This is a genomic window from Thermopetrobacter sp. TC1, from assembly GCF_000746275.1.
Lineage (GTDB): Bacteria > Pseudomonadota > Alphaproteobacteria > Rhizobiales > Aestuariivirgaceae > Thermopetrobacter.
On record NZ_JQKX01000013.1, the window covers coordinates 57,062 to 114,732 of the forward strand.

Genomic DNA, 57,671 nt, shown 5'->3' on the forward strand with positions numbered 1-57,671 from the left:
GATGGAAGCACCAGAAGTACAAGAAACAAAGATAGATATTCTAATAGGAAATTTTTATTACTTTCTTTTATTATTAGGGGGTCCATTGGAATATTGGGAAGCAATATAAAAAACATAATAAATAAAGTTACAAGCAAGACAAGAATGGCATGAAAATTATTCGCTTTGTGCCCAAAAGATTGCATAATGAATTTGATTATGCGATATATAAATGGAGATATACCTATTGATGCAAAAAACAATCCAAGACGAAGGATAAACAGTCCTGAATGTATTTTTAAAATGTAAGATATATCAAAAAATATAAATACAAGAGAGATTATAACTGCAATAATTATTCCAGCTTTTATAATATTAGAATTTTTGTCAATAAAGTGTTTTTCAATATAAGTATTTAATTCACGGCCAAATCTTTTTCTTATATCTTTGGCCAATTTCGATTTGCGCTTATCCAGTATGAGCTGATTTTCATCGGAAAACAGTATTTTCATCAGCTGTTGTTCCTCAGGTGGAAGCGTAGTATCCGCTTGTTTGAGTTGTATTAGGCGGGTTTCATCGGTCTTTCGTTTTATGCCGATGTATCTTTTCGTTGCCAGCGAAACGAGTGCGGTGGTGAAGGCCCGATGCGTATCGGGCACTTTGCGCCAGACCACGTCTTTCAGGAAAACCGCCTGTGCCGGACTCAGGTTCTCTGGCGGCTCCCAGCGTAGTGCAATGGCCGCGGGGGAGGGATTGCGGCCGGCAAGCCACCACGCAGTTGCATATATGGCGATTACTGCCGCTGTGCCTGATACCACCCAAACGAACAAAATTTTAGGAGAGGGTGTGGGCAAGTCGAAGTTGTCTGTGACAAAAGAGTGTATTTCTAAAATAAGAAACACGATAAGCATCGATCCCATCATAATGATCTCGAATATGACCGGTCGATTTGAACGGCTCTTTTTCATGATATCCTCCTAATGTTTTGTCTGATTATGATTGATGTCCTAAATGCACTTTCGGTGTCTGCCGCTGATTTTCAGCCTCCATCACGAAATATTTAATTTTTTTCACAGCCATGACTTGCCTTTATCGTATGTCCCTTACGTAAGGTTGAGCTTAAGGAAAAAAAGAAAATGAAAAGAAAACGAGCCGTGCTGTTTGGTCAGTGCGGCCCGTTCGAGACTTTGGGATGCGTCCTTGTAAAATTCGACGCGCATATTCTGACGGCTGGAATCTTCGCGTCATCTTGTTGGCTTTTTGTGCATGGAAAGCCTTGGTTATTCTCTGCGGACGAAAAAGAGCAGCCCGTTAAAGAAAAGGGCTGCCCGCGGGCAGCCCCTTGTGTTTGAAAGGTTTTCTTCTTTTCAGCATCCGCGGCCGGCGGCCAGGGAGAAGGGGTCGTTGCCGGGCTTCCACTTGATGGAGCAGCCCATGGACGGCACCTGATCCTTCGGGCCCTGGCCGGTTTCGGCGACCTGCATCATGGCCTCGAACAGTTCGCGACGGGCATCCGGCGCGGCCGGTTCCTTGCGGGATTCATCAAGACGGCCGCGATACTGAAGCTCGCGGTTGGCATTGAAGCCGAAGAAGTCCGGCGTGCACACCGCGCCGTAACGCTTCGCCACCTCCTGGGTCTCGTCATAGAGGTAGGGGAAGGGAAAGCCGTGCTTTTCGGCGAACTTTTTCATGTTCTCGAAGGAGTCTTCCGGATACTGCTCGGCATCATTGGAAGAGATGGCGACAAAGCCGATGCCGTTGGCCATCAGCTCCTTGGCATCACGCACGAGACGGTCGACAATGGCCTTCACATAGGGGCAGTGGTTGCAGATGAAGACAACCACCGTGCCCTTTTCGCCAGCGATGTCATCAAAGGTGTAGGTCTTGCCATCGACGCCGGGCAGTTCGAAATCCGGCGCTTTCCAGCCAAAATCGCAGATGGGTGCCTGTGCGGCCATGGTTTCTTGCTCCCTGCTTCGTTCCCTGTGTGCCAGAAGTTGAAACTAAAATTCGCCTATTGGCGAATTTTCACACCACCCACCGCCCCGCGCCCCCGCCCAACCACCCAATATTGTGTGTGCTCAGGGTGCCTGGGCTGGGACGCAGGGCGGTTTGATGCATGTTTTGTTTAAAACGCCTTGCATCCGTTCAGTCTTTTTGCAGACGCCTTTTCATCACGCAATCCGCCCTGCGCCGTTCATCCATCCGGCGGGAAAGGCGCGGTGGGGCTTTCATGCGTTCAAGGTCTGCACGCCTTCCTCGGTGGCGACAAGGGCGGTGGTGGCAATGCCGACAAAAAGGCCCTGTTCCACGACGCCGGGAATGGCAATCAGCGCCTCGGCGAGGGCGGCCGGCTGATCAATATGGCCGAGATGACAGTCCACGATGAGGCCGCCGTTGTCGGTGATGAAGGGCTGGCCATCCTTTTCGCGGATTTTCAGCTCGCCAGAGAGGCCAAGCGCGTCCAGCACGCGGCGGATCTTGAGGATCGTGGCCTGCGCGCCGAAGGGCAGGATCTCCACCGGCAGCGGAAAGCGGCCGAAGGTTTCCGCCGTCATCAGCTTGGTGGAATCGGCGATGACCACCATGCGGGCGGAAGAGGCGGCCACGATCTTCTCACGGGTGAGTGCCCCGCCGCCACCCTTGATGAGCACAAGGCCATCGGGATGGATTTCATCGGCACCGTCCACGGTCACGTCCAGCTCCGGCAGATCATCGAGCGCGGCCAGAGGGATGCCAAGGGCGCGGGCGCGCTCTTCCGATGCGATGGATGTGGGCACGCAGGTGACGTTCAGCCCGGCGCGCACCTTTTCGCCGAGTGCATCGATGAAATAGTTGGCTGTGGATCCGGTGCCCAGCCCCACCTTCATGCCGTCCTCGATATAGGCGAGGGCCGCTTCCGCGGCGGCCTTCTTCTGAGCCTCGATATCCATGATCGTCGCTTCCCCTCCTGTCTGGTTCGTTGAAAGGTCAGGGCGAATGTTCATGCAAGCCTTACCGCTTGACCCATGGTCATAGCAGGCCGGAAATGGGCTGGCAAAGCGATGTGATGCCCCATGGGCCATCGCCTGCGGCCTGCGGGAAAAATCGGCGCGCGCGAAAGCGAAAAGGGCTTGACTAGAGGCCGCCCGCCTTCCTATATCGCCAGTGCATCGCCGCTTGCACATGCCAAGACGTTGCCGGCGGTGCACCGTGCATGGCGGGGTAGCTCAGTTGGTTAGAGCAGCGGAATCATAATCCGCGTGTCGGGGGTTCGAGTCCCTCCCCCGCTACCATCGATACCGGTCCGGCACGCCCTTCCTTTCCTTTCAGTTCCCCTCCTTCCTCCGAACAGGTGTTCGGATACGCTACGTGTTTCCGTGAAATTCGGCATCCTCGGCGTGATTCGGCCGAACAGGGGTGTTTTTTGCCCGGCGCTTTTCCCTGACAGGGAACAGGCGGAGAATCTAGGGGCAAAATCCGTTCTCTTGTGAGAGGGCGGAACTTCCTGCAGAATGCACCCGACCGGCCGGCAGCGGGGAGCAGGCCCTGAAAACACACAATCAAGAAAACGGGCCCCGGGAAGAGGCCATTCCCCGGCCTTTCCCTCTTCCTGTTGCACAGGCCGGCAGGAAACGTTCGGTCAGGATCAGAGCAGGAGGGTGCATTCATGGCGGAAAAGAAGACCACCGGCCGCAGGGCCGGGATGGACCGGCGTGACTTTCTGAAAACGGCCGGTCTTGCCGGCGCGGGTGCCGTTGCCGGGATGGGCGGCATTGTGGGATCGGCTGCACCTGCCGCGGCGGCCGTTGCCGGGCCGCTGGGGCGGGCTGCGGATCTGCCCCCGCGCAAGGGGCAGCGGGTCGTGGTCGTGGGCGGCGGCTGGTCCGGCCTGACCCTGGCCAAGTATCTCAAGAAGGCCAATGCCGATTTCGATGTCGTCCTTGTCGAACCCAATGCCATGTTCATGTCCTGCCCGCTGTCCAACCTGTGGCTGGGCGGCGTGATCGGCATTGACATCCTGCTGCATTCCTACGTGGAGGCTGCCCGCAACAACGGTTATGTCTGGCTGCAGGCCATGCTGGTGCAGCTCGACCGTGAAAAGCGCCGCGCATGGACCACGGCCGGCTATATCGATTACGACTACATCGTGCTGGCGCCGGGCATCGACTATGACTATCCCTCGCTGGGCGTGAAGGATCCGGCCGAGGCCGCCATAGTGGCGCAGGCCTATCCGGCAGCGTTCAAGCCCGGTTCCGAACACCTGTCGCTGAAGGAAAAGCTGGACAATTTCGAGGAAGGGACCTTCGTTCTCAATGTGCCGCCGGGCAACTATCGTTGTTTGCCGGGGCCCTATGAGCGCGCCTGCATGATCGCCTCCTATTTCAAGAAGGAAGGGATCAAGGGCAAGGTGCTGCTGCTGGACCCGAACGAAGAGCCGACGATCAAGGCAGAGGGCTTCCTGAAAGCCTTCGAGGAGCTTTACAAGGATGTGCTGGAATATCACACGGCCACGACGATCACGGGCGTGGACGTGGGCAAGAACCAGGTGATTACGGAATTCGGCGAGATTGAGTTTGCCGATGCCTCGCTCTATCCGCGGGTGCGGGCGGCCCGGCTCATTGAGGATCTGGGGCTCAATGATCCGAAAAGCCGGCAATATGAGGCGAAGATCGATCCGTTTTTCTACAACGTGCCGGGAGACCTGCACACCTATGTGACCGGCGATTCGCGTTCGCAGCCCTTCTCCAAATCCGGCAACACGGCCAATACGGAGGCGAAGGTCGTGGCAAAGATCATCGCCGCGCGTGCGGCCGGCAAGGAGCCGAAGTGGGAGAGCCCCAACACCATCTGCTATTCCATGGTGAACACCGATCCCAACGAGTCCATCATGGTGGATGCCAAATACACGTTCACCAAGGACAAGGGCTGGGATTTCACGGATGTGAAACTGATCACGGAGCGCTCGCGGCAGTTGGGCAAGGCCAATATCGAATGGGGCAAGGGCCTTTATCGCGACATGTTCATGTGAACGGACGCGGCATGCATGAACACAGGTGCTTGATTGAGGGCCCATGCCGTCCGGCCGGGTGCGGGGCGTGTCTGCAACACGCAGACAGGAAAGAGGCGGCGGCGTTGCGCGGATGGGTGCTCGTCGCCGTCTCTTTCAGGGGGTTTTCCCGCGTTCATCCGGAGGCGGCGGGCGCCGGGACGGGGAGAGAGAAGAAGACGGGATGGTGACATGACCGAGAAGACCGATCGCCGCCAGTTCATCCGGCTGTGTGGCAGAACGGCGGCCGCAATGGCCGTGGCCCGGGCGGCGGGGCACAGGGTGATTGCCCCGGCCTTTGCTCTTGAAAATCCGCCGCGGGTCAGGCTGGTCAAGGCGGATGGCAGCCCCCTGAAGGCCAAGGACCTGCCGCTGCATGCCAACTGGATCTTTCACTATCCCTATCACTCCTCGCCGGCGCTGCTGATCAAGCTGGACGATCCCGCCCCGCCCACGGAAGTGGAGGACAAGGACGGCAAGGCCTACACCTGGCCGGGTGGTGTGGGGCCGGACAAGAATATCGTCGCCTATGCCGCCATCTGTGCCCATGCGCTTTCCTATGACAGCAAGGAGACGGCCTTTCTCAACTACCGCCGCGAACGCAACCAGATGACGGGGCACGGGCGCGTGATCACCTGTTGCGCCCATGCCAGCGTCTATGATCCGGCAGCGGGGGCGAAGGTGCTGGCCGGTCCGGCCAAGTTTCCGCTCGCGGCGGTGCTGCTTGAGCACAGGGCGGAGACGGATGAGCTTTTCGCCGTCGGGCTGATCGGCTCGGAGCTTTATGGCGAGTTTTTCAAGGCCTATCGCAAGGAGCTGCGCAAGGCATTCGGCCGCAGCAGATACAAGAAGATGGTGGAAGGCGACGTGGTGGCCATGCCGGTAAAGGAATATTCCGAAGACGCCATCAAGTGCTGATGCATGCCGGGTGTCGGCAATCCGCCGTGATGTGGCCGGGTCATTCCGGTGAGCGCTCCGTACGGATGGCTGGCCTGCAATCTTGAACGTCTTGCGCCAGGGGATGGAAACCATGCAGGAGAAAAAGGGCAAGGGCCCCAGCCGACGCGACATCATCCGCTCCGCCGGTGCCGCAGCGGTCCTGGGCGCGGCGGCCGGGGCTTCCGCCGCACCGGGCGGTGCGGTTACGGCGCCCCGCCCACCACGCGCCTTTTCCCGGCAGGCGGAGGTGCCGGGTTTTGGCAAGGCGCGTGTCGTGATCGTCGGCGGTGGCTGGTCCGGGCTGGAGGTGGCGCGGCAACTCAAGAAGTTGAAGCCGGAACTAGACGTCGTTCTCATTGAAAAGCGCGCGACGTTCTTCTCCTGTCCGCTGTCCAATCTGTGGCTGGTGGGCAAGCTGCCGCTTGAGGAGCTGATTCACAGCTATACCGATGCGGCCCGCAATCATGATTATACCTGGCTGCATGCGGCGGTGGTGGACGTGGATCGGGAAAGGCGCGTCGTTTACACCGACGAGGGCTGGCTGACCTATGATTTTCTCGTGCTGGCGCCGGGCATCGATTACGATTACGCCCGCTATGGCGTGCCGGACGCCACGGAGGCGGCGCGGCTGCGCTCCATGTATCCGGCGGCGTTCAAGCCGGGATCAGAGCACATCACGCTCAGGCACAAGCTGGAGAATTTCGAGGAAGGCATCTTTCTGCTCACGGTGCCGCCGGGCAACTATCGCTGCCTGCCGGCGCCTTATGAGCGCGCTTGCATGATCGCAGGCTACATGAAGGAGAATGACATCAAGGGCAAGGTGCTGCTGCTGGACGTGCATGACGAGCCGCCTTTCAAGCCCGATGGCATCAACGAGGCCATCAACGATCTTTATAAGGATCACATTGAGATCGTGCGGGGCGTGAAGGTGATGGGCATTGATGTCTCCAGACGCACACTGCACACCAACAAGGGGGACATCACATTCGATGACGCCGCCATCTATCCCCCGGTTCGCGGTGCGAAAATTCTGGAGCGCATCGGCATTGCCAAGACGGATGAGCCGGGGCTGTTCGCCCATATCGATCCGGTGAAATATCATGTCATCGGTGATGAGCGGGTGTTCGTGGGCGGTGATGCGCGGCCGATGCCGTTCGTCAAGGCGGGCTTTGCCGCCAATTACGAGGCCGGGCACATTGCACGCATCATCACGAACCAGATGGACGGCAAGGAGATGGGGCCGCTGCAATCGCCCGGCATGATGTGCTATGTGGCGGTGAATGCCGATCCTTTGCAGTCGGTCGCCTTCAAGATCAGCTTCGGCATGGTCTATGACCGCAAGACGGGCGGGTATGTCTTCCGGCAAACGGCGCAGGCCTTTGTCAATCGCTCGCGTGCCTTCGGCAAGGCGAACCTGCAATGGGGCCGCTCTCTGTTCAATGAGATGTTCTACAGTGCGCTGTGATTTTGCCCGGGGCTGATTTTGTTCATTTCACCGCACCGCGGCGCAGCAGGCGCGGCAGGTGGCGGATGGCGGCAAAGAGAGGATGGCGGCGCTCGAAAGGCGTCAGCTCGATCTTCTCACCGGTGTGACGGGCGATTTTCCAGGCGATGTAATCGGCACCGCCGGCGAAGGTGAACGCCGCCTTGATGAGGCGGAGGACGGAAAGGATCTTGCCCTCAATCTGCATGAAGCGTAGGGCCGCTTTTGAAAGCGAGGCGGGTGGCGGGGTATTGGCCGCGTCCTGCATATTGTTCGAGACAAGGGTGCCATCTTTTTCGTCACCCCGGCGCAAGCCGGGGGCGCGTGCCGCAGGCTCATGCGTTTGTGGCTTGAGATACCGGCTTTCGCCGGTATGACGTTGTGCATGACGAAGAATGTGCGCTTCCTGTTCGATCAGGGCGCAGGCCGCAGTCATGAAGGCGTGGTTGCGGGAGACGATGAGGCGGGCGCGCTCCGGCCCCTCAACGCGCAGCTCGCTGGCATAGGTGGCGATCAGGGCCTTCTGCCATACATCCGGACAGGATGCGGAATCGCTGGCGAGGCGGCGGGCGAAGGTGAGCATGGTGCGCACGGCTGTTGCCAGCGCCGAGATCACCTGTTCTCGCACCGCCTCGTCCTGCGTCCAGACCAGACGGCTTGGCTGGGAAAAACGGGCCCAGAAATAGGGATTGCGCACCTTATCCTGCATGCGGGCGGTGAACTGGTCCAGGGTGAGGCAGGCGTATTTTGCCCGCCAGGTGCGCGGGCCCTGTGCGGTCTCTTCCTTTACCTCGAGATAGTAGACATTGGGCGGCAACAGGCGGCAGCCAAGGCGGGAGAGGGGATTGTCGCTGATGGCTGTGCTGTCAAACGTGAGAACATAGAGGTCAACGAGGCTTTCTTCCGGCGAGGCCTCGCGCAGGGTGGAGCCATAGGCGAGCACGGCGGCCACGCCACGCCCCTTCTGATGGCGCTTGCGGGCTTCCTCAGTGAGCAGGCGCACGGGTGCCGGCACCGGAAGGTCGATGGTCCTGGCGATTAAGTCTTCCAGCGTTGCCGGAGAAGCGTGTGCGCGATCATCAATCATGGCGGCATTGCTCCCGTCAGCCGCGCAGGAAGGTGAAGGCAGGCCCGAGCGAGATGCGCAAGGGCTCATCTTCGGGGGGCATCAGCTTTTCGCCGTCAATGACGAAGGGAGCGGACGTTTTTACCTCTAGGCGCGTCACCGGGCGGCTGATCATGCCGGGCGGCAGGCGCTCAGGCCGTTTGCGTGCCCAGATGATGACGGGCAGCCAGCGCAGAAGCGAGGGCGGCGGATGGCGAAAGAGCGAGAAGCGCAAGGCTTCCTCATGATCTGTCTCGACGAAGGGGCGGGCGCCGAAAACGAGGCGCTTGAGGGTGCTGACCAGAAGCGCGATGTGCAGCCCGTCTCCGACCGGTTCGCCATCGGCGATGACGCGCATGGGCCAGGGGCGGTCGAGCCTGTCTTCCTCCTCCGGAGCGGCAGGGCCGGCAAAAAGCGCCTTTCCCGCCGCGCGCAGCAGGGTGAGGGCAGGAGCGAGGGTGTTGCCGCGCACGCCCTTGCGATTGAAGGCCTCCTGGCAATAGAGCGTGCCGGCGGCGATGGCACCGCCGCCCAGGAACATGCCATGCTGCGGGCCGCTGCCGGCGGGGTTTTCCACCTTCAGCGAAGGGCGGATGATGCGTGGCGTCTCTTCCCGGCTCCAGGCAGCGGAAGCGATATAGCGCGCCTGTTCGCCGATATCCTTCAAGGAAAGCCCCAGTTCGGCAGCCGTCATGTTGGTGGAGCCATGCGGGAGAATGCCGATCATCGGCAGGGTTTCGGGGGAGAGGTTTTCGGCAAGCCAGGTCTGCGTTGCCTGCACGGTGCCGTCGCCGGCGGAGATGAACAGGGCTTTTGTCTCGCGCGCCGCTTCCTGCTTCAGGATGTCGAACAACTGCGGGAAGTCTTCGAGAACGTGCACGCTTATGTCTGCCTTGACATCAACACCGGCCAGGGCGCGCAGCTGCTCGGCCAGGGCGCGGCCCTTGCGATTGTTTCCCCCGGAGCGGGGGTTGAGGATGAGTGCGGCGCGGTGCGGTTCGGTCATGGTGCGTTCGTGCTCGTCAGACGTTGCCTGCCTCCCGGGCCATCCAGGAGACGAGTTCTCCCTTGCGTCGTTTTTCAATGAGGGCCTGGATGATCTGGATGCCATGGAGAACGAGACAGATGCCCGTCCACCAGGCCACGGCGAGCAGCCCCAGATCCGGCCGCTGCATGAAGGCGAAGAAGGTGAGGATGACGAGGTTGGGGTTGCGGCGGGCGGTGATCTCGCGGAAGAAAGTGTCGATCGGGCGCCAGATGTGAATTTCCATGCCCAGCCAGGCGATGGCCACGCCCTCGATGATCCGCTGCAGCACATAGCCGCCAATGATCACGGCAAGAGCGAGGTAAAGCGTCTGTTGCGGCAGGGGCAGGCCATAATCATCCAGCCCCATGGCCCAGGCCCAGTACCAGAAGGGCGGGTGCACGAGATCGATGCCGTGATCGAAGATGTTGCCCCAGTGGCTGCTGGTGAGCGTGGTGCGGGCCAGCTTGCCGTCCACGGTGTCGAGAAAGGTCATCAGCCAGGCGGCGAGCAGGCCGGAGGCATAATGCCCGTTCCAGAACAGGAAGAAGGCGATGATCACCAGCAGGGCGGAAAGGGTGGTGACCATGTTGGGGGTGACAGGCGTTTTTTCCGCCAGCCAGCGGGTGACATAAAAGGCGGGAATGGGCCAGAGGCGCTTGGTGACGAAATCAGTCGCGCCCTTATAGGTTCCCATGAAAACGCGCCATTCCACATCGCCTTTCTTTTCCGGCGACAGGATGAGGGCATAGGGGGCTTCGCGCTTGCGCAGGGCCTTCCAGAAGTTCACGCCCAGCTCGCCGGGACGGCGGACGATGAAGCCCTCGCTGCGGGCGCGTTCTCTTGCCGTTTCGGCGGTTTCGGCCTCAAGCAGGGAAAGGGCGGCGTCTTCCTTGCCCGGTGGCGAGACGACGGCGAGCGGCACATCGCGATTGTCGGCAAGCAGCACAAGGCCCGGGTGCTCGCGCAAGGCTCTGATAAGCGGCGGATCAAGAACGGCATCGGCGCGCACGAAAATTGTGATGCCATCAAAATGCGAAAGAGCCTGTTCGGGATCATGCAGGACGTTTCTGATCCCTTCCCGTGAAAACTGATATTGAAGCCGCTCGGCTGTCTTGCGGCCGAAGATGCTGTCTCCTGAAGTGCCGATGAGCACGAGCCGGACAGACTGTTCCTGCGCAGATGTTTCGCTCTCTTTCCGCGTCTTGTTTTCTTGCGGTTTGGGCATGCGGGCTGCTCCTGCGCTTCAGCTCATGCAACGGTGACGAATTTCACGCCAGGCTTTCCGCGCGGGTGATGAAGGCAGCGGCGACAAGGCCAAGGGCCGCTGCCGGCAGCCAGGCGGCAAGCCATGGCGGTACAAGGCCCAGTTCCCCCACGGTCATGGAAAGCCCGTCCAGTATGAAGTAGCTGAAACCGACGGCGACGCCTAGCCCGAAGATGTATCCGGCATTACCGCCGCGACGATAGCGGGCGGCAAGGGGAATGGCCACGGCCATGACCAGCCAGGCCAGCACGAAGAGGCTCAGGCGCTTATGCCACCAGGTGCGGTAGACGTAAACGGGGCGAATGCCGAAACCGGCGTTGGCAATGAAATATTCGAGATCCCTCAAGGTCATTTCCTCGGGATCGCCGGAACGGGCGCCGGCGGCGGCCAGCCGGAGGTTGCCGGAGTAGATCAGCGTGTCGAGGCGCTCGGGCCGTACGTTGTCCCGTGCGTAGATATAGACATTCTGCAAAACCCAGCGCCCGCGCACAAGCCAGGCCTTTTCGGCGATGACCTGCTCCAGGAGCAATCCTTCGGGATCACGGCGGAATATGGCGACGTCCTCAAGGACGGTGGCCTTGCGGTTGGCCTTGCCGGCGCGGAGGATGTCGTTGCCTGCGCGCATCCAGATGGGATCCCGTTCGCCGATCTGGAGCTTCTTGCTGCCATAATCGCCAATGCCCCATTCACGCAGGACCTTGGCAGTGCGGGGTGCGGCCTGATCATTGAGAGCAAACTGGGCGATGCCGAGCACAAGGCCCAAAGGCAGCAGCATGGCAATGAGGCGCAGCGGCGAGATGCCGGCGGCCCAGATGGCGACGATCTCGTTTCTGAAACTCAGCTCAACAAGCGTGAGCAGAACCGCAAGCAACAGCGAGAGGTTCCAGAAGGTTGCGGCCATCTGCGGCGCGCGCAGGGCCGCATAACGCAGAAGGCCCCAGGTGTCGTTTTCCGTGTAGGCCAGGATTTCGTCCATGTTGGAAATGGCATCGAGCAGCAGGACAAACACCGTCAGCCCCGCCAGGATCAGAACGAAGCGGGTGGCGATCATGCGGGTGAGCATGCGGCCGATGACGGTGATCATGGCTTATGCCTCCCGGCGTCTGGCGAACCGTGAGAACATCCCGCCCAGCCTGCGGCGCAGATAGGCACCGACATCGGCGAGACGGTCATAGAGCGCCTCGAAACGGTCCTTGCGGAGCGTGAAGCAGGCGTTGTAGTAGCGCACGGCGGCGAAAAGCACGAGCAGAAGATAGGGCGCCCAGATCGTCAGCCAGATGGGCGCCAGTCCGACGCGGGAGGCCACCGCTCCCTGCTGCACCAGCTCGTAATAGGCAACAAGAATGGCAAAGGCGACGGCAAAGCGATAGGCCCGCTGCTGACGGCGATGGCCAATGGCGAAAGGCAGGGCGAGAAAGGGCAGGACGGGGATGGTGAGAATGGACACCAGGCGCTTGTTGAGTTCGGTATGCAGCTCCGGGATCGTGGCGCGGGGCAGGGGCGTGTCATAATTGCGGATGAGCTCGGGAAAGGTGAGCTCGCGTTCATCCTGACCGCGAGGGCGGAAGACCAGCGCATTGCGGCGGCCAATCGGCGCTTCCGTGCGATCGAAGAAGCCGGAGGAGAAACGCGGCGGCGGGGTGCGGCCGGAAAAATCCGGCCAGCTTTCCAGCTTCAGGCGGTGACCATCCAGCAGAACGAGCAAGGGGCGCGGATCGTTCTTCTGCGGTACGAGATACCCCCGCTTGGCGGTAATGGTTTCGGCGCCGCCCTTGCCGCGATAGTCGAAGAGAAAGATGCGCTGAAAGCTGTTGGTCTCACGCTGGAGCTTGTCGAGGATGAAGGTGCGAGTGCCGCTCTGCATGAAGACGCCTTCCTCGGCGAGATAGAAGACCTCAACATTGCTCACCGTATAGAGCAGGGCGCGATAGGCATAGCGCGTATAGGGCTGAAGCCAGCCGAAGATGTAGACGGAGAGCAGGGTGAGCAGAAGCGACAGCCAGATGATGGGGCGGGCGAGCCGGTGCAGGGAAATGCCGGAGGCAAGAGCGGCGTCAATTTCGCTGTTGCGCGAAAGGCGATTGAAGCCGAAGAGCAGGCCGAGAAAGAGGGCGGCGGGAATGGCCAGTCCCAGATAGTGCGGTACGAGATAGCCAAGAAGCTCGAAGACGACGGAAAGGGAGTTCTTCTTGCCCAGCGTCTTGTCGAGAATGCGCACCATGCGCTCGGAAAGCAGCACGAGAAGACCAATGGCAAGTGCGATGGCCAGGGGCCTGCCCACCTCGCGCAGAACGTATCTGTCAATGATCCTCAAGCCAAACATGGCCCCTTTTGCCCGCCCGTGCTCTGCGGCTTTGCGGCTGCCTGCCCGTGAGACGCCCGCAGACCGGATTGCGCCAGCAAATCCCGGTCCGTCCCGGCAAGAAAAGACCGGTGCGAATCGCGGTTATCCTGCCCTGACGTACATGACGCCAACCTGAACGCGTGCTAGCACGGCAGGGGGCCATGTCAAGCCAGATGGCACGTTGAAGGCACGGCGGCAAGGCCGATTCATGGACTGCTTTCAGAAAGCGAGCCATTCGTCTTTCAGGGTCATGGGCTCTCCCTGTCGATCAAGACCGCGGCGCAGCAGATGCAGGCGCCAGGCGCCCTGACGGCGGGCGATGCCGAGCATCTGCCAGCCGGCGGCGGGTTTTTTTCCGCCAGGGCGATAGGACGCCGACGGTGCGGCCAGAAGATGCACGGGACCAGTCCGGCTTTCCAGCACGTCGTGTTTCCACAGATGATTGTGGCCATAAAGCACGGCTTCCGCCCCCTTTTCCCGCAGGACCTGTTCAAGGGCATCCGCATCCTTCAGCGCCTTGCGCGGGCTGGTGGCCAGGGAAAACAGGGGAGGATGATGAAGGATGACGAGGCGGAACAGCCCCTTGCTCCGCGTTTCCTCCAGCAGGCGGGCGAGCCTCTCGATCTGCTCTAGGCCGAGGCGGCCGGAGGCCTCGCCCCAGGGGGCGGGGTAGGTGGAATTGAGCGAGATGATGGCAACGTTGCTCACATACCGCACCAGGGGAAAGCGCGGTATTGTTTGCGCACCTTCATTTTTCGCCGTCATCCATGGCGCAAGGGTAACGAGGCCGGCTTGCAGGGCATTTGCCACGTAAAGATCATGATTGCCGGGGATGAAGGTGAGGCGCTCCGGCGGGGCAAGTGTTTCCAGCCAGGTACGGGCGGCGGCGAATTCCCGGCGGGTGGAGATGTTGACGAGATCGCCGGTGAGCACGATGTGATCGGGCGCGTGCGCCTGCATATCCGCGATCACGGTGTTCAGGCTTACGGCGCGATGCCGGCGGAAGCGACGCAGACGCCAGGAGAGCCAGCCGAAAATGCGCTTGCTGGCCAGCTCGCGCACGGTGGCGCCGGCAAGGGGCAGATGCACATCGGTTATGTGGGCGATCCGGATCATGATTCCGTCGTGATTGACGCGGGGCGCGAAAAGAGGCAAACCGGAGCGAAATTCCAGTCGGTGACTGCAAGAGTACCGGGCAGCCGGCGCCCGAAGGACGAGGGCGTTCGCGCGCCTTTCCTAACACGAGGTTTTTCGCCGTGAAAGTGATCATTCTGGCCGCCGGGCAGGGCCGGCGTCTTCTGCCCCTGACCGCGGAAGTGCCCAAGGCGCTTCTGGACATTGGCGGGCAGACGCTGATCGGGCGTCAGATCGACGCCTTCGCCGCCTGCGGGATCAAAGAGTTCGTGGTCGTTACCGGTTTCGCCTCCGACAAGATGGAGGAGGCGCTGGAGCGGATCGCCAGCCGCGATCGTGTGACGATCCGCACCGTCTACAATCCCTTCTATGCGGTGAGCGACAATCTCGCCAGCTGCTGGATGGCGCGGCATGAAATGGACGGCGATTTCATCCAGGTGAACGGGGACAATGTCTTCCGTTCCGATCTCGTTGAGGCGCTGCTGGCGGCCAATGGTCATGACGTGCTCGTGGCCATCAACCGCAAGGAGGCCTATGACGAAGACGACATGAAGGTGATGCTGGATGGCGACCGGCTTACCGAAATCGGCAAGACGCTGCCTTTGGAGGCGGTGGATGCGGAGGCCACGGGTTTTTATGTCTTCCGGAAAGAGGGGCCGGCCCTTTACCGGCAGACGCTGGAAGAGATGATGCGCGAACCCTCGGCGCTGCATCAGTGGTTTCCGGCGGCGATCGGGCGGCTGGCCAAGCGCATTCCCGTCGGTGTGGTCGATCTGACCGGTCATGTCTGGTGCGAGGTGGATTTCCCTTCCGATCTCACGCAGGCACGGCGGCTGGCGGCGGAATGGGATGCGGAGCGGGCCGAGAGGCGCCGGCCGCGCCTGATCTCCCCCTGAACGGGGCTTTTCTGTCCGGAAGGTTCGTGGTTTTGGGCGAAAGTCGATCACAGGGCTCTTGCCATCCGGCGCATTCGGGCCTATAGGGAGGCCAGCGAATGGCCGCGAAAACATCTGCCCCCATCGTCTAGCGGTCTAGGACGCCGGCCTCTCACGCCGGAAACAGGGGTTCGAGTCCCCTTGGGGGCGCCATTCTTCTCTGATCTCATCAGACACGCATTTCCCCACGCATTCACCGCCTCATCGGGGTGCGGTTGCCGTTTCTTCAAAGCGTTCCGTTTTTCCACAGGATTGCAACGAAAGCGCGTATGCGCTTGGCTGCCTCGCGTGCGCTCGTTATAATCTGAAATTGCTGGAGTTCTGGTTTCCAGCGTGGCGTCAGGGGTGCTGGTGCTCGTCTGTTTCTGCCGTCGCCCCCGGAGCATGTATCAAGAATGCTGGCGGCTTAAGAACATGGCCAGGACGCACCGGCTGAGAGGCTTTTTCGGGCCAACCCTTGGAACCTGATCCGGATAATGCCGGCGAAGGGAGCACGCCCACGGAAACGCCTGCTTCACCTCCTGACAAAAGCAGGCAGGCATGAATGTGACGCTGGTTATGCTTTCCGCAGTATCCCCGCACTCCAGGATACAAGATTGTCATCTGCTCCATTACCTGCAGATCAGCCGGGGGCTAGGATGGCAGGTTCATATAATGATCTAGGATCACACTGCACGACACACACATCGTCGCATCTTAGATCAGCCGGTGTGTCAGGCTGTGTACGCCAGTGGCTCAAGGCCTGAGGCTTTCTCCGGGTGACGATGAAAAGGAACGATCCGCACTGCATCGCATAGGATGCGGAAGGTTCTGTTTCCCCGCGCCTGACGCCGGGCTGTGAAATTGTGCGCGCGGCATGACGGGTTTTTAATGCGCCGGTTGCGCCGCCTGGTATATTTTCGCCATGAAACGGCGCCATGAAACGCTTTAAAAACCGCAGGGCACAAGCCCGCGGCCGCACAAAGGCGCATAAAAGCCTCTTAAAAGGCGTTAAAGGAATACGGTTCACCGGTAATGAAAGGAGCCAATGCCGTCATGACAGATCCGCAGGCTTTGGCGGAGGATGCCGCCATCGTTGGCGACATGGAAAAGGCCGCCGAGGACCTCGCCCGGGTCCGCAATGAAACCAGCCGCATCATTCTCGGCCAGCAGGAAGTGATCGCGCTGGCCCTCACGGCCATCCTCGCCGGCGGGCATGCCTTGCTCGTTGGCGTGCCCGGGCTGGCCAAGACCTTGCTGGTCACCACGTTGGGCACCGTTCTCGGACTGGATGAAAAGCGCATTCAGTTCACGCCGGATCTGATGCCTGCCGACATCATCGGCAGCGAGGTGATGGAGGAGGATGAACACGGCCGCCGGCATTTTCGCTTCATCCCGGGCCCGGTTTTCGCCCAGCTGCTCATGGCCGACGAGATCAACCGCGCCAGCCCGCGCACCCAGTCCGCCCTGCTTCAGGCCATGCAGGAGCGCTATGTGACCGTTGCCGGCCAGCGGCATGACCTGCCCCGCCCCTTTCACGTGCTTGCCACGCAGAACCCCCTGGAGCAGGAGGGCACCTATCCCCTGCCCGAGGCGCAGCTGGACCGCTTCCTGCTGGAAATCGACGTCCGCTATCCCGACCGCGAGGCCGAAAAGGCCATGCTTATAGCCACCACCGGCGCCGAACAGACCGAGCCGCACCGCGTGCTCACCGCAGAGCGCCTCATGCGCATTCAGCATCTTGTGCGCCTCATGCCGGTGGCCGAACACGTGCTCAACGCCATCCTCGATGTCGTCCGCGCCGCCCGCCCGGGAACGGAAGAAGCCGATCCCTTCGTGAACGAGACCGTGGCCTGGGGCCCCGGCCCCCGCGCCGCCCAGGCCCTCATGCTGGGCGCCCGCGCCCGCGCACTGCTCCATGGCCGTTTCTCCCCCTCGCTGGAGGATGTGGCCGCGCTGCTCGATCCCGTTTTGCGCCATCGCATGGCCGTCACCTTCTCCGCCCGCGCCGACGGCATTACCGTTGAGGACGTCATCGCCAAGCTGAAGGAGAGGCTCGCCTGACCGTGGCCATGGCTGCGCAAAAGAAAAGGGGTGCCGCCCCAAATTCCCTGCACCGGTTGCGTCAGAAGGCCGATGCCCTTGCCATGGCGCTGCCGCCGCTGCTTATTGCCACGCAGCGCGCTGCCCGCTCCGTCATCCATGGGGTGCACGGCCGCCGCCGCGCCGGCCCCGGCGAGGAATTCTGGCAATATCGGGCCTATGCGCCCGGTGATTCCGCCGCGCTCATCGACTGGCGCAAATCCGCCCGCGGTCAGCGCATTTTCGTGCGCGAGACCGAATGGATGGCCGCCAATACCTTATGGCTGTGGGTTCAGGGCGATGCCGGCATGCGCCTGCGCTCCCCCCTTGCTGATGTGAGCAAGGCCCATCGCGCCGCCGTGCTGGCGCTGGCCATCGCCCGCATGGTCACCCGCGCCGGCGAACGCATAGCCGCACTCGGCGCCCCTTTCCGGCCTGATCACACAAATCTTGCGCTTGATCGCCTCGCCCGCTGGTTCGATCCCGACCATCCGGCCAGCCAGGAACCTCTGCCGCCCCGCGTGGAGGTGCCGCGCTTCTCCACCTGCATTCTCATCGGTGATTTCTTTGCCGATCCCGATGCGCTGGAAGAACGCATCCGCCATCTCGCCGCCGCCGGCGCCACCGGACATCTGCTGCAAGTCGTCGATCCGGCCGAGGAAACCTTCCCCTTCAAGGGCCGCACCCGTTTTGAAAGCAGCGACGGCAGCCAGCATCTCCTTTTCGGGCGCGCCGAGGACATCCGCCAGGACTATATCCGCCGCCTTGCCGCTCTGCGCCATCGTCTGGATCAGTTCGCCCGCCGCCTTGGCTGGTCCTTTACCGTGCACCGCACCGATCAGTCGCCACAGGTGCCGCTTCTTGCCCTGCGTGCCCGGCTGGAGGGCCTGCCGCCCGCCGCCATGGCGCTGCCGCCGGAGCCCGCCGAGGGTGAAACACCCGCCTCGGCACAGGCTGAACATGACGGTATCGGGAGGACAGGCTCATGATCCAGACAGGCCTTTCCGCCCTTACCTTCGCGCATCCGGCCGCCCTGTGGTTTCTGCTGGCCCTGCCCGTCATCGCCTTTCTGCTGCGGGCAACACCGCCGCGCCCGACCACCGTGCGCTTTGCGCCCTTCCGCCTGTTGCAGAACGTGCGCAAACGCCGGGAAGAGGCCGCGCGCACGCCCTGGTGGCTCATCCTGCTGCGCATGGCGCTCATGGCCGCCCTCATCATTGCCGTTGCCGGCCCCCGTCTTGATCCGCAGCGCGGCGGCTCCTGGAATCTGGCCAGGGGCAAGGGGCCCGTTCTCGTCATCGTTGATGACGGCTGGGCCGCCGCCAATGCCTGGACGGCGGTCACAAACACATTCAAGCGCCTGCTTGATGAAGCCGGGGCCAATGATCGCCCGGTCATTCTCGCCACCACCGCACCGCAGGCCATGCCCCTCAATCTGAAGCCTCAGGCACCGCGCGCCCTGAAAGCAGCGCTCGCCACGCTCAAGCCCCAGCCCTTCACTCCGCAGCGCCTGCGGCTGCTGAATACCCTGCGCGCCACCAATACGAAGCCGGCCGACATCATCTGGCTTGCCGATGGCCTGGATTACGGCGATGCCGGCGCCTTCGCCGAAGGGCTTTCCCGCCTTGGCGCCGCCCGCATAACGGTGCATGCCTTACCACAGGATGCCTTGCCGCATGTGCTGCTCAAGCCCACTGCAAAAGGCGGCAAGATCAGCGCGCCCGTTTTGCGTCCGCGCCGCCGGGGCATGAACGCCATGATCAGGCAGGAACAGGTGCGCATCCTGCTGCGTGCTCGCAATGGCCGCCCCCTCGCCGAAGCCACCGCCACCTTCCGCGGCACGGCGCTTAAGGCCTGGGCCACGCTCACGCTGCCCGCCGCCCTGCGCAATGAGGCGGCCATGCTGACCATCGTCGGCGAGGATCAGGCCGCCGCCGTCTGGCTGTTCGACGACCGCTTCCGCCATCGCAGCGTTCTCGTCTATTCCGGCGAAACGCGCGGGCGCGATCAGCCCCTGCTTTCACCCGCCTATTACGTGATCAAGGCCCTGCAGCCGCAGGCGGAGGTGAACGAGGCCGAAACCCTTTCCGATCTCGATTCCCGTCTCGACCCGTCTTTATCCATGCTCGTGCTTGCCGATGTCGGACGGCTCGATGCCAGCCGCCGCGAGCGGATCAAGCGCTGGGTGCGGGCGGGCGGCCTGCTTCTGCGTTTCGCTGGGCCGCGCCTTGCCGCGGCGGCCCGCACGCTGGACCCGGATCTCGTGCCCGTGCGCCTGCGCGCTTCCGCCCGTCAGCTCGGTGCCGTGCTCAGCTGGGAGAAGCCCCAGCCCCTGCAGGCCTTTCCCGCCAAGTCGCCTTTCGCCGATCTCAACCCCGATCCGGACATCCGCATTTCCCGTCAGGTGCTGGCCGAGCCCGATCCCGACCTTGCCTTGCGCACCTGGGCCCTGCTCGCCGACGGCACGCCGCTGATCACCGCGCGCCGCGAAGGCAAGGGCCGGGTGATCCTCGTGCATGTCACCGCCAGCCCCGAATGGTCCAACCTGCCCATGACCGGGCTGTTCGTGGACATTCTCGATCGCATTCTCGAAATGGCGCCGCCGGCCCGCATCGCTCTCGCCGGCGAAGCGCAGGAAGCCCATGACGCCGCCGCCCCCTCACCGGCGATGACTACATCCTCCGCGGCCGAGATGAACGCCGGACCCTTCGTGCCGCTGCGCACGCTGGACGGCTTCGGCCGCCTGCAACCGCCGCCGCCTCAGGCTGCGCCCATCAGCCCTGAGAAGCTGAAAACCACAAGGCCGGGCCCTGAACATCCCCCCGGGCTTTATGGCCGCGGCGGCATGGTCCGCGCCCTCAATGTCGGTCAGGAGCGCATGAAGCTCGCCGCCCTGCCGCCTCTGCCTTCCGCCTTTGACATGCGCGGCTATACCCGCCTGCCGGTGAAGGATCTGGCCCCGCCTCTGTTCCTGGCCGCCGCCGTGCTCTTTTTACTGGATGGCCTTGCCCTGCTCGTTCTCACAGGCGGGCTGGGCCTCCTTCTGCCCCGCTCCGGTCAAGGAAAGAGCGTTCTCGCACGCATGAAAGGCGAAAGCGCCGCACGCATCCTTTTGCCCCTTTTCGCCGTCACGTTCATCGCTGCCTTCTCCCTGCCGATAAATGAGGCCGCCGCCGCTCCTGAGGACGGCGCACCGCACGCTGCGGCCACGCAAGAGACCGCCGCGCGCAAGAAGAAGGATGATGAGGCGGCCCTCGCCTTCGCCCTGCGCGCCACCGCCCGCACCCGCTTCGCCTATGTGAAAACCGGCGATCCGCGTGTGGACAGGATCGCGCGCGCCGGCCTGATCGGCCTGTCGGAATTCCTCGCGCAGCGCACCTCCGTGGAGCCGGGCGAACCTTTTGGCATCGACATTGAAAAGGACGAAATCGCCTTCTTCCCTCTCATCTACTGGCCGGTCACCGCCGATGCCCCCCTGCTTTCAGCGCAGGCGGTGGCCCGTATCGACACCTATCTCAAGAACGGCGGCACCATCCTCTTCGATACGCGCGATGCCGATGCCGCAGCCCTTAATCCGGGAGGGCTCACGCCGGAACGCCAGGCCCTGCGCCGCATCCTTTCCAGCCTTGACATTCCGCCGCTGGAGCCAACGCCGCGCACGCATGTGCTCACGCGCTCGTTCTACCTGCTTTCCTCCTTCCCCGGGCGCTATGCCTCATCGCCCCTGTGGGTGGAGGCCACATCCGCCGGCCGCGAGCGGCGCCGCCTCTCGGTGGGCAATGCCGATGGCGTATCATCCATTCTCATCACCGGCAACGACATGGCCGCCGCCTGGGCGATCACGCCCTCCGGCAACTTCATGCTGCCCGTTTCCGGAACCCCGCGGCAGCGTGAAATGGCCATCCGCGCCGGAATCAACATCGTGATGTATGCCTTAACCGGCAACTACAAGGCCGATCAGGTGCATATTCCCATCATCTTGAGACGGCTTGGGCAATGAGGATGTAAAACGGCCATGATCCGCAGCTTGAACATCGTTTTCGATCCGCTGCTGCCGCCCTGGCTTCTGGGCGCTTTTGCCCTTGCCGCCCTTCTCATTGCTCTGGCGCTTTTTCGCCTGCGCCGTCAGCCGCTCGCCCTGCTGGCGCGTCTGCTCGCCGCCGCGCTCATCCTGCTGCCTTTGGCCAACCCGCGCATCGAAAAGGAAAAACGCCAGCCGCTTGATGATATCGCCGTCATTGTCGTGGATGACAGCGCCAGCCAGCATGTGGACGGCCGCCGCCAGCGCGCCCAAGAGGCGGCCCGGTTGCTGAAAGAGCGCCTGCAGGCCCTGAAGGGCACCGAGGTGCGCACCCACACCCTGCCTGCCGATGATGGCCGCGAGGGCACGCGCCTGATCTCCGCCCTGCGCGAGGCACTCGCCGATGTGCCGCCGGAACGCTTCGCCGGTGCCTTTCTCATCACCGACGGCCGCGTGCATGACGTGCCGGCCGATCCGAAAAAGGCCTTACCGCCCGGATATGAAGCCCCCGTTCACGCCCTCATCGACGGCCGCAAAAACGAGCGCGACCGCCGCATCGTGATCACGCAGGCCCCGCGTTACGGCATCGTCGGCAAGGAACAGACCATCCGCTTCCGCGTGGAGGAAACCGGCGGCACCGCCTCTTCGGTTGAGGTCTCCATCCGCGTCAATGGCGAGGACTGGGGCCGGCATCGCCTAAAGCCCGGAAAGACCGCCCAGCTCGCCCTGCCCGTGGATCATGCCGGGCAGAACATCGTGGAGCTCTCCGCCGCCCCCATGCCCGGCGGCGAGCTCACCCTGCGCAACAATCACGCCGTCGTCATCACCCGCGGCATCCGCGACCGCTTAAAGGTTCTGCTCATTTCCGGCGAGCCCCATCCCGGCGAGCGCACCTGGCGCAATCTTCTCAAGGCCGATCCCACGGTGGACCTTGTGCATTTCACCATCCTGCGCCCGCCGGAGAAGCAGGATGGCACGCCAATTCGCGAACTGGCGCTGATCGCCTTTCCCACCCGCGAGCTGTTCGTGGAAAAGCTCAAGTCCTTCGATCTCATCATCTTCGATCGCTATCAGCGCCGCGCCATCCTGCCGGAATTCTACATGCGCAATGTCGTCGATTATGTGCGCAACGGCGGCGCCGTGCTGTTTACCGCCGGGCCGGAATACGCAAGCGAATTTTCCCTCTATCATTCGCCGCTTGCCGACATTGCCACCATCGCGCCCATGGGCAGGCACCGCATGGTGGCCTATCGCCCCGCCCTGTCCGAAACCGGCCGGCGCCACCCTGTCACACGTGGGCTGAAGGGCAAAGGCCTGGGCCAAAAGAACCCTCCCGCCTGGGGGCGCTGGTTGCGCATCGTGCCCGGCCAGGCCGCCCCGAAGGCCCAGGTGCTGATGACCGGGCCGGACAACCTGCCGCTTCTCGCCCTGTCCCGCGAGGGCAAGGGCCGGGTTGCCACGCTGATGTCCGATCACATCTGGCTGTGGGCGCGCAAATATGACGGCGGCGGACCGCATGTGGAGCTTCTGCGCCGTCTGGCACACTGGCTGATGAAGGAACCGGATCTGGAGGAAGAGGCCCTGCAGGCCGAAACCCGCGGCCGCGATCTCGTCATTTTCCGCCGCACCATGAAGGATGCTGTCCCGCCCCTTGAGGTGACCACGCCCGACGGCACAAAAACCACCCTCACCATGCGCAAGAGCGGCCCCGGCCTGTTCACCGCGCGCATTCGCGAAGCACCGGTCGGCCTTTACAGGCTGCGCAATGGCACGCTTTCGCGCCTCACCGCCGTCGGCGAGGCCGACACGCCCGAAACCCGCGAGATCACCTCAACAGAAGAGATGATCAAACCTGTTACGCATGCCACGGCGGGCGGTCTGGTCTGGATCACCGCCGGGGATGAAGGGGGCATCTCCCTGCCCGCCATCGTGCGCGCCGAAAGGGGACGCCCCATGGCCGGCAACGGCTGGCTGGCCATTCAGGCCGCCGGCGCCTCGCGGCTTGTGGCCATGGAGCGCATTCCGCTGTATTCGGCCTTGCCGGTGCTGGCGCTTGCCTTGCTGCTTCTCGGGCTGGCCTGGCGTCTGGAAAGCCGCTGAAACCGAGCCGTGGTGCCAACCGCTTCATGCCTTGTCTGCACGACTTTACGCGCGCGTTTTTTCGCGCCCTGCCTGATACCGCCATGGCGGCAGCAAAAGCCCCTGCACGCCATTGAGCGCCCCAGCCTGACGCGCCCGGAAAAGCAGCCGCGCCGGATCAAACGGCCCGGGCAGCAGAATCCGCCCGTGCGGCACAACCGGGGCAAACCCGAAACGTTCATAATAGGGCGCATCGCCAACGAGAAAGATCAGATCGTGCCCCTGTGCATCCGCCGCCTGCAAACCCCGTTCAATAAGAGCAGCCCCGATGCCCTGACTCTGCACATCCGGATGCACCGCCAGCGGCCCCAGCAGAAGCGCCTCTCGCCCCTCGGGCGCGATGACAAGCGGCCAGAAGGATATGACGCCGACAAGCCGCCCCGCGCTCGTGCGCGCCGTGAAAGAGAGCCCGTCCACCGGCCGGGATCCCTCACGCAGGCGGTAGCTCGCCTTGGTGCGCCGATCAAGGCCGAAAGCCGCATCCAGAAGCGCATCCGCCTCCTTTTGCGGAGCGCTGGCCTGTTCAATGACAATGCCGTTCATGAAAACTGCCGGAGCGCCGGGGGAAAGATTGCTCCGCTCCCTGTCCTGCTCTTGCCTTCAAAAGGCCCAAGGCCTTACAGTCCCACAACTTCTAGGCGAAGCCAGGTCTTTGCAGCTCCGCCCCCTGAAAAAGCCAACGAAAGGGGATCAGGCCCCTTTGCCGCATCGGACAGGGATGCGTCGTCGCAGAAAAGAGCGGTTGATCCGTCTGAACCTGCAAATCATGCCTTGCCGCCCCGGACAGGAAACGCGCGTAACGATGCCGGCCCGCTCTCTAGCACTCCTGACCGCCCGCGTCCAGCCGCCCCTGTGGGAGGTGGGATGATATCACCGGTCAGCCTTTGCTCACTTGGTATCACTTACCAGCATTCCGACGGCGGTTGGCCGCGCACCACCTCCTCGATGCGCCGCCGCGTGCCCGGCGTGGTGCCTTCCGGCAAAGCCTCGGGCGGAAAGAAGCCCATCTCCGCCACCTCCCGTGACGGCCGCCAGGGCAGACGCTCGTATTCCCCCGGATTGACCGTGTAGATCAGCACATGATCATTGGGAAAGAAGGCGTGATTGGCATAAATGCCGAACAGATGCGGCCGCGAGAGCAGGCGGATGGCCGCTTCGTCAAGCAGCTCATGGCGCAGGGTTTCCTCCACCGTCTCCAGCTTTTCCACCCCGCCGCCCGGCAGTGCCCATCCGGGCATGTACGTGTGCCGGATGAGGCAGATGCGCCCCTCTTCATCGCGCACCACCGCCCGCACGCCCAGGGTCAGACAGCGGGTGGCGCGGAAATAGCGCTGAAACAGCCATTTCCGGATCTTCAGCCCCAGCGGCCATTTCTGGCTGTCCGATTCACGCATGTCTGTGATAAGAGGCCCTAAAGCGGCGCTCCCGTCAATGACCGAAAACGATCCTGCCATGAATGATACCACCGCGATCGATATCCGCCCTGTACGAAACGGGCGCCTGCTGCACGCCTTCATCCGTCTGCCGCATGCCATTTACGCCGATGATCCCGCCTGGGTGCCGCCGCTGGATTTCGACATGCGCCAGCGCCTCTCCCGCCGGCACAATCCCTTTTTCGAACATGGCGAGGCCGAATATTTCCTGGCCTTTCGCGGCGAGCGTCCCGTGGGGCGCATCACGGCACAGATCAACCGGCTGCATCTCGAGCGTTATCATGATGACATCGGTTTTTTCGGCTTTCTGGAGGGGGTGGATGATCAGGCCGTCTTTGATGCCCTTCTTGATGCCGCCGCCCGCTGGCTGGCCGAGCGCGGCATGAGGCGCATGCGCGGGCCCTTCAATTTTTCCATCAATGAGGAAAGCGGCCTGCTCGTGGACGGTTTTGAACATCCGCCCGTCATCCTCATGGGCCACGCCCGTCCCTACTATGATGCGCGGGTCAAGGCCGCCGGCCTTGAAAAGGTCATGGACCTGATCGCCTATGACTATCCCGGCCTGCAGCCCGTGCCGGAAGCCGCCGCCCGCCTGCTGCGCCGCCTGCTGGACAAGGGCACGATCACCGTCCGCCCCATGAACAAGCGCCGTTTAAAGGAGGAGCTCGACCTGATCATGGACATCTTCAACGATGCCTGGTCGGAGAACTGGGGGTTTGTGCCCTTCACACCGAGAGAGATCCGCAAGATGGGCGAGGAGCTGCGCCTGATCGTCAATGACCGCGATGTCTGGATCGCCCATTACAAGGGCGAACCCGCCGCCATGGTCGTCACCATTCCGGACATCAACGAGATCATCCGCGACTTCAGGGGCCGTTTGCTGCCCTTCAACTGGCTGAAACTCATCTATAGGCTGAAATTCGCCGGCCCCACCACGGCCGTGCGCATGCCCTTGATGGGGGTGCGCAGGCGCTATCAGAACAGCGCCATCGGCACCGCGCTGGCACTTGCCGTCATTGATGCCGTGCGTTTCCATCAGGCCGGGCGCGGGGTAAAACGCGGCGAACTCTCCTGGATCCTGGAGACCAACACACGCGTGCGTCACCTCATCGAATCCGTCGGCGGTGTGCCCTACAAGACCTATCGCATCTATGAAAAGCCCATCACTTGAAACCCACCTGTCCCTCCGATGACGACTGCACACGACAGCAAGCCCGATACCATCTGGCGCGCCGTGGTCCTGGCGGCCTCACGCGGGCCGGATGATCCGCTTGCCCGCGCAACGGGCGTGCGCCACAAGTGCCTGCTGCCGGTGGCGGAAGAGCCCATGCTCGCCCGGGTTGTCCGCGCCCTGCGTGCCGATCCGCGCATCAAGGAAATCGCGGTGGTCATCGATGATTTTGATGCTGCAAAAAGCGCTCTCGGCACGCCGCTTCCCGAAAGCGTGCGCCTGCTGCCGGCCGGGGAATCCGCCGCCGCTTCTGCCGATGCCGCCGTTGCCGCCCTCGCGGAAGAGGGCTCATGGCGCCCCGTTCTGCTCACCACCGGCGATCATGCCCTGCTCACCCCGGACATGGTGCGCCTCATGCTGAATACCCCGCAGACGAAAGAGGCCGACCTGTTCATCGCGCTTGCCCGCCGCAGCCTGATCAGGCAGGCCTATCCCGACATGCGTCGCACCTGGCTGAAACTCTGCGGCGAGGCCGTGACCTCCTGCAATCTCTTTGCCCTGATGACCCCTCGCGCCCGCCGTGCGCTGCAGTTCTGGAAGGATGCGGAGCGCAATCGCAAACACCCGCTCCGCCTTGCCTTTTCGTTTGGCCTGGGCTCCCTGCTGCGTCTTGCTTTCTGTTCAGGGGGGGCGGAGCGTGCGCTTGCCATTCTTGGCAAGGCGCTGGGGCTTGCCGCCGCCCCCGTCTTCATGCCCTGGGCCGAAGGGGCGCTGGATGTGGACAAGCCGGAGGATTACGCCCTCGTGCAGTGCATCCTTGACCGTGCGGACAAGCGACCGTGATGAATGGCCCTGAAAACGATCCGCAAACGATCAGGGCAGAAGCTCACCGGCGAGAAAGGCGCGCGCCTCATCCGTCTGCGGACAGCAGAAAAAGGTCTCCGCCGGCCCCTGTTCAATGATGCGGCCGTGATGGATGAACAGCACGTCATCGGCCAGACGCTTCGCCTGCGCCAGATCGTGGGTGGAGAACACCACCGTCGTCGTCGCCTCGTGCAGGTCGTTGATGATGCGCTCCACATCCCACGTGGAAGCCGGATCCAGCGCCGAGGTCGGCTCATCCAGAAACAGCACCGAGGGTTTCAGGATCCAGGCCCGCGCCAGCGCCAGCCGCTGCTGCTCACCGCCGGAAAGCGTCCGCGCCGGGCGATCCGCCAGATGATCCAGCCGGCACCGCTGCAGCGCTCGCTGCACCCGGATTTTCAGATCCGCCCCCTTAATCCCGCGGTTTTTCAGCACGAAACTGAGATTGTCGCGCACCGATCGCCTGAGCAGCACAGGCTTCTGAAACACCATGGCCTGCGCCTGCCGCACCGCCTGCGGATCATGCCCCAGCGGCCCTTCCCAGATGAGGCGCCCGCTGCTCGGCGCGATCAGGCCATGACAGAGCCGCAACAGCAGGCTCTTGCCGGCGCCATTGTAGCCAAGGACCACAAGCCGCCGTCGCGGCCGGATGACAAAGGTGAGATCATCAAGCAGCTTGCGCCCGTTGACGATATAGGAGACGTGCTCCACCCGAAGCGGCAGAATGACGTTGCGGTCGCGTCCCGCCAGGGCCGGGCTGCCCACCTTCCGCCCATGGCGAAAGCCCCGCCGCTCCGCATGCGCGGGTCTGGCCGCATCCTCCGCCTGTGTACTGCGCGGAAAGGGAAAACGCACGATCCGCCCCGCCATGTGCTTGCCCGTCTCTTCCCGAAGTGTTTGATGGTTATGGTGGCTTGCGGCCGTGAAAACCGCCCAGAAATGCCTAAAAAACGCAGGCGTTCCGCCTCACGGTGTCACAGCACGCCGCTCTATGCAAGCACCCCGACGCCGGTTCACCTGTCTTTTGAGGTATCAAAGGCTCAATAGACACACGGATCACACGCGCATGGGCATGAGCACATAGATGGTGCGATCATCATCGCTGTCGCGCATGATGGTGGGCGAGGCGGCATCGCTGAAGAGAAACACGGTGGTGGCGCTTTCGATTTGCGCGGCGATCTCCAGGAGATACCGGGCATTGAAGCCAATCTCCAGCGGCTCGCCCTCGTAATGACAGGAAAGCTCTTCCTCCGCCGAGCCCGCCTCGGGATTGTTCACGGACAGCACCAGCCGCTCGCTCTCGATGCTGAGCTTCACCGCCCGCCCCTTTTCCGAGGACACGGTGGAGACACGATCCACCGCCTGGGCGAACAGCCGCGTGTCCACCTCCAGGCGCTTGTCGTTATCGATCGGGATCACCCGCTCGTAATCCGGGAAATTGCCGTCGATGAGCTTGGTGGTGAGCACCACGCCATCGATCGCAAAACGGATCTTGCTCTGGGTTAAGGCCACCTGCACGTCCTCTTCTGCCGCATCCAGCAAACGCAGAAGCTCAAGCACCGCCTTGCGCGGCACGATAATGCCCGGCATGCCGGCCGCGCCTTCTGGCGCCGGCAGCTCCGCGCGCGCAAGCCTGTGCCCGTCCGTGGCCACCGCCCGCATGGCCACCGATCCGTCCTCACGCTCCAGCGTATGGAAATAGATTCCGTTCAGGTAATACCGGGTCTCTTCCGTGGAGATGGCAAACTTGGTGCGCTCGATGAAAAAGGCGAGATCATCCACCGGAATGGCGAATTCGTGAGAAGGTTCTCCCGCCGCCAGATCCGGAAAATCCTCCGGCGGCAGCGCCGGCAGCATGAAACGCGAGCGCCCCGAAATGACCGCCACGCGCCCCTCATCCGGCTGTTCGATGGACAGCTGCGAACCATCGGGAAGCTTGCGCACGATGTCATGCAGCAGATGGGCCGGCGCCGTGCCCGCACCGCCTTCCAGAACGTTGGCCGCCACTTCCTCCACCACCTCCATGTCGAGATCCGTGGCGGTCAGTTTCAGGCCTTCCTCGCCGGCCTGCATCAGAACGTTGGAGAGGATCGGCACCGTCGTGCGGCGTTCGACGACGCTCTGCACATGCCCGAGAGCCTTCAGCAACGCATTGCGTTCAACCGTCACCCGCATGATGTGGCCTCTCCTCTCCTTCTCGTGCTGCAACCTTCCCGAGGCACCGTGGGGGAAAGGAACTTTGACGCCCCTGCCGGCGAAATGCAAGAACCCCGCCCCGCTATCAAGATGCATCAAGGCATGCTGTGGATAACGGCCGGAATTCGCCGAGAGCGTGGACTTAATTCAAAGACGGCGCTGCCAGCGGCATTTTCTTGAAAAGCACTTCGTCTTCCGGAAAATCGGGGATCAGCTCTCTTTGCCTTGCGCGGTGGAGGGCCCGTCCGCCGCCTTGCGTAAGGCCTCCAGCCGTTCCTTCCACAAGGCATCCAGCCGCTCAAGCTCTTCCCTGAGCTGGCTCATGTCAATGTCCGCCGCCTCCTGCCCGGCGGCACCGGCCGCGGTGGTTTCCGCCGCCATGGCGGGCTTGTCCTTGGCCTTGCGCCCCAGCGCCGCCGCCAGCCGGTCCAGCGCGATCACCTGCCCGAGCAGGCCATCCGTCTCCTCGCCCTTGTTGCCCGCAGCCTGCGCCGTGCGTCCCTTGCGCAGGCTGGCTTCTGTGAGAGAAACCACCCGTGCCGTCTTTTCATCCTTCTCCGGCGGCTGCGCCCGTAAAGTCTGCGCCTTCAGCGCGGCAAGCTCCGCATCCCGCGCATCGAGTTTCTTCTCAAGCGCCGCCTGTCGCGACAAAGCCTCCTCCAGCCTGTGCACCAGCCGGTTGCGCTCGCGTTCCAGGGCCGCATGCGCCTTTTCCAGCTCTTTCAGGGTCGCCTCGCGCTGGCGCAGCCGGTTGCGCGTCTCGTTGAGCTCGCGCGTGCGGGCCTCCAGATCCTTTTCCAGATTGGCAACGATCTCCTTCAGCCGCGCAATGTCCTTCGCCTTGCGCGCGATCTCCTCGTTGGCCTCCTTGAGGTCTTCCCGTGTCTCTCCCAGGTCATTGCGCAGGCGCACCGCCTCAGTCTCGAAAGCCACCTTTTCCGCCCGATATTCGGCGATGCGTTCCTCCAGCTGCTGACGCAGGATCGCCTGCGCCGCCCGCAGCCGGTCGCGCTCGGCCCGCAGGGTGGCCAGCTCGTCAGGCCGTGCCCGTTCCCGCCGGCGCAATTCGATGCGTCGCCGCGTCGTCTTCCAGGCATGGCGCAGCAGAAGCAGGACGAAAAGCACGCCCGCCGCCGCCGCGATCACGGAAAATATCAGATCCGTGGCATTCATCCGCTGCTGTCCGGCTCCTGTCACGGGGCGCAGCGCGCCCCAACGCCTCCCGGCTCTTGCCGGTTTTCCGATCTTTTTCCAGATTGGCCGCGATTGAAGCCCAAAACGCCGCCGGATTCAATCATGGCGCACCGAATGGGTGAATTTCGGCGGAAAACTTCGCCCAACACAAGAAAGGCCGCCCGTCTTGCGGGCGGCCAGTGGGTCCATCCTGGTTCCATGAAGGGAGGGAAGATCGATCAGAAAGGATTCCACGTGGGCCGGGCCGTGAATTTCAGGTAGCCCATGTTGGCCCCAAGGCGCGCCCCCACGCCGGTGCGGATGGGAACCACAATGATCTGCTGGTTGGAATGCACGCTGATATCCAGCCCGCCCACGACATAGGCCGAACCATTCACCCCGGGAAAACGGCCCAGGATCTGCCGCGGGCTGTCGATGTCATAGACCAGCATCAGCACGCGGGAGCCATTGCCCCCGGCATCAAAGCCGATGCTCGGCCCCTGCCAGAACACCTTTCTGCGCTGACCGTTCTTGAGATACAGCCAGCCCTCGCCATAGCGCAGCCCGCCGATGAAGGCGCCGGAGGCTTCCTCGCCGAGAATGTATCCGGAAGGGCGGCCCTGCCGGGCGAAGACGGATTCAACGGCGCGCGCCAGGCCCTTGGTCGTCGTGCCGAAAAACTTGTGCCCGGCGTCGATGATCTCCTGCGCCGAAAAGGTCTCGCGTTGCACATGGCGCGCGCCGGCCTGCGCGGCCGTGGGCATGATGGTCACCTGCCCCCTCTCCGCGGCGCCCGCCGGCATCATCAGGGAAAGGCCAAGGGCGGCAGCGCCCAACCAGGCTGCAATCCTGCGTTTCATCTGAAGGCTCCTCAATCGATGATCGTCGATCCGGATCACGCGTGCCGCAAAGCGCATGGCAACACCGCTTTTCGGCGCTTCTGCGGCCTGTTGTGGGCATTGTCGCGAAAAAATGTTGAGGCGCCGTTAACGCTATGGAAAGGTTGATGAAAGGCAGCCGGCCCTTGCCTTTATCGCCCTCATCAGGGGCGCGCCAGGCTGTTCAGCAGCGAGGGATCCGGAAAACACCTCGGTTTCAGCCCATGCCGGGTCTGCCACAGTCCGATGGCCCGCCGGGTGCGAAAGCCCGCCAGCCCGTCAATGCCGCCAACATCATAACCGGCCGCAACCAGCGCCTTTTGCATGCGCGCCACATCCGACCGCAAAAGATGCCCCGCCGGCCGCCACGGCGCATGAAACGGCCCCTTAACCCGCCCGGCGATGCGATCGGCGAGATGGCCGATGTAAAGCGCATAGAGATCGCTGAAATTATAGTCCTTCAGCACATAGAAATTGTCGCTGACAAGAAAGGCCGGGCCATACCGCCCCGCCGGCAGCAGCAGATACAGCCGGCGCCCCTTGAAAGCACGGGGGAACGGCCGCCCGTCGGCCCGCTTAACCCCGCGTCTTTTCCAGTCTGCAAGGCGCAGGCCCTGATCAGGCCCCTCCAGCGTGCAGGGCACGGTTTCCGGCAGGATCACCTCCACGCCCCAGGGCAGGCCGCGCTGCCAGCCACCGTGCTCAAGATGCGCCGCGATGGAGGCGAGAACATCCGGAACCGAACGCCAGATGTCCCGCCGTCCGTCACCATCGAAATCCACCGCATGACGCAAATAGCGCGAGGGCAGCATCTGCGGCTGTCCCAGCGCCCCGGCCCAGGAGGAACGCATCATCCCGCGCGTGGCATACCCCTTTTCAAGAATGCGCAAGGCCGCCAGCGTCTCGCGCAGGAACAAATCGCGCCGCCGTCCCTTCCAGGCCTGCGTGGCCAGAATGCGCAGGGCATCATGCGGCAGACGCGCCGCACCGAAATGGGATTCCTTGCCCCAGATCGCCAGGATAACCGGCGCCGGCACGCCATAGCGCCGCTCAATGCGGGCCAGCAGGCGCCGGTGTGTGCGCCAGAGCCGTTGTGCCCTGCTCATCAGCGCCCGCAAGCCCCGTTCCCTGAAATAGGCGGCAGGCACGCCGAATTCCGCCTGACGCTGCCTTTTTGGAACCCTCCGGCCATTGAGCGCCAGATCCGGCAGCTTCAGCTGCGGGCGCACGCCCTTGAAGGCGGAATCGAAAACGGCCCGCGAGATACCCGCAGCTTTCGCCTTTGGCCACAGCGTATGTTCAAGCCAGGCCCGAAAGTCCGCCTCCGGCCCGGCCTGCGCCGGAAAAGGCGCAAGAAAGGCCAAAGTGACCAGCACAATGAAGAAAACCAGCCGCTTCAGCCTGTCCGCCATCACCGTTCTCAGAAGGGTTCAACCCCGGCCGCCCAGGCCACGAAGGGCGGATTGGCAAAGCCCGCTTCCGCCTTGCCGTAACGCAGCGGTTCGTCACTGTCCGCCACTAGCACCTGCCCGCCGGTGGCCTCCAGCACCGCCTGTCCCGCCGCGATGTCCCACTCCATCGTGCGCCCCAGACGGGGATAGACATCGGCCTTGCCCTCCGCCAGCGCACAGAGCTTCAGGGAAGAGCCATAGGAGACCACATCGGCAATTCCGTGATCCTTCAGCCACGTGTCGGTCTCCGGCGAGCGATGCGAACGCGAGGCCACCGCCCGCAGCCGTCCCTTGGGCCGCGCTTCAGGTCGAAGTGCCACAAACGCCTTTTCGCTGAACGCCTCATCGGGCGAACATGTGCCGATGAAGGCACGCCTGTTTTGCACATCGCCCAGATACATGCGCCGCAAGGCCGGAGCATAGACGACACCGAACACCGGCCTGCCGCCTTCAATACGCGCGATATTGACGGTGAACTCATCCCTTTTGGCGATGAATTCCCGCGTGCCATCCAGAGGATCGACGAGAAAGAAGACATCGCCGGAAAATGTCGGCCGGCCTTGAGCCGCCACCATCTCCTCGGCCACCACGGGCACATCGGGCCAGAATTCCTCAAGACCTTTGAGGATGATGGCCTCTCCCGCCTCGTCCGCCGCCGTGACCGGGGAATCATCGGCCTTGGTGCGCACCGCCGCCTGGCCATAATGGCGCATGATCTCCCGTCCTGCGGCATGGGCAAGCCTGCCCAGTTTCACAAGCTCTTCCGGCATGGCCTGACTGGCGCCGGACATGGATGATGGTTCGTGAGTCACTTAAAATCCCCTTAAGTGTACAACCAGAGACATCCCTTCGCGGGCAGGTTAGCCACCGGGGCAAAAGCGCACAAGCGCCCCTTGCAGCGAAAACCAGAATGATTCATGGATGGAGATGGGTGCAAAGGGGCCGATTCGTCAACAAAGACACTGCAAAGCGGGGCAAGAACTCATGACCGATTCGGATTATACGCCTGCCGATCTGCCGCATCTCTCCGACATGGATCTGGCCGCCCTCATCGCCAGCCGCATCTGTCACGATCTCATCTCACCCGTGGGGGCGCTTGCCAACGCCGTTGAGGTCCTGCGCAACGATTCCGATGAGGAGATGCGAAAAGTCGCCCTTGATCTGCTGGAAACCTCCTCGCGTCAGGCTTCGGCCAAGCTGCAGTTTGCGCGTCTTGCCTTTGGCGCCGCCGGTTCTGCCGGTACGGAAATCTCGCTCAATGATGCCGGCGCGCTCGCCAACAAACTTATGGCCGATGACAATCGCGTCTCGCTCAACTGGCAGGCTCCGGCCGAAACCCGCCCGAAAAGCATCGTCAAGCTCCTGCTCAACCTGATGCTGATCGCCGTCTCCTGCGTCCCGCGCGGCGGCACCGTAACCGTAACGGCAGAAGGCCCGCGCCTTGTGCTGGAGGCGAAAGGGCGCCGCGCGGCGTTGCCGGAACAGACCGCCAGCGTGCTCACCGGCGCCATTCTGCCGGATGAGATCGATGCCAGAAAGGTGCAGCCCTATTATACCCTGCGCCTGCTGGAGGAAACCGGCTATGGCCTGGAAATCGCCCAGGACGAGGAGGCGGTGATCATCACCGCAGCGCCTGAAAGCGACGCGACCGAAGGCGCCTGATCGGCTTTCATGAGATCCCTTTGTCTCCGCCAACGTTCAGGCGGCAAGAGCATCACGCCCGCTTCTGGCGGTGCACGGCCAGGATCTCCACCGTGCCGGTATCTTCGGGCCTCTCGCCTCTGGGATTTCCGCCATCCGTGACATCCACTCTGTCCCGCACGATGACGTTGACCACCTCCTCCGCAGGCAGCGGCCGGCCGAACAGCCATCCCTGTCCGAAGTGACAATGATGCCGGCGCAGCCAGGCCGCCTGATGCTCGTGCTCGATTCCCTCGGCGGTCACCGGCAGCTTCATGCTCCGCGCCATGGCCAGGGTGGCGCGCAGGACCGTCTGCACGTCCTTGTGCTTGTCCATGTCGGCGATGAAGGTGCGGTCGATCTTGATCTTGTCGAAGGGGAAACGCCACAGATAGCTGAGCGAGGAATAACCCGTGCCGAAATCATCAAGCGCAATGCGCACGCCCATGGCCTTCAGCGCATGCAGCTGATCCAGAACCAGCCGCGAATCCTCCAAAAGCAGCGATTCCGTCACTTCCAGCTCCAGCCGCTCCGGCGCCAGCCCGGCGATGCGCAAAGCATCGCGCACCAGGGCCGGCAGCGCGCCGGATTCGAACTGCAGGGGCGAAAGGTTGACAGCGACCATGAGGTGCTCGGGCCATTGCGCCGCGATGCGACAGCTTTCGCGCAGGGCAAAGGCGCCGAATTCTTCCATCATGCCCTGCTCCTCCGCCACGGGGATGAATTCATCCGGCCCCACGAGATCGCCGTTTTCATCCCGCATGCGCAAGAGCGCCTCAAAACCGTGCAGCCGTCCATCCATCATGCGCACGATCGGCTGAAAATGCATCTCCAGGCGCTCTTCCTTCAGCGCCGTTTTCACCAGCCGCTCCATATGACTGCCGCGCGCCTGCACCGCCTCAAGCTCCGGCGTGTAGAACAAAAGCCCATGCCCGCCCTTGCGCATGGAGGCCCAGCAGACCATGGCCGCCCGCCGCACCACCTGTTCCACCGTGTCGGCATCCTGCGGCACCATGACAACGCCCAGGGAAATCAACGGATGCAATAAGCCGAAATCGGTTTGCACCGGCCGGCCGATGGTGGCCAGCAGGATGCGCCCCAGCCGCGAAGCCTCCGCCTCATGCGCCCCGGGCATGATGATGGCGAAATTGTCGGAATCGAAGCGATAGATGAGCGCCCTCTCCTCGGCCACGGACCGGATGCGCTGCGCCAGAACCTGCAAAAGCCGCTCCGCTGCCAGCGGACCATGCAAAGAGGCGATACGGTCGAAATTGTCGATATTGACGAGGATGAAGGCCAGCCCTTCGCCCTTTTCCGTGGCATGGCTGAGCTGAACGGCGAGATCCTCCAGACACCGCCGCCTGTTGGCCAGGCCGGTCAGCTCATCTTCCTTGGCGAGTTTCGCAATCTGCTTGCGGCTCTGCGCCGTGATCATGCGATAGGCCAGCCAGGCGATGAGCACGATCAGCACCATGGCCAGAGCCGTGGTCGCCACCAGCTTGTGCACCCAGTCCTCGATATAGGCGTGCAATTCCGCCAGATCGACCCTGGCCTTGAGCTTTCCGATTGCCGCGCCGTTTTCGTCGGTGATGGTTCTGGAAACTTCGATCAGCTCTTTCTTGCGCTCCTCGGGCCTGATCTCCTTCACCGCCTTTCGTGCAGCAACCTGCGCAGCATCGCCGCTCATGCTCGCGGCCAGAAGCTCGCTCCTTCTTGCGGCCTCGACAAGATGGGGCGGAACCCGCAGATGCGGCCCTTCATCGTGCATCAGCGAAAGCGGCAGGGCTTCAATGCGCTCGGTGACCAGAACCTGACCCTTGCGATCCTGAAGCACAAAACGCTCAATGCCGTAGTGCTGCGCCTCCATCTGCATCCTGCCCCGCAGATAGGGCCGGATCTTTCCGTCCTTCAGGGAAAGAAACACATCCCTGTGTTCCTGCTGGATGTGCGCAAGCCAGTCATGCACCCGCTTTTGTGCGGAAAAGTGCATGATGCGCGAAACACCCGCCGTCACGAAGTGTTCACCAAACAGCCATGTCGCGGAAAAGATGAGAGCGAAGAGCGCCAAGGTCAGACGCCAGACCCGCCTGTGGCCATCCTCGATATGCACGGAACGCCCCCTCACAAAGACAAGCTAACGCACCTGCGAACAACGCACTTTTTGGAACCGAGCGATGGATGGCCGAGTGCCGCGCCTCTCCCCCGTGCCGTCGCAGGCACACACGCGGCTCACCCGAGCAGGCAGCATGAGGGACAAGGTATGAATATCCCGTTAAGGTGGTGAGACATGCGAACTTTTTTGATGAAACTCGTTTTCATCTTCAGTCAGGTTCACTTCCCATGTCCCAGAGCCTTTGTCCGGCGCAGAAGCAAGCAGCACAAAATTATGCCTGAGTGTTCAGCCGATGAGGATCAGGTGTGAGCGCAGGATTGTGTAAAGCGCAATGCCGGCGAAGGCGAGATAGAGCACGGCCGCGGACCAGTTCAGCCGTTTCTGATAGGCGGGCAGGCGCTGCTGCAGGGATTTCGGCGCCCCCAGCGCGGCGAGAAGCCCCGAGCCCAGCATGAGGGCGGTGGCGGCAAACAGCGGCAGATAGAGCAGATAGCCGATGAACCCGTATTGCGGTTTCAACAGGCAGAAGGGGCAGTGGTGGTTCGGCGTCTCGTAGATATAGGGGGCGATGGCGGAGATGATGGCGGCAATGGCGAGCATGAAATAAAGGCCGCCCAAGATTCCCAACATCACATGCAGCCAGCGGCCGGCTGAGGAAAACAGGGCGAGAGCCGCAAGCAAGCCGGCGCCGGAAAAAAGAATGATCAGCGCCAGTTTCGGATCCATGGCGGAGAGGTCCGCCTGCAGGCCGCTGCCTTCCGGCGTGAAGAGCTTGGAGCAGCATGAGGTGATGACGTTGGGATCCAGGTTGAGAAAATAGAGCCACTGCAAAATGGCCGAAGCCACCACCAGCGGCGCAAAGAGAAGCAGGAAGGCATATTTGGCGCGCGTGAAGGGATAGTCGCGCCCCATTTCATCAGCCCGGTTGAGCAGCAGCCAGACGGCGGATGTGAGAAATACGCCGATCTGGACGAGAAAGGCCGGCATGCCCCACTGATTGACGTTGAGCGTGCCGAGCGCGCACATGGCGCCGGTGAAGAGAATGGCCATGCGGTCGGCATTGTGCACGAACAGCGCCAGCGCCGCCATTTGCATGACCATGACGATCTTCAGCGCGGTGGTGACGAGATAGGTGCGGCGCTCCAGGCGGATCTGCAGGGCGGAGCCGGAGCGGATGTCCCAGTGCCGCAACACGCGCACGGCAAAGAGTGCCGCGGCGATGGCGACAACGGCCGAGACGGCGGCCGCAAGCAGCAGGGCCAATATGGGCGGATCGAAAATCATGCCTCCTCGTCCTGCCTTTCCTTTTTGCTCTCAGAGTCCAAACGAAAATTCGCCTTCAGGCGAATTTTAGCACCGCCCACCGCCCCGCGCCCCCGCCCAACCACCCGATATTATGCAACAAACAAGGTGCTTGGGCGGGGCGCGGGGCAGTTTAACGGATTACCGGTTGGACTCTCAGGCATTCTGCTCTTTCTCCTCGGCCCTTTCCCTGGCGGAGACGTCCTCCACCGAAAGGATGTGCCCATCCTGCATGGTGACGATGCGGTCCACCACATCGGCCTGCCAGATGCGGGGATCGTGACTGGTGATGATGATGGACTTGCCCGCTTTCTTGAGCGCCCGCATCTCCTCGATAAACTGATCCACGAGTGCGGTATCCAGCGAGGCGGTGGGCTCATCGGCGATGATCCAGGCGGGATCGTTGATCAGGGCTCGGGCGATGGCCACGCGCTGGGCCTCGCCGCCGGAGAGCAGTTCGCTTTTCTCATGCATGCGCGCCTTCAGGCCAAAACGCTCAAGCAGCGCCGCAGCCCTTGCCTTTAAGGCGGCGTGGGATTCGCCGGTGGGATAGGCGGGCAGCATGACGTTCTCCAGGGCGCTCAAGCCCCGGATGAGGTTGAAGCGCTGAAAGATGAAGCCAAAGGTGCGGCGGCGCACCTCGGTCATGAAGCGCTCGGGCAGGGCGGAGATCAGTTCGTCATCAAGCCAGATGCGCCCTTGCGTGGGGCGGGCAAGACAGCCGATGAGCGTGAGCAGCGTTGTCTTGCCGGAGCCGGAGGGGCCGCGCAGGACGGTGACGCGCTCTTTCGGAATTTCAAGCGAAACGTCATTCACGGCGACGACGGCATTGGGCCGGCCCTCGTTGTGAATGCGGGTGACGTGTTCGAGCCTGATCATGCCGCTGCTCCTGCCGGGTGTGCTTGTGTCTCGATGAATGCCTCTGATCCCTGTGCCTTACCGTTCCGCCCCTTTCGCGCGCGTTTTTCAGCGCATGACGATGTCCGGATCGGTGATCGCCGCCTTCCACACCGGCACCAGCGTGGCGATGGTGAAGGGAATGATGGTGATGAAGGCGAGGGTGATGAGCTGAAGCCGGTCCACCACCGGAGTGAGCGAAAAGTCCGGATAAAGGACGGCCCAGCCTTTCAGCACCGGCGCCAGCAGGCTGGCGTCAAACAGGAAAACATGGGCATAGGCCGCCGCCGCGCCGAAGATGAAGGCGAAGGCGGAAATGAGGCCGCCTTCCCAGAGTTTCATGGCGATGACATCGGAGGTTTCCCAGCCCACGGCCTTGAGAATGCCGATTTCGCGCCGCTCTTCGGCGGAGAGGCCGGAGGCCTTGTCGAAGGCGAAAATGGCAAAGGCGACGAGGGCGGTGGCCAGCATGGCCAGAACGATGCCCTCCCGCCAGGAGAAAACATTCTCGTAGGTGCGCAAGATATCCTCGCGGGTGATGACGCGCGCCGTGGGCAGAATGCGCGTGATCTTGTTCACCACGGTGGGGATTTCGTTGCTGTTGCGCACGGTCAGCGCGATATCCGTATAGCCGTCTTCGGGTGTCAGGTTGAAGAACGCGCGATAATCCGTCTCCGAGATAAGCACGAGATCAGCCGAGAGCAGCGCCGAATCTTCGGGCAGGATGCGGATCACCTTCAGCTTGAACAGCTTGCCGGAGGGCGAGAGCAGAAAGAGATAGCCGCCCTGCCTGACCTTGCGCAGATCGGCAATGGCATGGCCGATGATGACCTCGCCCAGGTTTACCGCAAGATCGCGCGCCCTGGGCGGCGGCACCATCAGCGTATAGTTGGCGCCTACGGCCTGATCATAGAAATAGCCCCACAGGCGGCCGTGGATGTTGCGGGCGCCGCGAATGCGCGAAAGCTTCTTGACCCAATCCGGCGGGCTTAGGGCATGACGGCCCATGATGAGGTTCTGCACCGTCACTTCCGGGGCGTAGTTCAGGGCGGCCTTGGCCTCAAACCGCAGGGCCGAGCCCAGAAACGTGACCGATGCGAGCATGAAGATGATCAGGGTATAAACCGCCAGCATCATCAGGTTGCGCCCCTTGCGCCGCAACAGGGCACCAAGGGTGAAGTCGATGAGATGGGCCTGTCTGCTCAGCCAGCGTCTCATGGGCTGTTCCTCTCAATCGGACGGGCGCTCAGAGCGCCTGCGTGACGCCCGAGATGCGCAGGCGGCGCCACCAGCGTGCCGGAAGGAAAATGCTCGAAAGAAACGGGCGCATCCTGAAAAGGCGTGAAAAGATCGGCCTGCGAGATGTGGCGCACGTAGCGGGCCTCGGTAAACAGGGCGAGATCGGTCAGCCCCAGATCCCTGACAAGGCGGGCCGTTTCCGCCCGTGCCGCGTCATGACGCGCTTCAGAGAAGCGGGCGTGCATGCTCTCAAGACCAAGGGCGGCAAGGCCGAAGCCGAGCATAAGCATTGCCACGGTCACACGCCGCATGCGCCTTCCTCCCTTTCAGCCGCCATTCCGTCTAAATACGCCGGTAAACACACCACGCCCGGGACGGATCACTTCAACTCCTTGCCATGCACGATGAAGCGGCCCTCGTCCAATCCTTTCAGCAATTGCATGTCCACATCGTCGAAACGGACGATGGCCTTGCCATGATGATCCTTCATGAATTCCTTGGCGTCATAGAGATCGGGATGGGGAACGAGTTCATGTCCCATGGGGCCGAGAACGTCGGAGCCAATCACATACCAGGCCTTGCGGGCGTCGATCATTTCCGTGGCGTAATAGCCGGTAACGCCAATGGCCTTCACGTCTTTCTGTGTGTGGCCCTTGGTGTCGTATTTCTTCATGTTCAGCCAGAACTTGAACATGTCCTTGGCGCCGTCGAAATGCACAGCCGTGCCGTCCTTGAATTCGATGGTGGCCAGCCATTCATGATAGCGTGCCGGAAACATGCCGCAGACCGGGCAGCGGTCATGCTCATGCACGGGCGGCAACTGCACCCGCGGCGCGGCGTTTTTCAGATCCTCTTTTGAAGGTTCGGCAGCGTGGGATGTAGCCAGAGGCACGCTCAGCGCCAGAACGAGGCCGAGATGGGCCAGACCACGCAGGAGTGCGCGGCGGGATATCCGGAAGGAAGAAAGGGGGGCTTTGTCCTTCATGGCCTAACTCTTTCACAGATGGGGTACGGACCATTCATCCCATAACACGGGCCCCGGCCTTTTGCCGAAGACTGCTTTCGCATGACGATACGGGAAGACGGGGCGAAAGGCTGAAGCGGTTGTGGATTCCGGAATCGGCTGCCGCTTTTAGCCCCTCGCCCCGCCTTTTCACGCGTGCCGGATCAGTTCTTCTGCATCTCCTTCATCATTTTCATCTTCTTCATCATGTGGGCGCGCTTTTCGGCCCGGCGCTTGCGCACCATCATCGAATCGCGGCCCAGATCCTCATAGGCCGCCTGCAGGGCCTCGTCGAAAGTCACCGTCTTCGCGCCGGTGGCTTTCGCCTTCGCGGCGTCGGCATAGGCCCATTTGCGGCGATGGGTCATGGTGCCCATCTTGTTGGGATCAAGGATGTAGGTGGCCTTTTCCACCTCGATCAGCGGCTTGATCTTGGCATCGGAGCCGGCATCGCCCACCCAGATCTTTTTCGGGCCGCGGTCGAGATTGATGGCGAAGGCCACGGCCAGGCAGCGGATGGAGCAGGTGCCTTCGGCAGTGCCGTCATCATACTGGATGAGATGGCGGGTGTGGCTCCACATCTTGCGGGACATGCCGCAATAGGGGCAACGCGGATATTTCTTGAACTCGTCCTTCGTGGGCTCGGGGTCCTTGCGCACCGGCGAGACCACGCCATGCTTCTTCTGCCACTCCCACGGCGGCTCCATCTTCATCATGGCCGCGGCGTTGCGTCCGCCGGCAGCAACGGCAATGGCGCCAAGAGAGGCAGCGGTCATGAGCTGTCTGCGCGTGATCATGGTCATGCTCCTCAATGTGGTCGATGTTGGTTCCTTCACGAGAAAGGACCAAATGCGATGTTCTGCGTCCGGTGATGGTGTGGAGCCGTCTTTTCGAACCCTCGCACTTGCCGCTTCAGCCGAGGGCAGGAGCGCCGTTCATGGTCGCATCCGACCGAGTCTGCGGCTCATGCCCGAAGGCAGCGCGCATTCGAACGCGTTCAGACGAAACCCCACGTCTTGCTGGTCAAAGGGGAAGATCAAGAAACGGATGAAGACGCCCCCGTTTCAAACCCAAGGGGAGGGTCAGGACGCAGGAGGAGCACGGATGCGCACGGACCACCAGGCGGTCAGGGAGCGGACCGTGCCTGCATCGGGATGAAGCCTGTCTGTCAGGATCTGCGGCGCCGGGGGGACTGAGGCCGGCGCGGCAAAGGTGAATGGCGAAACGGCGGAAGAGCCGCAAACGGGGCAGAAATCGCTGGCCGACTTGCGCGAGGTTGGCGCCGTTGGGCTGCCATGCGCATCGGCACGCTCCAGATCGGCCCGCTGAACGGATACAAGCCCGTTCGGCGTGCAGATCATGAAGAGGAAGGAATCGGGATTGCGCGGCGGGCCAAAAGCAGATGCCGCAAGCGCCGCCGCATGCATGGCGCCAAAGAACAGCTCCAGCAGCAGGGCATAAAGCCCGATCACCGCTGGCCAGCGCGCATCACCGAGGCGGTCGATGATGCCCTTCCTATGCCCCGAAGTCTTCGCCATGGTGCCATGCAGTATCGTGCATGAGACGATCCAGTCCTTGATCAGGGTCAAGATGAACACGCTTTGCCCGGCGCACCTTACGGCTCATTGCAAGGGCAGGAAACATGCGCTAGCGTCTTGAGCGGGTGGATGGTCCCCAACAGGGCGGTTTTAAACAGACCGCCGAGAATGAGGGGTTAAAAGGGAACACGGTAGGGTGCGCAACACGTATCTCCTTGATTTCCTTGAAGGGAGGATGCGTGTTCACCGAAGCCGTGGCTGCCCCCGCAACTGTGTGCGGTAAGTGTCCATGGCCCATGGCCGCGCGGATCAGGCGACGATTCGCGCGGGGTCACTGAAGGCAAGGCCGGAGGAAGGGATCCGGCCGCCTGCCTTTGGGAAGGCCGGCCATGACACGTTGACCCGCGAGCCAGGAGACCTGCCATCCGCCCTGCCAGAGGCGATGGTCCGGAACGGGGGTTTTCCGGGAAGAATCGCGAAAGGCTTCAGGGTTTGCCGGACATGGCGTTTTTCGCTTCGACAAATCCGTGAAGCCCAAGGCCGATTCCTCTTTCAAGCCCATTCCGAACTCGCAGCTGGCATGACCCAGGGAACGAGGCGCAGGAGGCGAAAATTTCGCCTTCCTCTGTCTCGCTATGGAACCATGTGCATGCAACACCATGAAGGGAGGCTGACAGATGCACATCGAACCTGGCGTCGTGACCGGCGCAAAGATGATCCTCAGCTATGCCACGGGCGCGGCCGCTCTTGGCTATGCGGCGAAACTGGCATGGGAGACCGTGCGCAAGGACGGCGTTGTCTCCTTCCTGATGCGCGCCGCTCTCAGCACCGCGCTCGTCTTTTCCTATTTCGAGGTCCTTCCGCATCACCCGATCGGGGTTTCGGAAGTGCACCTCATCATGGGCACCACGCTCTATCTGCTCTTCGGGCTGGCGCCGGCGGCCTTTGGCCTTGCGGCGGGGCTTCTGATCCAGGGGCTGTTCTTCGCGCCATTTGATCTGCCGCAGTATGGCATTAACGTCACCACGCTGCTGGTGCCGCTTTTTGCCGTTGATGTGCTGGCCAGGCGGATCATTCCCGCCAATACCGCCTACAAGGACATCCGCTATGGTCAGGCGCTGAAGCTCTCCACCACCTATCAGGCCGGCATTGTTTCCTGGGTGGTGTTCTGGTCGCTTTATGGACAGGGCTTCACGGCGGAAAATCTCGCCAATATCGCCACCTTCGCCGGCGCCTACATGACGGTGATCATCATCGAGCCGCTTGTCGATCTGGCAGCACTGGCCGGCGCGAAGGTCCTCCACCGGCTCAAGGACAGCGGCCTGTTCACCCGGCGCCTGTTCAATCCGGCGGCATGAGGGCCGGATGCGCGCAAGGCCGTTGAAGCCTCACTTCAGCTGTACCTGAAAGACAAATGGCGGGCGGTGCCTTCTGGGCATCGCCCGTCTTGCATGGGCGAGAGCGTATCCCAGATTCCATTGCGCGTTCATCACTGTTCAATTAAATCGCCCTACCCATTGCGAATAATTTTCACTATAAAGAGCGTGAATAATCACATGCTACGCAGATGCATTTAGTAAGGCATTCTGTTACCCTTGCCCAAACTTGGGAGGTTGTTATTTTTGTATTTAGCATCAACTATTTACATCATCAACTCAGTTGCCCTTGATATTTTTTCCATACATGAAGCACCGCTTTTCCCTCCCCCTGGTAGGGGGAGGGCAGGGAGGGGGTCGGGCGGCAACTTCATGAGCCTGTGGACCGACCCCCTCCCGGCGCTTCGCGCCGACCTCCCCCTATCAGGGGGAGGTTAGGATTATGCGCTCTTTATGCCTGCCGCCCGCTGCACTGGGACCAATTTAGCTGTCCGACGACAAGTGTTTGTTTAATTCATTGAAAAATTATAGGAAAACATCATGCTCGGGCGTGTCCCGGGCATCCAGGGGCGGTTTACTCATGCGGTGATGGCAGACAGGAACGGTTCTTCAGGACTCTATCCTCAGAGAGGGACCTCCTTTCAAAAAGCATACGACGCAAATCAAGCCTGCAGGCAAACGCAATCGTCCACCAAATTCGCCTCTTTCTTGGCCCTGGATTGCCGGGACAAGGCCCGGCAATGACGTTTTATTCTTATTTATCAATGAGTTAAGTAACTATCGCCCAATGTGTGGAAAGTCTTTTTTCCTTGGTCGATTTGACGGCAACAGCACGCTTCCTGAATTTTCCTGGACACCAGTGAGTGCGCGGTTGGCCCTGTTGTCAGGGCATGGGCGCAAGGCGGATGCGCGCCATCAGATTGCCGCTGCGGGCATCGAAAAGCAGGATTTCCTCCGAGCCGTCCGGCGCGGTGATGCGCACGGCAAGCCGGCGGTCGCTCAAATGCATCTCCGCAATGCGCGCGCCCCTGGCGATGGCCAGCACAGGCGGCGTTGCGGGCATTGGTGTCGCCTTCTCGCGCCCGCCCAGAACCTTCGCGGCGATGATGGTCATGAGAAAGACAAAGGCGGCGATGAGCAGAATGCCCAAAACGATGACCACGCCCTTGAGAATGCGCAACTTGAGGGGATCCTCCGGCGGAATGGCCTGATCGCCGGCGGGCTCTTCCCTGCCGGATGCGGAGGCGTTATGATCCATATCGGTCATGAGCACTTCCCAGCAAGACGCAGACGTGCGGATCCTGACGGTGACGCCCGAAGCCGCCGGCGAGCGGCTGGATCGCTTTCTGGCACAGGCGCTCACCGACGTATCCAGAAGCCGGATCAAGTCTCTCATCGCAGAGGGGCGCGTGAAGGTCAACGATTCGGCCATGCGCAAGGCGGCGCGCAAGCTTGCGGCCGATGATGTGATCCGTGTGGAAATCCCAAGGCCGCGCCCGGCCACGCCGCAGGCGGAGGCCCTGCCCCTCTCCATCGTTTACGAAGACGAACACCTGCTGGTGGTGGACAAGCCGGCGGGCATGGTCGTGCATCCGGCGCCCGGGCATGAAAGCGGCACGCTGGTGAACGCCCTTCTGCATCATTGCGGCGAAAGCCTCTCCGGTATCGGCGGCGTGAAGCGGCCCGGCATTGTGCACCGGCTCGATCGCGACACCAGCGGGCTTATCGTCATGGCCAAGACCGATGCCGCTCATGCGGGGCTGGCCGAACAGTTCGCCGCCCATGGGGGCGACGGGCGGCTGCACCGGCGCTATCGTGCGCTGATCTGGGGGGTGCCGCGGCTTGTGCAGGGCACGGTTACAGCTCCCATCGGGCGTCATCCCGTGGACAGGCTGCGCATGGCGGTGGTGGATGAAAGCCGGGGACGCGCGGCCGTTACGCATTATCGCGTGCTTGAGGCCTTTCATGACGCTAAGGGGCGGCCATGCGCCGCTTTTGTGGAATGCGCTCTGGAAACGGGACGGACGCATCAGATCCGGGTGCACATGGCGCACATCGGCCATCCCGTCATGGGCGATCCGCTCTATGCCAGGGGATTCGCCGCCTCGGCCCGGCGGCTTGATGATGCGGCACAAGAGGCCTTGCAGGCCTTGGGGCGGCAGGCGCTGCATGCGGCGGAGCTTGGTTTTGTGCATCCGATCACCGGTGAGAGCATGCGCTTTTCCTCTCTGTTGCCGGAGGATATGGCCCGGTTGCTTAAATCCCTGCAACAGCAGGATAAGGACGCGCGAAGGTGATCTGAAACACGAAAAACAGGGAAAAGCGCGCAGGTGTTCCCGATATGGTCGTTTTCTGCTAGGCAGCCGGGTGGTTTGCAGTGCTATACTGAATCAGGCGCTTGCGGGGGCAATCGAACAAACGGCAAGGCGCGACCGTTCAGGAAGGGATGCAGGGAAGGCATCGGGCATCATGGCGGAACGGACCAGGGAAAAGAACAAGCAGGAGCTGACACTGCCCCCGCTGGCCCCTGAAACGGCCGATGAAGGCAGGGCGCCCGCTCAGGGCACGCCGGAAACGACGGCTGAGACGGCGGCGGGAGAAATCACCGCCGCTGCCGGCAAAGCCGGAGAAGCCGCAGAGGGCCAGCAGACGACCGCGCCTGAAGGGAAGCGGAAAGAGACATCCGAGGGCAGGGTGGCGGAGGACAAGGCCGCCCGCACCCGTGCGGAGAAGGCGGCGGAGGCCGACATGGCTTCAGAAGCCCGCGTTCAGGCCGGCGAAGAGGAAGAAAAGGCGCTGCCGGTGCCCAAATCCGTCAGCCAGACCCTGCCCATGCCCACCGAGGAGGGCGGTCTGGCCGCCTATCTGCAGAAAATCCGGCAATTTCCCATCCTGTCGGCGGAAGAGGAATACATGCTGGCCAAGCGCTGGCGCGAGCATGCCGACACGGAGGCGGCGCACAAGCTGGTCACATCGCATCTGCGGCTGGTGGCCAAGATCGCCATGGGCTATCGCGGCTACGGCCTGCCCATTTCCGAAATCATTTCCGAGGGCAACGTCGGCCTGATGCAGGCGGTGAAGCGCTTTGAGCCCGACAAGGGCTTTCGCCTCGCCACCTATGCCATGTGGTGGATCAAGGCGGCGATTCAGGAATACATCCTGCGCTCCTGGTCGCTGGTGAAAATGGGCACGACCGCCAGCCAGAAAAAGCTGTTCTTCAACCTGCGCAAGCTGAAAGGGCAGATCAAGGCGCTGGAAGAGGGCGACATGCGCCCGGAGCAGGTGAAGGAAATCGCCGAGCGGCTGGGCGTTTCCGAAGAAGACGTCATTTCCATGAACCGGCGGCTGGCCGGCGACGCCTCGCTGAACGCGCCCCTGCGCAACGACGGCGATTCCAGCGGCGAGTGGCAGGACTGGCTGGTGGACGAATCCGAGAATCAGGAAGAACAGCTGGCGGAGCGCGAGGAGCACGCGCTGCGCATGAAGATGCTCAAGGAAGCCATGGAGCAGCTCAACGAGCGCGAACGGCGCATTTTCGAGGCGCGGCGCCTGCGCGAGCCGCCGCTGACTTTGGAGGAACTGTCCAAGGAATTCGGCGTCTCGCGGGAACGCATCCGCCAGATCGAGGTGCGGGCCTTCGAAAAGGTGCAGAAAGCCATGCGCGAAATGGCAGCCAAGGCCGGCACGGATTGATCTAATTTGCACTTCTGAGAAACTTTTTAAAAGCACACTCTCTGACCCCAACTTTATCATGCCGGCTGTGTTGTGGCATAACGGAGTTGGTGTCAGAGTGTGTGCGATCAGGCTTTGTTTGTGTCGGTTTCCACATAGACCTTGCCGCCCGTTTCGCGGAATTTGCGGCTCATTTCCTCCATGCCGCGTTTCGCCTCCTCGTCGGCCATGTCGCGCACGTCCTGGCTGATCTTCATGGCACAGAACTTCGGCCCGCACATGGAGCAGAAGTGCACGGTCTTGTGCGCCTCTTTCGGCAGGGTCTGGTCGTGGAATTCCTCCGCCCGCTCCGGATCCAGCGCCAGGTTGAACTGATCGCGCCAGCGGAACTCAAAGCGCGCGCGGGAGAGCGCATCATCCCGGGCCTGCGCGCCGGGGAAACCCTTGGCAAGATCGGCAGCGTGGGCGGCGATCTTATAGGCAATCACGCCTTCCTTCACGTCGTCGCGGTCGGGCAGGCCTAAGTGCTCCTTGGGCGTGACATAGCAGAGCATGGCCGTGCCCAGCCAGCCGATCTGTGCTGCGCCAATGGCCGAGGCGATGTGATCATAACCGGGGGCGATGTCGGTGACCAGCGGCCCAAGGGTATAGAACGGCGCCTCATGGCAGTATTTGAGCTGCAGCTCCATGTTCTCGGCGATCTTGTGCATGGGCACGTGGCCAGGGCCCTCGATCATCACCTGCACATCGTGCTTCCAGGCGATTTTCGTCAGCTCGCCCAGTGTCTTGAGCTCGGCGAACTGGGCCTCGTCGTTGGCGTCGGCAATGGAGCCGGGACGCAGGCCATCGCCCAGGGAGAAGGCGATGTCATAGGCCTTCATGATCTCGCAGATTTCCTCGAAGTGTTCATAGAGGAAGCTTTCCTTGTGATGCGCCAGCATCCAGGCGGCCATGATGGAGCCGCCACGTGAAACGATGCCGGTGACGCGGTTGGCCGCCAGCGGCACGTAGGCGAGGCGCACGCCGGCGTGGATGGTGAAATAGTCCACGCCCTGCTCCGCCTGTTCGATAAGGGTGTCGCGGAAAACCTCCCAGGAGAGCTCCGCCGGATCGCCGCCCACCTTCTCCAGCGCCTGATAGAGTGGCACGGTGCCGATGGGCACCGGGCTGTTGCGGATGATCCATTCGCGGATGTTGTGGATATTGCGGCCGGTGGAGAGATCCATCACCGTATCCGCGCCCCAGCGGATGGCCCACACCATCTTTTCCACTTCTTCCGCGATGTCGGAGAGGATGGCGGAGTTGCCGATGTTGGCGTTGATCTTGGTGCGGAAGTTGCGGCCGATGATCATCGGCTCGGATTCGGGGTGGTTGATGTTGGCCGGGATGATGGCGCGGCCGCGGGCGATCTCATCGCGCACGAACTCCGGCGTGATGACCGCCGGGATCTTGCCGCCGGGCCAGCGCTCGCCCGTTTGCGGGTCATACAGCTCCAGCCCGGCCTTTCTCGCCTCCTCAATCAGCTCGATGAGCGCCTCGCGGCGGGCGTTCTCGCGGATGGCGACATATTCCATCTCCGGCGTGATAATGCCGCGTTTCGCATAGGCCAGTTGCGTTACCGCTTGTCCGTTCTTCGCGCGACGGGGGCGGCGCGTGCGCGGAAATTCCGGGGCCAGCGCCTCTTCGGAGACGTTGCCGTTGTCCTCCGGGCGCACCGGGCGCGGCTCCACTTCTTGCGTGTCGCCGCGCTCCTCGATCCACTTCTGGCGCAGGGGTGGTAAGCCTTTGGTCACGTCGATGGTCACATCCGGGTCGGTGTAAGGCCCGGAGGTGTCATAGACGACAACGGGCGGCTCGCCGGCAGACGGATCAAGGGCGATTTCGCGCAGGGGCACGCGGATGTCCTCGCGGCTTCCCTTCACATAGATCTTGCGCGAGGCCGGCAACGGCCCGGTGGTGACGCGGAACTTCGGCATCCTGTGAACGTTCATGGCACTGACCTTTTTGCTTCTCTGCCCTGTCGGGCAATGCACTCATGCGTTTGTGACCCGACCCCCTCCCGGCCCCTGACGGGGCCGACCTCCCCCTATCAGGGGGAGGATGAACGGTTCTATGTCGCTTCTATTACGATCATTTCTCCTATTCGCCGCTTAGACCGCCCCCATCAACAGAAGAGGGGCATCTGAATTCAGCCCAGGCGGGCGTTGAGGAAGGCGCGCAGGGCGACGTCGTTCCACGGCGCGAGATGATCGCGCGCGGCCAGCCATGATGTGACGATCTTGCCGCTGAGCGCATCCTTCGCCGCCAGATCGGCAAGCACCTCATCCGCGATCTTGCGCGCCGCGGCCAGCACGTCCGCGGGATAGGCCATCACGCGCACGCCGTGTTTCTCCTTCAAGACCTTCAGGGCCTCGGCGTTGCGCCAGGTATGTTCGGCCAGCGTGCGCGCAGCCTCCGCCGAGCAAGCGACCTCGATGGCGCGGCGCTGCTCATTGTTGAGCGCATCCCAGACCTTGCGGGCGATGAGTAACTCCCCGGCGCCGTTGGGCTCATGAAAGGCCGGGTAATGATAGACCTTCGCCACCTTGTAGAAGCCCATGGCCATGTCGGAGAAGGGGCCTAAGAACTCCGTGGCATCGATGGCGCCGGACTGAAGCGCAGTGAGGATCTCGCCCGGCGGCAGGGAGACCGGCGTGCCACCCAGCCGGCGCAGGATCTCGCCGCCCAGGCCCGGCATGCGCATTTTCAGGCCCTTCAGGTCATCGAGCGATTTTATGGGCTTTCTGAACCAGCCGCCCATGCTGGGGCCGGTGTTGCCGCACATCAGGGGCTTGATGCCGAACTGGCCGTAGAGTTCGTCCCACAGCTGCTGGCCGCCGCCCTGCTCCAGCCAGGCGCGGTGTTCCAGCGGGGTGAGGCCGTATGGCCCGGCGGTGAACAGGGCCGCTGCCGGCATCTTGCCGCCCCAGAACAGCGAGGCGGTGTGCGCCATGTCCGCCGTGCCGTTTTCCACCGCATCGAACACCGCCAGCGCTCCCACCAGCTCGCCGGCGGCATAGACCTTCACCTTCAGCGTGCCGCTGGAGAGGGTTTCAATGTCTTTGGCCAGACGCTCGGCGGAGACGCCGGGGCCGGGCAGGTTCTTCGGCCAGGAGGTGACCATGCGCAGCTCCTTCATCTGCCCGGCGCGGGCGATGGCAGGCGCGGTGAGCCCTCCGGCCATGCCGGCCATACCGGCTTTCAGAAACGTTCTGCGGGTCGTGCTCATCTCTTACAGTTCTCCTGTTTCCTCTCTATTCAGCGACGGCGTTGTCGTCTCGCCGTCCGGTGAATCTTTCACGGGCAGGCGCACCGGCGGCGGGCCTTCGCCGCCGATGTCCACGACATTGCGCAATCCTTCGAGCAGGAGCGCGCGCGCCTGTGCCACGGCTTCCATCAGGCCCAGACCGCGGGCGAGGTGGGCGGCAATCAGCGTGGCCAGCGTGCAGCCGGTGCCGCGCAAGTCCCGCACGGGCACGCGCGGGGCCAGAAAAATCTGCTGTCCCTCCTGGCTGTGCAGCACATCCATGACGGAGCGATCATCGGGCAGATGTCCGCCCTTCAGGAGCACGGGGCACTGATAACGCTCAAACAGGGCTTCTGCCTGCAGGCGCATGATGCGCCGCCCGCCCGCGGGCAGCTCGCCCACGAGCAGGGCGGAGGCTTCCAGAATGTTTGGGGTGATCAGCGCGGCCTGATTTGCCAAGGCCCGGAAATGCCTGCGCCATTCGCGCGAGGCGGACGGCACCAGCCGCCCGCCGGAAGAGGCGCCCAGCACCGGATCGATGACGAGCGGTGTTTCAGGCAGGATGGGCGTGAGCGCCCGGGTTATCGCTTCCACCACCTGCGCGGTGGGCATCAGCCCGATTTTGACGGCGCGCACGGGCAGATCCTCCAGCACGGCGCGGATCTGCGCGGTAATCAGCATCGGGCTTGAAGGCTCGATGTGCTGCACGCCTTTGGCATTCTGCGCCACGATCGCAACAGGCACCGGCGCAATGTGCACGTCCGCTGCCTCGCCGGCGCGGATGTCCGCCGCCAGGCCTGCGCGGCCCGTGGGGTCGGTGCCGCCGATGCACAGGACGACGGGGCGCATATGTTCATGATCGCGCATGTCAGACTCCCACCCCGTGTTGTGCCGTGGCAGCCCCGTGGTGCCCTCCCCCCGGCAAGGGGAGGGGCAGGGTGGGGGTCGGGCAACAAGCCCATGAGTCTGCGGCCCGACCCCCTCCCGGCGATTCGCGCCGACCTCCCCCTATCAGGGGGAGGAAGGGGCGCTTATTCCTTCCGCAACGCATCATGCCGCGTCCTCCCGTTTCGCCAGTGCCGCGTCCACCACCGCGCGCAAGGCCCGGGTTGCAGCTTCCGGATCGTCGGCTGCACAGACGGCGGAGATGACCGCCACGCCGTCCGCACCGGCGGCGATGACGGATGCGGCGTTTTCCGCCGTGATGCCGGCGATGCCGACGATGGGCAGCTCCGGCGCCCGGGCGCGCATGGCGTGGGCCATGCGGGCGAAGGCCTCAAGACCGGATGCGCCCTGTTTTTTGCTGGTGGTGGGGAAGATGCCGCCGATGGCGGCATAGCTCAGCGTGTTCACCGGTGAGGCCGCGATCTCCTCCGGCGTCTTGTGCGACAGGCCGAGGATGGCCTCATCACCCAGCAGGCGGCGCGCGGCTTCCGCCGGGAGGTCTTCCTGCCCCACATGAGCGCCGTGCGCCCCTGCCGCCAGCGCCACATCCACGCGGTCGTTGATAACGAGCGGCACGGCAAACGGCGCCAGCGCCGTCTTCATGGCCTGTGCCAGCGTCAGCATGTGGCGCACATCGCCGCTCTTGTCGCGCAGTTGGATGATGGTGGCGCCGCCCTTCGCCGCAGCCTGCGCCACATGCATGGGATCGCGCCCTCCGCAGGCGGCGGGATCGATAATGACGTAACAGCGCACGTCCGCTTTTTTCGTCACGTTGGTCATGCCGGGTTCTCCTCTCCCAGCCGCCAGAGGGCATCCACGAAGGCAATACGCAGGGAGGCCGGCCCGGCGCTTGCGGCTTTTGCCCGCCCCGCCGCCAGGGAAAAGGCCATGTAGGCTTCCTGAATGGCCGTTTGCGGCACGTGTTTGGCGAGAAAGGCGGCGGTGATGGCGCCGAGGGCGCAGCCGTATCCCACATGACCGGCCAGCTGCGGCAGGCCGGGCAGGGGCATGGTGATGCCGCCGTTGGTCAGGCAGGGGCGCGCGCCCGTGGCGAAAACGACACTGCCCGTTTTCAGAGCGAGGGCGGCCGGGTCTTCATTACCGTCGTTGAGGGCCTTCAGCTCATCGGGATTGAGCTTGATGACCGTTGGCGCATGCGTCAGCAGCCTGCGGGCGAAGGCAAGGCGGGTCTGGCTGCGGTGCACCATGGCCGGATCGAGAAGCCAGGAGAGGGCCCGCCGTTCAATGGCTTCAATGGTGGCCAAAGCTCCTTGCATGCGCGGCGTGTCCAGCTGAGCGAGATTGATAAGCAGGGACTCGGCGCCGGCTGCGAATTCCGCCGCCTGATCGGGCTCGTGCGTCACCGTCGGCTGTGCGCCGATGGCGGCGAGCACGTCCACAACGAAAGGCGCGGTGATGGCGCCGATGATCACGTGCACGCGCGGGCGCGCCTGTTTCAGCCTGGCGAGATATGGAAGGCCACTGTCGCTCACGGTTCCTTTCATCCGCGCATCTGCGGATCATGCGCGAACGAAAGGCGGCAGATGATGGCGGACGATGCAAGCGGTGGCTTCATCATTCAGCCCTCATTCCCTACGCCGGCATGACCCGGATCAGGTTCCATGGGTGGGCGGGCAAAACCCGCCTCTCAGCCCTGTTCCCAGGGCACCCCAATGAGGCTTCTCATTTTTCATAGCATATGAGAAAGAAAGCGGGGAGTCTCTTTTCGCCAGGCGACAGCAGGATTTCAGGCAGGGCAGCAGAACCAGGCGCCTAAAAGGGCTGCTGGAATACCAAGAAGGGTCCAGGCCAGCATGTGCCAGAGAGGTGTTACGCTGCGCCAATCCACCGACCAGCTGAGTGCGATCCCGAAAGCACCCATTATGCCCGCATGCAGATACGGGGAATGATCGGCCCAACGGGCCGTGTAATACCCTCCCAGCATATCCGTGAGCAGGGAAAGGATTAGGATGGCGACCTGAAAATGCGTATCTTTTAAAAGGCGTTCCTCCATCATTTTGTTGAATGACTCTTCGTCTTCCAACACGTCAAGGCCGGTTTCCTTGTGAATGGAAGCAAATTCAACAATGGCGATTATGATGGCAATCACCATCATCACGCCAAAGCCAACAGCGAGGCCTCCCAGGATCGCCAGCCAGTCCAGTCCTGCGAACACTTTGAATTCCCCCTTAAATCTGGCGGCAGCGATTCGGTCGGAAAATCATGTCACTACGTAGCGTAAAGAGGCTTTTGATCGGTTTAAGCACACTACACGACACATATACCGTCATACCGGCGAAAGCCGGTATCTCAGGCCACAAACGCATGAGTTTGCGGCACAAGACCCCGGCTTTCGCCGGGGTGACGAGAAAGATGGCAATGGTGTGTCTTGTAGTGTGCGGTTAAAGCCTTATGGCGCCCATCTTTACGGCATGGATGGCATGGTTTGAGCGATCTGGTTGCCTCCGGCGAGTGACGGGCATACATCTTGGGCCGTCATGGACAGGGAAAGGCGACATAAGACCGAAACAGCGACGGAAGAAACCATGGCAGCGGCGGGTGCGGACGAAAGGGCCGGTATGCCGCCTTCGGTGCGCACGGGCGCGGCGGTGATCGCCGAATTCGTCAAGACCCTGCCGCGCCGGCCCGGCGTCTATCGCATGTATGACGTAAAGGGCGATGTGCTCTACGTGGGCAAGGCGCGCGATCTGAAGGCGCGGGTGTCGTCCTATGCCCGCGGCAAGGGCCATTCCAACCGCATCACCATGATGATCGCGCAGGTGGCGCGTCTGGAGGTGACAACGACGCGCACGGAAGCAGAGGCGCTGCTTTTGGAGGCCAATCTGATCAAGCGCCTGAAACCGCGCTATAATATCCTTCTGCGCGATGACAAGTCCTTCCCCTATATCCTCATTGACAAGAGCGGGCCGGTTGCGCGCCTGACCAAGCATCGCGGCGCGCGCCGCCTGCCGGGGAGCTACTGGGGGCCGTTTGCCTCCGCCGGGGCGGTGAACCGGGCGATCTCGGCGCTGGAGAAGGCCTTTCTTCTGCGCACATGCACCGATGCCGTCTATGCCAATCGCACGCGCCCGTGCCTGAAGTATCAGATCCGGCGGTGTGCGGGGCCCTGCACGGGAGAAGTGAGCGAGGAGGATTACGCGGCGCTGGTGCGGCAGGCGGAAGCCTTTCTGAGCGGGCGGACGCAGAAGGTGAAGGCCGATCTCACCCGCGAAATGGAGGAGGCGGCAGAACGGCTGGATTTCGAGCGGGCGGCGGTCCTGCGCGACCGGCTGGCGGCGATGGCGCATGTGAGCGCCGGGCAGGGCGTGAATCCCCGGACTTTCGAGACGGCGGATCTTTTCGCCCTGGTGCAGGAAGGGGGGCAGACCTGTGTTCAGGTCTTCTTCTTCCGCGCCTGGCAGAACTGGGGCAACCGCGCCTATTTTCCGCGGGTGGACGGAGAGCGAAGCGCGGCGGAGATCCTGGCGGCCTTCATCGCCCAGTTTTACGATTCACGGCCCATTCCGCCGCTCATTCTGCTTTCGCATGCCCTGGGGGATGCGGATCAGGCGCTGCTGGAAGAGGCCCTGTCGGAACGGGCGGGGCAGAAGGTGCGCCTGCATGTGCCAAAGCGGGGTGAGAAGCGGGATTTCGTGGCACTGGCCCTGGACAATGCCCGCGAGGCCTTGGCGCGGCGCCTGTCAGAGGGACGTTCGCAGCGTTTGCTGCTGGAGGGGGTGGCGCGCACCTTCGGGCTGAAACGGGCGCCGCGGCGCATTGATGTGTTCGACAATTCCCACCTGCAGGGGACGCATGCCGTGGGCGCGATGATCGTGGCCGGGCCTGAGGGCTTCATGAAACAGCATTATCGCAAGTTCAACATGCGTCAGGCGCCGGGGGATGATGACTATGCCATGATGCGCGAGGTGATGCGCCGGCGCTTTGCGCGTCTGGTGCGGGAAGCGCCGGGCGGACCGCTGGCGGAAGAGGTGCCGGATGGCGGTTTTCCGCAATGGCCCGATCTTGTGCTCATCGACGGTGGCCGCGGACAGCTCAATGCCGCAATCGAAGTGGTGCAGGATCTGGGTGTGCCGGTGGGCGAGGAGGGCGTGACCTTCGTCGGCGTGGCCAAGGGGCCGGAGCGCAACGCGGGGCGGGAGACCTTTCATCTTGCGGATGGGCGCATTTTGCGTCTTCCGGAGCGGGACGCCGTGCTCTACTATCTGCAGCGTCTGCGTGACGAGGCCCATCGTTTCGCCATCGGCTCCCATCGCCTGCGCCGAAAGGGGGCGGCGCGCAAGAGCCTGCTGGACGGCATTCCCGGCATCGGGCCGGCGCGCAAGAAGGCGCTGCTGGCCGCCTTCGGCAGCGCGAGGGGGGTTGCACGCGCGGAGGTTTCGGAGCTGGCGGCGGTGGAGGGCATTTCGGAAAATCTGGCGCGGACGATTTATGACTATCTTCATGGTGACGGCTAGGGGTGCCTGTCCGTCATCATGCGCTCGCAGGTTGAATGAGAAAGCCATGTCCCTGACGAACGAAACTGAAGCGCGGGCAGGAGAGGATGCGGTGGCCATGCGGCCGAAATCGGCGCTGCCGGTGGTCATTCAGGTGCCCAACCTGCTGACTTACGGGCGGATTGTGGCCGCACCGCTGGTGGCGGGCTGTATCCTGTGGAATACCGAGACCGCGCGGTGGGTGGCGCTGGGCATCTTTCTCGCCGCAGCGATCACCGATTTCTTCGACGGCTGGCTGGCCCGCGCCTGGCAGCAGCAGTCGGCACTGGGGCGCATGCTGGATCCCATTGCCGACAAGCTTCTCGTTTCCGGCGCATTGCTGATGCTGGCGGCGGTGGGCGACATTCAGGGGCCGCATCTGTGGGCCGCCTTCATTATTCTCATTCGTGAGGTGCTGGTCTCGGGCTTGCGGGAGTTCCTGGGAGAGCTGCAGGTGTCGGTGCCTGTCACGTGGCTGGCCAAATGGAAGACGACGATTCAGCTCATCGCGCTCGGGTTTCTCATCGTCGGGCATGCGGGCAAGAGCGTCTGGGCGCATATTGATACAATAGGAATTACCGGCCTGTGGCTGGCGGCGGCGCTGACGCTGTATACGGGATTTGACTATTTCCGGGCCGGATTGCGGCATGTCATCGGCGAGGATGAGCGGTCATGAAGGTTTTGTATTTCGCCTGGGTGCGGCAGAAGCTGGGCAAGGCCAGCGAGGAGGTTAACCCGCCTGCGGATGTGCGCACCGTGGGCGATCTGCTCGACTGGCTGCGTTCGCTGGATGAAGCCCATGCCGACGCCCTCGCCGATAAGGACACGCTGCGGGCGGCGGTGGATCAGGAACACGCCGATCTTGACACGCCCATTACGGACGCACGGGAAGTGGCCTTTTTCCCGCCGGTGACGGGCGGATAGGTCCTGACTTTTTATTATGTCCCATCAGCGGCCAATTCTGTCTTCCATTCCTATCCGCGCTTCCATGATTCTACGGGGATGCCGGGGAGGCTTCTGATCCCTCTCCGGAGGCGGTGGATATCGTGTCAGTCTCTGTGGTTTCGGACGTTTTGGTGGAGCGCAGGCCGAAGAGGAGGCCTGCGGCCTTGCAGGCGATGCGGCCGGTAAGGTCCAGCGCGCCTTGTGCTGCCTTCAGGGGTGTTTTTGCCTTGTTCCAGGCCTTTTCGGCGCGTCTGAGGTCGGAATCGAGCTGCGCCATGGTTTTGGACAGGCCGGGATCATCATCATTCACCCAGGTTGCGAGGGTGCGCAGGTAGATGGTGGCGAGGGCGGCCATGCAGGCCTTTTTCTCAATGCCGGCAGGCTTCAGGCCGGCGGCGGCAAGCATCCAGTCCTGACTGGTGCAGAAACGCAGGAGCACGGGCGGGAATTCACAGGCGATCGCGGGGGCGGCCTGAAGCAGATTGCGCACGGCGGCGCGATAGGGCGCAAGGTGTTCCAGCCGGCGCATGATCAGCTCAAAGAGGCGATCCACCGG

General features: G+C 62.6%; 50 protein-coding genes, 2 tRNA genes and 3 riboswitches (2 of these 55 running past the window's edge). Of the genes, 19 read left to right on the forward strand and 33 right to left on the reverse strand.

Features of this window, described 5'->3' with window-relative positions:
* The 3 genes from EK16_RS01320 to rpiA all read right to left on the reverse strand — a co-directional run.
* Positions 1-947, reverse strand: the 5' portion of a protein-coding gene (locus EK16_RS01320) for a DUF2207 family protein (protein WP_038033867.1). It extends 427 nt beyond the left edge of the window; only the first 947 of its 1,374 coding nucleotides appear in the window; it begins with the start codon at positions 945-947; the stop codon falls past the left edge of the window.
* Between the two features lie 399 nt (positions 948-1,346).
* Positions 1,347-1,937 carry a thioredoxin family protein gene (locus EK16_RS01325; protein WP_051928746.1) on the reverse strand — a complete coding sequence of 197 codons (591 nt, stop codon included), beginning with the start codon at positions 1,935-1,937 and terminating at the stop codon, positions 1,347-1,349.
* A 273-nt stretch (positions 1,938-2,210) separates the two neighbouring features.
* Positions 2,211-2,912 carry a ribose-5-phosphate isomerase RpiA gene (rpiA, locus tag EK16_RS01330; protein ID WP_038033869.1) on the reverse strand — a complete coding sequence of 234 codons (702 nt, stop codon included), beginning with the start codon at positions 2,910-2,912 and terminating at the stop codon, positions 2,211-2,213.
* Positions 2,913-3,177: 265 nt separating this feature from the next.
* Here rpiA and EK16_RS01335 point away from each other — a divergent pair.
* The 4 genes from EK16_RS01335 (at position 3,178) to EK16_RS01355 (ending at position 7,412) form a co-directional block, all read left to right on the forward strand.
* A tRNA-Met gene (locus EK16_RS01335) sits at positions 3,178-3,254 on the forward strand.
* Positions 3,255-3,628: 374 nt separating this feature from the next.
* Complete coding sequence (locus EK16_RS01340) at positions 3,629-4,990, forward strand: FAD-dependent oxidoreductase (protein WP_231573559.1); 1,362 nt, start codon at positions 3,629-3,631, stop codon at positions 4,988-4,990.
* A 210-nt stretch (positions 4,991-5,200) separates the two neighbouring features.
* Positions 5,201-5,926 (forward strand): Rieske (2Fe-2S) protein, encoded by a 726-nt coding sequence (locus EK16_RS01350; protein ID WP_038033874.1) that lies wholly within the window; start codon positions 5,201-5,203, stop codon positions 5,924-5,926.
* A gap of 112 nt (positions 5,927-6,038) precedes the next feature.
* A complete protein-coding gene (locus tag EK16_RS01355; RefSeq protein WP_197059568.1) occupies positions 6,039-7,412 on the forward strand; it encodes an NAD(P)/FAD-dependent oxidoreductase in 1,374 nt (457 codons plus the stop codon).
* Between the two features lie 22 nt (positions 7,413-7,434).
* Here the strand turns inward: EK16_RS01355 and EK16_RS01360 are convergent, their stop codons facing one another.
* The 6 genes from EK16_RS01360 to EK16_RS01385 form a co-directional block, all read right to left on the reverse strand.
* On the reverse strand, positions 7,435-8,517 hold the full coding sequence (locus tag EK16_RS01360) for a hypothetical protein (protein WP_038033877.1): 1,083 nt from the start codon (positions 8,515-8,517) through the stop codon (positions 7,435-7,437).
* Positions 8,518-8,533: 16 nt separating this feature from the next.
* Positions 8,534-9,541: a diacylglycerol/lipid kinase family protein gene (locus EK16_RS01365; protein ID WP_038033881.1), complete on the reverse strand. Its 1,008-nt coding sequence runs from the start codon at positions 9,539-9,541 to the stop codon at positions 8,534-8,536.
* 16 nt (positions 9,542-9,557) lie between these two features.
* Complete coding sequence (locus EK16_RS01370; protein ID WP_051928748.1) at positions 9,558-10,787, reverse strand: CDP-alcohol phosphatidyltransferase family protein; 1,230 nt, start codon at positions 10,785-10,787, stop codon at positions 9,558-9,560.
* 43 nt (positions 10,788-10,830) lie between these two features.
* A complete protein-coding gene (locus EK16_RS01375) occupies positions 10,831-11,910 on the reverse strand; it encodes an LptF/LptG family permease (protein ID WP_038033884.1) in 1,080 nt (359 codons plus the stop codon).
* Between the two features lie 3 nt (positions 11,911-11,913).
* The gene (gene lptF, locus EK16_RS01380; RefSeq protein WP_038033887.1) at positions 11,914-13,149 is read right to left on the reverse strand and encodes an LPS export ABC transporter permease LptF; all 1,236 of its coding nucleotides are present in this window, start codon (positions 13,147-13,149) and stop codon (positions 11,914-11,916) included.
* 240 nt (positions 13,150-13,389) lie between these two features.
* Positions 13,390-14,286, reverse strand: a complete 897-nt coding sequence (locus EK16_RS01385; protein WP_038033890.1) for a metallophosphoesterase family protein — start codon at positions 14,284-14,286, stop codon at positions 13,390-13,392.
* A 140-nt stretch (positions 14,287-14,426) separates the two neighbouring features.
* On the opposite strand from EK16_RS01385, the gene EK16_RS01390 reads away from it, so the two are divergent.
* The 6 genes from EK16_RS01390 (at position 14,427) to EK16_RS01415 (ending at position 23,421) form a co-directional block, all read left to right on the forward strand.
* A complete protein-coding gene (locus EK16_RS01390) occupies positions 14,427-15,200 on the forward strand; it encodes a phosphocholine cytidylyltransferase family protein (RefSeq protein ID WP_051928749.1) in 774 nt (257 codons plus the stop codon).
* Between the two features lie 116 nt (positions 15,201-15,316).
* Positions 15,317-15,392, forward strand: a tRNA-Glu gene (locus EK16_RS01395).
* A gap of 178 nt (positions 15,393-15,570) precedes the next feature.
* Positions 15,571-15,748: riboswitch (TPP riboswitch) on the forward strand.
* Positions 15,749-16,274: 526 nt separating this feature from the next.
* Positions 16,275-17,282 (forward strand): AAA family ATPase, encoded by a 1,008-nt coding sequence (locus tag EK16_RS01400; RefSeq protein ID WP_038034189.1) that lies wholly within the window; start codon positions 16,275-16,277, stop codon positions 17,280-17,282.
* A gap of 8 nt (positions 17,283-17,290) precedes the next feature.
* Positions 17,291-18,289: a DUF58 domain-containing protein gene (locus tag EK16_RS01405; protein ID WP_156098419.1), complete on the forward strand. Its 999-nt coding sequence runs from the start codon at positions 17,291-17,293 to the stop codon at positions 18,287-18,289.
* Positions 18,286-21,300 (forward strand): DUF4159 domain-containing protein, encoded by a 3,015-nt coding sequence (locus EK16_RS01410; protein WP_038033891.1) that lies wholly within the window; start codon positions 18,286-18,288, stop codon positions 21,298-21,300. Before EK16_RS01405 ends, EK16_RS01410 begins: the two co-directional genes overlap by 4 nt.
* 15 nt (positions 21,301-21,315) lie before the next feature.
* Entirely contained in the window at positions 21,316-23,421 is a 2,106-nt protein-coding gene (locus tag EK16_RS01415; protein ID WP_038033893.1) for a hypothetical protein, read from the forward strand.
* A gap of 45 nt (positions 23,422-23,466) precedes the next feature.
* On the opposite strand, the gene EK16_RS01420 is transcribed toward EK16_RS01415, so the two are convergent.
* A complete protein-coding gene (locus EK16_RS01420) occupies positions 23,467-24,003 on the reverse strand; it encodes a GNAT family N-acetyltransferase (protein WP_051928751.1) in 537 nt (178 codons plus the stop codon).
* Positions 24,004-24,362: 359 nt separating this feature from the next.
* On the reverse strand, positions 24,363-24,854 hold the full coding sequence (locus EK16_RS01425; RefSeq protein ID WP_038033895.1) for an NUDIX domain-containing protein: 492 nt from the start codon (positions 24,852-24,854) through the stop codon (positions 24,363-24,365).
* A 58-nt stretch (positions 24,855-24,912) separates the two neighbouring features.
* Here EK16_RS01425 and EK16_RS01430 point away from each other — a divergent pair, with 58 nt between their 5' ends.
* Positions 24,913-26,064: an N-acetyltransferase gene (locus EK16_RS01430; RefSeq protein WP_081910170.1), complete on the forward strand. Its 1,152-nt coding sequence runs from the start codon at positions 24,913-24,915 to the stop codon at positions 26,062-26,064.
* 18 nt (positions 26,065-26,082) lie between these two features.
* Entirely contained in the window at positions 26,083-26,907 is an 825-nt protein-coding gene (locus EK16_RS01435; protein WP_051928753.1) for an NTP transferase domain-containing protein, read from the forward strand.
* Between the two features lie 30 nt (positions 26,908-26,937).
* Here EK16_RS01435 and EK16_RS01440 read toward each other — a convergent pair whose 3' ends face one another.
* From EK16_RS01440 to cysQ, 6 genes are all read right to left on the reverse strand, one after another.
* Positions 26,938-27,798 (reverse strand): energy-coupling factor ABC transporter ATP-binding protein, encoded by an 861-nt coding sequence (locus EK16_RS01440; RefSeq protein ID WP_081910135.1) that lies wholly within the window; start codon positions 27,796-27,798, stop codon positions 26,938-26,940.
* A gap of 186 nt (positions 27,799-27,984) precedes the next feature.
* Positions 27,985-29,103, reverse strand: coding sequence for a DNA polymerase III subunit beta (dnaN, locus tag EK16_RS01445; RefSeq protein WP_038033898.1), 1,119 nt, complete (start codon positions 29,101-29,103; stop codon positions 27,985-27,987).
* A 231-nt stretch (positions 29,104-29,334) separates the two neighbouring features.
* Entirely contained in the window at positions 29,335-30,297 is a 963-nt protein-coding gene (locus EK16_RS01450) for a coiled-coil domain-containing protein (protein ID WP_038033900.1), read from the reverse strand.
* Positions 30,298-30,536: 239 nt separating this feature from the next.
* A complete protein-coding gene (locus tag EK16_RS01455; protein WP_038033903.1) occupies positions 30,537-31,157 on the reverse strand; it encodes a DUF1134 domain-containing protein in 621 nt (206 codons plus the stop codon).
* 182 nt (positions 31,158-31,339) lie between these two features.
* Positions 31,340-32,587, reverse strand: coding sequence for a lytic murein transglycosylase (locus EK16_RS01460; protein WP_038033904.1), 1,248 nt, complete (start codon positions 32,585-32,587; stop codon positions 31,340-31,342).
* An 8-nt stretch (positions 32,588-32,595) separates the two neighbouring features.
* Entirely contained in the window at positions 32,596-33,438 is an 843-nt protein-coding gene (gene cysQ / locus EK16_RS01465) for a 3'(2'),5'-bisphosphate nucleotidase CysQ (RefSeq protein ID WP_231573560.1), read from the reverse strand.
* Between the two features lie 172 nt (positions 33,439-33,610).
* Here cysQ and chpT point away from each other — a divergent pair, with 172 nt between their 5' ends.
* Complete coding sequence (chpT, locus tag EK16_RS01470; RefSeq protein WP_231573561.1) at positions 33,611-34,288, forward strand: histidine phosphotransferase ChpT; 678 nt, start codon at positions 33,611-33,613, stop codon at positions 34,286-34,288.
* 52 nt (positions 34,289-34,340) lie between these two features.
* On the opposite strand, the gene EK16_RS11250 is transcribed toward chpT, so the two are convergent.
* From EK16_RS11250 to EK16_RS01510, 8 genes are all read right to left on the reverse strand, one after another.
* On the reverse strand, positions 34,341-36,416 hold the full coding sequence (locus EK16_RS11250) for a putative bifunctional diguanylate cyclase/phosphodiesterase (protein WP_051928754.1): 2,076 nt from the start codon (positions 36,414-36,416) through the stop codon (positions 34,341-34,343).
* Positions 36,417-36,704: 288 nt separating this feature from the next.
* On the reverse strand, positions 36,705-37,703 hold the full coding sequence (locus EK16_RS01480; protein WP_038033906.1) for a hypothetical protein: 999 nt from the start codon (positions 37,701-37,703) through the stop codon (positions 36,705-36,707).
* A gap of 174 nt (positions 37,704-37,877) precedes the next feature.
* A complete protein-coding gene (locus EK16_RS01485) occupies positions 37,878-38,600 on the reverse strand; it encodes an ABC transporter ATP-binding protein (RefSeq protein WP_051928755.1) in 723 nt (240 codons plus the stop codon).
* An 87-nt stretch (positions 38,601-38,687) separates the two neighbouring features.
* Positions 38,688-39,836, reverse strand: coding sequence for an ABC transporter permease (locus tag EK16_RS01490; RefSeq protein ID WP_038033910.1), 1,149 nt, complete (start codon positions 39,834-39,836; stop codon positions 38,688-38,690).
* Positions 39,833-40,168 carry a hypothetical protein gene (locus EK16_RS01495; RefSeq protein ID WP_038033913.1) on the reverse strand — a complete coding sequence of 112 codons (336 nt, stop codon included), beginning with the start codon at positions 40,166-40,168 and terminating at the stop codon, positions 39,833-39,835. Before EK16_RS01495 ends, EK16_RS01490 begins: the two co-directional genes overlap by 4 nt.
* 68 nt (positions 40,169-40,236) lie before the next feature.
* On the reverse strand, positions 40,237-40,842 hold the full coding sequence (locus tag EK16_RS01500) for a nitrous oxide reductase accessory protein NosL (protein WP_081910136.1): 606 nt from the start codon (positions 40,840-40,842) through the stop codon (positions 40,237-40,239).
* 182 nt (positions 40,843-41,024) lie between these two features.
* On the reverse strand, positions 41,025-41,657 hold the full coding sequence (locus EK16_RS01505) for a nitrous oxide reductase accessory protein NosL (RefSeq protein ID WP_197059569.1): 633 nt from the start codon (positions 41,655-41,657) through the stop codon (positions 41,025-41,027).
* Between the two features lie 285 nt (positions 41,658-41,942).
* Positions 41,943-42,449 (reverse strand): DUF2946 family protein, encoded by a 507-nt coding sequence (locus EK16_RS01510; RefSeq protein WP_156098420.1) that lies wholly within the window; start codon positions 42,447-42,449, stop codon positions 41,943-41,945.
* Positions 42,450-42,511: 62 nt separating this feature from the next.
* A riboswitch (cobalamin riboswitch) is annotated at positions 42,512-42,839 on the forward strand.
* A 236-nt stretch (positions 42,840-43,075) separates the two neighbouring features.
* Here EK16_RS01510 and EK16_RS01515 point away from each other — a divergent pair.
* Positions 43,076-43,756, forward strand: a complete 681-nt coding sequence (locus EK16_RS01515) for an energy-coupling factor ABC transporter permease (protein WP_038033917.1) — start codon at positions 43,076-43,078, stop codon at positions 43,754-43,756.
* 901 nt (positions 43,757-44,657) lie between these two features.
* Here the strand turns inward: EK16_RS01515 and EK16_RS01520 are convergent.
* On the reverse strand, positions 44,658-45,041 hold the full coding sequence (locus EK16_RS01520) for a DUF6476 family protein (protein WP_038033920.1): 384 nt from the start codon (positions 45,039-45,041) through the stop codon (positions 44,658-44,660).
* On the opposite strand from EK16_RS01520, the gene EK16_RS01525 reads away from it, so the two are divergent.
* Positions 45,040-46,071 carry an RluA family pseudouridine synthase gene (locus EK16_RS01525; RefSeq protein WP_038033922.1) on the forward strand — a complete coding sequence of 344 codons (1,032 nt, stop codon included), beginning with the start codon at positions 45,040-45,042 and terminating at the stop codon, positions 46,069-46,071. The two genes, EK16_RS01520 and EK16_RS01525, sit on opposite strands and share 2 nt — an antisense overlap.
* Before the next feature lie 535 nt (positions 46,072-46,606).
* Positions 46,607-47,467, forward strand: coding sequence for an RNA polymerase sigma factor RpoH (gene rpoH, locus EK16_RS01530; protein WP_038034211.1), 861 nt, complete (start codon positions 46,607-46,609; stop codon positions 47,465-47,467).
* 107 nt (positions 47,468-47,574) lie between these two features.
* Here the strand turns inward: rpoH and thiC are convergent, their stop codons facing one another.
* From thiC to EK16_RS01560, 6 genes are all read right to left on the reverse strand, one after another.
* Positions 47,575-49,437, reverse strand: a complete 1,863-nt coding sequence (gene thiC, locus EK16_RS01535) for a phosphomethylpyrimidine synthase ThiC (protein WP_081910137.1) — start codon at positions 49,435-49,437, stop codon at positions 47,575-47,577.
* A 197-nt stretch (positions 49,438-49,634) separates the two neighbouring features.
* Positions 49,635-50,714 carry a TRAP transporter substrate-binding protein gene (locus EK16_RS01540; RefSeq protein ID WP_038033925.1) on the reverse strand — a complete coding sequence of 360 codons (1,080 nt, stop codon included), beginning with the start codon at positions 50,712-50,714 and terminating at the stop codon, positions 49,635-49,637.
* Positions 50,715-50,717: 3 nt separating this feature from the next.
* Entirely contained in the window at positions 50,718-51,599 is an 882-nt protein-coding gene (locus EK16_RS01545) for a bifunctional hydroxymethylpyrimidine kinase/phosphomethylpyrimidine kinase (RefSeq protein WP_081910138.1), read from the reverse strand.
* A gap of 183 nt (positions 51,600-51,782) precedes the next feature.
* Positions 51,783-52,457, reverse strand: coding sequence for a thiamine phosphate synthase (gene thiE / locus EK16_RS01550; protein ID WP_038033927.1), 675 nt, complete (start codon positions 52,455-52,457; stop codon positions 51,783-51,785).
* The gene (locus EK16_RS01555; RefSeq protein ID WP_197059570.1) at positions 52,454-53,170 is read right to left on the reverse strand and encodes a hydroxyethylthiazole kinase; all 717 of its coding nucleotides are present in this window, start codon (positions 53,168-53,170) and stop codon (positions 52,454-52,456) included. The genes thiE and EK16_RS01555 overlap by 4 nt, the downstream gene beginning before the upstream one ends.
* A gap of 80 nt (positions 53,171-53,250) precedes the next feature.
* Positions 53,251-53,360: riboswitch (TPP riboswitch) on the reverse strand.
* Positions 53,361-53,424: 64 nt separating this feature from the next.
* Positions 53,425-53,853: a hypothetical protein gene (locus EK16_RS01560; RefSeq protein WP_038033929.1), complete on the reverse strand. Its 429-nt coding sequence runs from the start codon at positions 53,851-53,853 to the stop codon at positions 53,425-53,427.
* Between the two features lie 370 nt (positions 53,854-54,223).
* Here EK16_RS01560 and uvrC point away from each other — a divergent pair, with 370 nt between their 5' ends.
* From uvrC to moaD, 3 genes are all read left to right on the forward strand, one after another.
* Positions 54,224-56,152, forward strand: a complete 1,929-nt coding sequence (uvrC, locus tag EK16_RS01565; protein WP_051928796.1) for an excinuclease ABC subunit UvrC — start codon at positions 54,224-54,226, stop codon at positions 56,150-56,152.
* A 97-nt stretch (positions 56,153-56,249) separates the two neighbouring features.
* Positions 56,250-56,846 carry a CDP-diacylglycerol--glycerol-3-phosphate 3-phosphatidyltransferase gene (gene pgsA, locus EK16_RS01570; protein WP_051928797.1) on the forward strand — a complete coding sequence of 199 codons (597 nt, stop codon included), beginning with the start codon at positions 56,250-56,252 and terminating at the stop codon, positions 56,844-56,846.
* Positions 56,843-57,094, forward strand: a complete 252-nt coding sequence (gene moaD, locus EK16_RS01575; RefSeq protein WP_038033933.1) for a molybdopterin converting factor subunit 1 — start codon at positions 56,843-56,845, stop codon at positions 57,092-57,094. Before pgsA ends, moaD begins: the two co-directional genes overlap by 4 nt.
* Before the next feature lie 70 nt (positions 57,095-57,164).
* On the opposite strand, the gene EK16_RS01580 is transcribed toward moaD, so the two are convergent.
* Positions 57,165-57,671 carry the 3' portion of a TetR family transcriptional regulator gene (locus EK16_RS01580; RefSeq protein WP_051928758.1) on the reverse strand. The gene runs 276 nt beyond the window's last position, so 507 of the gene's 783 nt are visible here — the last part of the coding sequence; its start codon lies off the right edge, out of view; its stop codon occupies positions 57,165-57,167.

Bases quoted from the DNA above. Each gene is read 5' to 3' on its own strand.
- EK16_RS01485 (WP_051928755.1), bottom strand. From the start codon at position 38,600: ATGATCAGGCTCGAACACGTCACCCGCATTCACAACGAGGGCCGGCCC.
- EK16_RS01430 (WP_081910170.1), top strand. From the start codon at position 24,913: ATGAATGATACCACCGCGATCGATATCCGCCCTGTACGAAACGGGCGC.
- lptF (WP_038033887.1), bottom strand. From the start codon at position 13,149: ATGTTTGGCTTGAGGATCATTGACAGATACGTTCTGCGCGAGGTGGGC.
- EK16_RS01505 (WP_197059569.1), bottom strand. From the start codon at position 41,657: ATGATCACGCGCAGACAGCTCATGACCGCTGCCTCTCTTGGCGCCATT.
- pgsA (WP_051928797.1), top strand. From the start codon at position 56,250: ATGCGGCCGAAATCGGCGCTGCCGGTGGTCATTCAGGTGCCCAACCTG.
- EK16_RS01340 (WP_231573559.1), top strand. From the start codon at position 3,629: ATGGCGGAAAAGAAGACCACCGGCCGCAGGGCCGGGATGGACCGGCGT.
- rpoH (WP_038034211.1), top strand. From the start codon at position 46,607: ATGCCCACCGAGGAGGGCGGTCTGGCCGCCTATCTGCAGAAAATCCGG.
- EK16_RS01360 (WP_038033877.1), bottom strand. From the start codon at position 8,517: ATGATTGATGATCGCGCACACGCTTCTCCGGCAACGCTGGAAGACTTA.
- EK16_RS01385 (WP_038033890.1), bottom strand. From the start codon at position 14,286: ATGATCCGGATCGCCCACATAACCGATGTGCATCTGCCCCTTGCCGGC.
- thiC (WP_081910137.1), bottom strand. From the start codon at position 49,437: ATGAACGTTCACAGGATGCCGAAGTTCCGCGTCACCACCGGGCCGTTG.
- EK16_RS01540 (WP_038033925.1), bottom strand. From the start codon at position 50,714: ATGAGCACGACCCGCAGAACGTTTCTGAAAGCCGGTATGGCCGGCATG.
- EK16_RS01355 (WP_197059568.1), top strand. From the start codon at position 6,039: ATGCAGGAGAAAAAGGGCAAGGGCCCCAGCCGACGCGACATCATCCGC.
- EK16_RS01460 (WP_038033904.1), bottom strand. From the start codon at position 32,587: ATGGCGGACAGGCTGAAGCGGCTGGTTTTCTTCATTGTGCTGGTCACT.
- EK16_RS01520 (WP_038033920.1), bottom strand. From the start codon at position 45,041: ATGACCGATATGGATCATAACGCCTCCGCATCCGGCAGGGAAGAGCCC.
- dnaN (WP_038033898.1), bottom strand. From the start codon at position 29,103: ATGCGGGTGACGGTTGAACGCAATGCGTTGCTGAAGGCTCTCGGGCAT.
- EK16_RS01325 (WP_051928746.1), bottom strand. From the start codon at position 1,937: ATGGCCGCACAGGCACCCATCTGCGATTTTGGCTGGAAAGCGCCGGAT.
- EK16_RS01495 (WP_038033913.1), bottom strand. From the start codon at position 40,168: ATGCGGCGTGTGACCGTGGCAATGCTTATGCTCGGCTTCGGCCTTGCC.
- EK16_RS01405 (WP_156098419.1), top strand. From the start codon at position 17,291: ATGGCTGCGCAAAAGAAAAGGGGTGCCGCCCCAAATTCCCTGCACCGG.
- chpT (WP_231573561.1), top strand. From the start codon at position 33,611: ATGACCGATTCGGATTATACGCCTGCCGATCTGCCGCATCTCTCCGAC.
- EK16_RS01365 (WP_038033881.1), bottom strand. From the start codon at position 9,541: ATGACCGAACCGCACCGCGCCGCACTCATCCTCAACCCCCGCTCCGGG.
- EK16_RS01525 (WP_038033922.1), top strand. From the start codon at position 45,040: ATGAGCACTTCCCAGCAAGACGCAGACGTGCGGATCCTGACGGTGACG.
- EK16_RS01545 (WP_081910138.1), bottom strand. From the start codon at position 51,599: ATGCGCGATCATGAACATATGCGCCCCGTCGTCCTGTGCATCGGCGGC.
- EK16_RS01425 (WP_038033895.1), bottom strand. From the start codon at position 24,854: ATGCGTGAATCGGACAGCCAGAAATGGCCGCTGGGGCTGAAGATCCGG.
- EK16_RS01410 (WP_038033891.1), top strand. From the start codon at position 18,286: ATGATCCAGACAGGCCTTTCCGCCCTTACCTTCGCGCATCCGGCCGCC.
- EK16_RS01455 (WP_038033903.1), bottom strand. From the start codon at position 31,157: ATGAAACGCAGGATTGCAGCCTGGTTGGGCGCTGCCGCCCTTGGCCTT.
- uvrC (WP_051928796.1), top strand. From the start codon at position 54,224: ATGGCAGCGGCGGGTGCGGACGAAAGGGCCGGTATGCCGCCTTCGGTG.
- EK16_RS01375 (WP_038033884.1), bottom strand. From the start codon at position 11,910: ATGATCACCGTCATCGGCCGCATGCTCACCCGCATGATCGCCACCCGC.
- thiE (WP_038033927.1), bottom strand. From the start codon at position 52,457: ATGACCAACGTGACGAAAAAAGCGGACGTGCGCTGTTACGTCATTATC.
- moaD (WP_038033933.1), top strand. From the start codon at position 56,843: ATGAAGGTTTTGTATTTCGCCTGGGTGCGGCAGAAGCTGGGCAAGGCC.
- EK16_RS01440 (WP_081910135.1), bottom strand. From the start codon at position 27,798: ATGGCGGGGCGGATCGTGCGTTTTCCCTTTCCGCGCAGTACACAGGCG.
- EK16_RS01400 (WP_038034189.1), top strand. From the start codon at position 16,275: ATGACAGATCCGCAGGCTTTGGCGGAGGATGCCGCCATCGTTGGCGAC.
- EK16_RS01450 (WP_038033900.1), bottom strand. From the start codon at position 30,297: ATGAATGCCACGGATCTGATATTTTCCGTGATCGCGGCGGCGGCGGGC.
- EK16_RS01500 (WP_081910136.1), bottom strand. From the start codon at position 40,842: ATGAAGGACAAAGCCCCCCTTTCTTCCTTCCGGATATCCCGCCGCGCA.
- EK16_RS01370 (WP_051928748.1), bottom strand. From the start codon at position 10,787: ATGCCCAAACCGCAAGAAAACAAGACGCGGAAAGAGAGCGAAACATCT.
- rpiA (WP_038033869.1), bottom strand. From the start codon at position 2,912: ATGGATATCGAGGCTCAGAAGAAGGCCGCCGCGGAAGCGGCCCTCGCC.
- EK16_RS01420 (WP_051928751.1), bottom strand. From the start codon at position 24,003: ATGAACGGCATTGTCATTGAACAGGCCAGCGCTCCGCAAAAGGAGGCG.
- EK16_RS01350 (WP_038033874.1), top strand. From the start codon at position 5,201: ATGACCGAGAAGACCGATCGCCGCCAGTTCATCCGGCTGTGTGGCAGA.
- EK16_RS01435 (WP_051928753.1), top strand. From the start codon at position 26,083: ATGACGACTGCACACGACAGCAAGCCCGATACCATCTGGCGCGCCGTG.
- EK16_RS01490 (WP_038033910.1), bottom strand. From the start codon at position 39,836: ATGAGACGCTGGCTGAGCAGACAGGCCCATCTCATCGACTTCACCCTT.
- EK16_RS01415 (WP_038033893.1), top strand. From the start codon at position 21,316: ATGATCCGCAGCTTGAACATCGTTTTCGATCCGCTGCTGCCGCCCTGG.
- EK16_RS01480 (WP_038033906.1), bottom strand. From the start codon at position 37,703: ATGATTTTCGATCCGCCCATATTGGCCCTGCTGCTTGCGGCCGCCGTC.
- EK16_RS01515 (WP_038033917.1), top strand. From the start codon at position 43,076: ATGCACATCGAACCTGGCGTCGTGACCGGCGCAAAGATGATCCTCAGC.